54 protein-coding genes and 3 tRNA genes (1 of these 57 running past the window's edge) are annotated in these 57,671 nt (G+C 38.5%); 33 read left to right on the plus strand and 24 right to left on the minus strand.

The genetic code is table 11. The features are described 5' to 3' along the window. Both RMA94_RS02520 and RMA94_RS02525 read left to right on the plus strand, forming a co-directional pair. Positions 1-77: transfer RNA gene (locus tag RMA94_RS02520), tRNA-Asp, on the plus strand. Between the two features lie 66 nt (positions 78-143). After that, positions 144-219, plus strand: a tRNA-Val gene (locus tag RMA94_RS02525). A 379-nt stretch (positions 220-598) separates the two neighbouring features. On the opposite strand, the gene RMA94_RS02530 is transcribed toward RMA94_RS02525, so the two are convergent. The 4 genes from RMA94_RS02530 to yccS form a co-directional block, all read right to left on the minus strand. Further along, a complete protein-coding gene (locus RMA94_RS02530; RefSeq protein ID WP_161282944.1) occupies positions 599-1,384 on the minus strand; it encodes a YdcF family protein in 786 nt (261 codons plus the stop codon). A 114-nt stretch (positions 1,385-1,498) separates the two neighbouring features. After that, positions 1,499-4,087 carry a sulfite reductase flavoprotein subunit alpha gene (locus RMA94_RS02535; RefSeq protein ID WP_311081741.1) on the minus strand — a complete coding sequence of 863 codons (2,589 nt, stop codon included), beginning with the start codon at positions 4,085-4,087 and terminating at the stop codon, positions 1,499-1,501. 155 nt (positions 4,088-4,242) lie between these two features. Further along, on the minus strand, positions 4,243-4,818 hold the full coding sequence (locus RMA94_RS02540) for an SdpI family protein (protein WP_002116136.1): 576 nt from the start codon (positions 4,816-4,818) through the stop codon (positions 4,243-4,245). A 100-nt stretch (positions 4,819-4,918) separates the two neighbouring features. Continuing rightward, positions 4,919-7,093, minus strand: a complete 2,175-nt coding sequence (gene yccS, locus RMA94_RS02545; protein WP_017400237.1) for a YccS family putative transporter — start codon at positions 7,091-7,093, stop codon at positions 4,919-4,921. Between the two features lie 127 nt (positions 7,094-7,220). On the opposite strand from yccS, the gene RMA94_RS02550 reads away from it, so the two are divergent. Continuing rightward, entirely contained in the window at positions 7,221-8,435 is a 1,215-nt protein-coding gene (locus RMA94_RS02550) for a multidrug effflux MFS transporter (protein WP_014207547.1), read from the plus strand. A 25-nt stretch (positions 8,436-8,460) separates the two neighbouring features. Here the strand turns inward: RMA94_RS02550 and RMA94_RS02555 are convergent, their stop codons facing one another. After that, positions 8,461-9,168, minus strand: coding sequence for a nitroreductase (locus tag RMA94_RS02555; RefSeq protein ID WP_086399666.1), 708 nt, complete (start codon positions 9,166-9,168; stop codon positions 8,461-8,463). Positions 9,169-9,677: 509 nt separating this feature from the next. Here RMA94_RS02555 and RMA94_RS02560 point away from each other — a divergent pair. The 6 genes from RMA94_RS02560 (at position 9,678) to sbmA (ending at position 15,799) form a co-directional block, all read left to right on the plus strand. Beyond that, the gene (locus RMA94_RS02560; protein ID WP_086399865.1) at positions 9,678-9,881 is read left to right on the plus strand and encodes a hypothetical protein; all 204 of its coding nucleotides are present in this window, start codon (positions 9,678-9,680) and stop codon (positions 9,879-9,881) included. Between the two features lie 183 nt (positions 9,882-10,064). Beyond that, the gene (locus tag RMA94_RS02565) at positions 10,065-10,205 is read left to right on the plus strand and encodes a hypothetical protein (protein WP_014207545.1); all 141 of its coding nucleotides are present in this window, start codon (positions 10,065-10,067) and stop codon (positions 10,203-10,205) included. Positions 10,206-10,304: 99 nt separating this feature from the next. Next, a complete protein-coding gene (locus RMA94_RS02570) occupies positions 10,305-11,780 on the plus strand; it encodes a sodium:alanine symporter family protein (protein WP_057062565.1) in 1,476 nt (491 codons plus the stop codon). 170 nt (positions 11,781-11,950) lie between these two features. Then, positions 11,951-12,925 carry a patatin-like phospholipase family protein gene (locus RMA94_RS02575; RefSeq protein WP_311081745.1) on the plus strand — a complete coding sequence of 325 codons (975 nt, stop codon included), beginning with the start codon at positions 11,951-11,953 and terminating at the stop codon, positions 12,923-12,925. Between the two features lie 203 nt (positions 12,926-13,128). After that, positions 13,129-14,364, plus strand: coding sequence for a threonine ammonia-lyase (locus tag RMA94_RS02580; protein ID WP_005064397.1), 1,236 nt, complete (start codon positions 13,129-13,131; stop codon positions 14,362-14,364). 238 nt (positions 14,365-14,602) lie between these two features. After that, positions 14,603-15,799: a peptide antibiotic transporter SbmA gene (gene sbmA, locus RMA94_RS02585; RefSeq protein WP_311081746.1), complete on the plus strand. Its 1,197-nt coding sequence runs from the start codon at positions 14,603-14,605 to the stop codon at positions 15,797-15,799. 42 nt (positions 15,800-15,841) lie between these two features. Here sbmA and RMA94_RS02590 read toward each other — a convergent pair whose 3' ends face one another. Beyond that, positions 15,842-16,591 (minus strand): DUF4850 domain-containing protein, encoded by a 750-nt coding sequence (locus RMA94_RS02590; RefSeq protein WP_119684658.1) that lies wholly within the window; start codon positions 16,589-16,591, stop codon positions 15,842-15,844. A 124-nt stretch (positions 16,592-16,715) separates the two neighbouring features. Between RMA94_RS02590 and RMA94_RS02595 the strand changes: the two genes are divergently transcribed. Both RMA94_RS02595 and RMA94_RS02600 read left to right on the plus strand, forming a co-directional pair. Further along, entirely contained in the window at positions 16,716-17,783 is a 1,068-nt protein-coding gene (locus RMA94_RS02595) for a DUF1176 domain-containing protein (RefSeq protein WP_311081747.1), read from the plus strand. 83 nt (positions 17,784-17,866) lie between these two features. Continuing rightward, positions 17,867-18,385, plus strand: a complete 519-nt coding sequence (locus RMA94_RS02600) for a hypothetical protein (RefSeq protein ID WP_202724672.1) — start codon at positions 17,867-17,869, stop codon at positions 18,383-18,385. Between the two features lie 79 nt (positions 18,386-18,464). Here the strand turns inward: RMA94_RS02600 and RMA94_RS02605 are convergent, their stop codons facing one another. The 4 genes from RMA94_RS02605 to gatC form a co-directional block, all read right to left on the minus strand. After that, positions 18,465-19,043: a DJ-1/PfpI family protein gene (locus RMA94_RS02605; protein WP_213069679.1), complete on the minus strand. Its 579-nt coding sequence runs from the start codon at positions 19,041-19,043 to the stop codon at positions 18,465-18,467. 167 nt (positions 19,044-19,210) lie between these two features. After that, positions 19,211-20,680, minus strand: coding sequence for an Asp-tRNA(Asn)/Glu-tRNA(Gln) amidotransferase subunit GatB (gene gatB / locus RMA94_RS02610; protein ID WP_000796643.1), 1,470 nt, complete (start codon positions 20,678-20,680; stop codon positions 19,211-19,213). Further along, positions 20,680-22,158: an Asp-tRNA(Asn)/Glu-tRNA(Gln) amidotransferase subunit GatA gene (gene gatA / locus RMA94_RS02615; protein WP_311081750.1), complete on the minus strand. Its 1,479-nt coding sequence runs from the start codon at positions 22,156-22,158 to the stop codon at positions 20,680-20,682. Before gatA ends, gatB begins: the two co-directional genes overlap by 1 nt. 53 nt (positions 22,159-22,211) lie before the next feature. Then, a complete protein-coding gene (gene gatC, locus RMA94_RS02620; RefSeq protein ID WP_000107699.1) occupies positions 22,212-22,526 on the minus strand; it encodes an Asp-tRNA(Asn)/Glu-tRNA(Gln) amidotransferase subunit GatC in 315 nt (104 codons plus the stop codon). A gap of 133 nt (positions 22,527-22,659) precedes the next feature. Between gatC and RMA94_RS02625 the strand changes: the two genes are divergently transcribed. The 6 genes from RMA94_RS02625 (at position 22,660) to RMA94_RS02650 (ending at position 27,482) form a co-directional block, all read left to right on the plus strand. Further along, positions 22,660-23,700, plus strand: a complete 1,041-nt coding sequence (locus tag RMA94_RS02625) for a rod shape-determining protein (protein WP_000601379.1) — start codon at positions 22,660-22,662, stop codon at positions 23,698-23,700. Between the two features lie 16 nt (positions 23,701-23,716). Next, positions 23,717-24,574: a rod shape-determining protein MreC gene (gene mreC / locus RMA94_RS02630; protein WP_002116449.1), complete on the plus strand. Its 858-nt coding sequence runs from the start codon at positions 23,717-23,719 to the stop codon at positions 24,572-24,574. Beyond that, positions 24,561-25,052, plus strand: a complete 492-nt coding sequence (mreD, locus tag RMA94_RS02635) for a rod shape-determining protein MreD (RefSeq protein ID WP_017385922.1) — start codon at positions 24,561-24,563, stop codon at positions 25,050-25,052. The genes mreC and mreD overlap by 14 nt, the downstream gene beginning before the upstream one ends. Next, positions 25,040-25,600 carry a Maf-like protein gene (locus RMA94_RS02640; protein WP_025465969.1) on the plus strand — a complete coding sequence of 187 codons (561 nt, stop codon included), beginning with the start codon at positions 25,040-25,042 and terminating at the stop codon, positions 25,598-25,600. The genes mreD and RMA94_RS02640 overlap by 13 nt, the downstream gene beginning before the upstream one ends. A gap of 114 nt (positions 25,601-25,714) precedes the next feature. Then, positions 25,715-27,169, plus strand: a complete 1,455-nt coding sequence (gene rng / locus RMA94_RS02645; protein WP_005064412.1) for a ribonuclease G — start codon at positions 25,715-25,717, stop codon at positions 27,167-27,169. A gap of 139 nt (positions 27,170-27,308) precedes the next feature. Further along, positions 27,309-27,482: a PA1571 family protein gene (locus RMA94_RS02650; protein ID WP_002116397.1), complete on the plus strand. Its 174-nt coding sequence runs from the start codon at positions 27,309-27,311 to the stop codon at positions 27,480-27,482. Positions 27,483-27,509: 27 nt separating this feature from the next. On the opposite strand, the gene RMA94_RS02655 is transcribed toward RMA94_RS02650, so the two are convergent. Together RMA94_RS02655 and RMA94_RS02660 are read right to left on the minus strand one after the other, a co-directional pair. Further along, positions 27,510-28,895: a wax ester/triacylglycerol synthase family O-acyltransferase gene (locus RMA94_RS02655; protein WP_005064414.1), complete on the minus strand. Its 1,386-nt coding sequence runs from the start codon at positions 28,893-28,895 to the stop codon at positions 27,510-27,512. Positions 28,896-29,066: 171 nt separating this feature from the next. Further along, complete coding sequence (locus tag RMA94_RS02660) at positions 29,067-29,801, minus strand: phosphoadenylyl-sulfate reductase (RefSeq protein ID WP_060466061.1); 735 nt, start codon at positions 29,799-29,801, stop codon at positions 29,067-29,069. Between the two features lie 184 nt (positions 29,802-29,985). On the opposite strand from RMA94_RS02660, the gene thrH reads away from it, so the two are divergent. Next, on the plus strand, positions 29,986-30,603 hold the full coding sequence (gene thrH / locus RMA94_RS02665; RefSeq protein WP_009389629.1) for a bifunctional phosphoserine phosphatase/homoserine phosphotransferase ThrH: 618 nt from the start codon (positions 29,986-29,988) through the stop codon (positions 30,601-30,603). 58 nt (positions 30,604-30,661) lie between these two features. Here thrH and RMA94_RS02670 read toward each other — a convergent pair whose 3' ends face one another. After that, on the minus strand, positions 30,662-32,092 hold the full coding sequence (locus RMA94_RS02670; RefSeq protein ID WP_311081753.1) for an outer membrane protein transport protein: 1,431 nt from the start codon (positions 32,090-32,092) through the stop codon (positions 30,662-30,664). Positions 32,093-32,690: 598 nt separating this feature from the next. Then, positions 32,691-33,389, minus strand: a complete 699-nt coding sequence (locus RMA94_RS02675; RefSeq protein WP_199984804.1) for an NAD(P)H-dependent oxidoreductase — start codon at positions 33,387-33,389, stop codon at positions 32,691-32,693. Between the two features lie 159 nt (positions 33,390-33,548). On the opposite strand from RMA94_RS02675, the gene RMA94_RS02680 reads away from it, so the two are divergent. Continuing rightward, complete coding sequence (locus RMA94_RS02680) at positions 33,549-34,574, plus strand: AraC family transcriptional regulator (RefSeq protein ID WP_202745310.1); 1,026 nt, start codon at positions 33,549-33,551, stop codon at positions 34,572-34,574. 48 nt (positions 34,575-34,622) lie between these two features. Here the strand turns inward: RMA94_RS02680 and RMA94_RS02685 are convergent, their stop codons facing one another. Then, the gene (locus RMA94_RS02685; RefSeq protein WP_311081754.1) at positions 34,623-35,615 is read right to left on the minus strand and encodes a fatty acid desaturase family protein; all 993 of its coding nucleotides are present in this window, start codon (positions 35,613-35,615) and stop codon (positions 34,623-34,625) included. A gap of 105 nt (positions 35,616-35,720) precedes the next feature. Next, positions 35,721-36,521: a PaaX family transcriptional regulator C-terminal domain-containing protein gene (locus RMA94_RS02690; RefSeq protein WP_311081755.1), complete on the minus strand. Its 801-nt coding sequence runs from the start codon at positions 36,519-36,521 to the stop codon at positions 35,721-35,723. Positions 36,522-36,874: 353 nt separating this feature from the next. On the opposite strand from RMA94_RS02690, the gene RMA94_RS02695 reads away from it, so the two are divergent. The 4 genes from RMA94_RS02695 to hchA all read left to right on the plus strand — a co-directional run bounded on the left by RMA94_RS02695 (position 36,875) and on the right by hchA (position 40,875). Next, the gene (locus tag RMA94_RS02695) at positions 36,875-37,693 is read left to right on the plus strand and encodes an undecaprenyl-diphosphate phosphatase (RefSeq protein ID WP_002116515.1); all 819 of its coding nucleotides are present in this window, start codon (positions 36,875-36,877) and stop codon (positions 37,691-37,693) included. A 158-nt stretch (positions 37,694-37,851) separates the two neighbouring features. After that, positions 37,852-38,748 (plus strand): AraC family transcriptional regulator, encoded by an 897-nt coding sequence (locus RMA94_RS02700; protein ID WP_311081756.1) that lies wholly within the window; start codon positions 37,852-37,854, stop codon positions 38,746-38,748. A gap of 32 nt (positions 38,749-38,780) precedes the next feature. Beyond that, on the plus strand, positions 38,781-39,791 hold the full coding sequence (locus tag RMA94_RS02705; protein ID WP_311081757.1) for an NAD(P)H-quinone oxidoreductase: 1,011 nt from the start codon (positions 38,781-38,783) through the stop codon (positions 39,789-39,791). Between the two features lie 208 nt (positions 39,792-39,999). Further along, positions 40,000-40,875 (plus strand): glyoxalase III HchA, encoded by an 876-nt coding sequence (hchA, locus tag RMA94_RS02710; protein ID WP_311081759.1) that lies wholly within the window; start codon positions 40,000-40,002, stop codon positions 40,873-40,875. 13 nt (positions 40,876-40,888) lie between these two features. On the opposite strand, the gene RMA94_RS02715 is transcribed toward hchA, so the two are convergent. Further along, positions 40,889-40,961: transfer RNA gene (locus RMA94_RS02715), tRNA-Arg, on the minus strand. Positions 40,962-41,270: 309 nt separating this feature from the next. Between RMA94_RS02715 and RMA94_RS02720 the strand changes: the two genes are divergently transcribed. Then, positions 41,271-41,525: a TIGR03643 family protein gene (locus RMA94_RS02720; protein WP_032052731.1), complete on the plus strand. Its 255-nt coding sequence runs from the start codon at positions 41,271-41,273 to the stop codon at positions 41,523-41,525. Between the two features lie 85 nt (positions 41,526-41,610). Here RMA94_RS02720 and RMA94_RS02725 read toward each other — a convergent pair whose 3' ends face one another. After that, a complete protein-coding gene (locus RMA94_RS02725; protein ID WP_080947730.1) occupies positions 41,611-41,751 on the minus strand; it encodes a DUF2256 domain-containing protein in 141 nt (46 codons plus the stop codon). 4 nt (positions 41,752-41,755) lie between these two features. Then, on the minus strand, positions 41,756-43,279 hold the full coding sequence (locus RMA94_RS02730) for a cryptochrome/photolyase family protein (protein ID WP_151302310.1): 1,524 nt from the start codon (positions 43,277-43,279) through the stop codon (positions 41,756-41,758). Between the two features lie 287 nt (positions 43,280-43,566). Between RMA94_RS02730 and nudC the strand changes: the two genes are divergently transcribed. Next, entirely contained in the window at positions 43,567-44,346 is a 780-nt protein-coding gene (gene nudC / locus RMA94_RS02735) for an NAD(+) diphosphatase (RefSeq protein ID WP_311081760.1), read from the plus strand. A gap of 79 nt (positions 44,347-44,425) precedes the next feature. On the opposite strand, the gene RMA94_RS02740 is transcribed toward nudC, so the two are convergent. Then, positions 44,426-45,805, minus strand: coding sequence for an amino acid permease (locus RMA94_RS02740; protein WP_031946772.1), 1,380 nt, complete (start codon positions 45,803-45,805; stop codon positions 44,426-44,428). A gap of 378 nt (positions 45,806-46,183) precedes the next feature. Between RMA94_RS02740 and prpF the strand changes: the two genes are divergently transcribed. The 3 genes from prpF to RMA94_RS02755 all read left to right on the plus strand — a co-directional run bounded on the left by prpF (position 46,184) and on the right by RMA94_RS02755 (position 48,874). After that, on the plus strand, positions 46,184-47,371 hold the full coding sequence (prpF, locus tag RMA94_RS02745) for a 2-methylaconitate cis-trans isomerase PrpF (RefSeq protein WP_311081761.1): 1,188 nt from the start codon (positions 46,184-46,186) through the stop codon (positions 47,369-47,371). A gap of 164 nt (positions 47,372-47,535) precedes the next feature. Continuing rightward, entirely contained in the window at positions 47,536-48,447 is a 912-nt protein-coding gene (locus tag RMA94_RS02750) for a farnesyl diphosphate synthase (RefSeq protein ID WP_311081762.1), read from the plus strand. Between the two features lie 58 nt (positions 48,448-48,505). Next, positions 48,506-48,874: an MmcQ/YjbR family DNA-binding protein gene (locus RMA94_RS02755; protein ID WP_086265299.1), complete on the plus strand. Its 369-nt coding sequence runs from the start codon at positions 48,506-48,508 to the stop codon at positions 48,872-48,874. Positions 48,875-48,944: 70 nt separating this feature from the next. On the opposite strand, the gene RMA94_RS02760 is transcribed toward RMA94_RS02755, so the two are convergent. The 4 genes from RMA94_RS02760 to RMA94_RS02775 all read right to left on the minus strand — a co-directional run bounded on the left by RMA94_RS02760 (position 48,945) and on the right by RMA94_RS02775 (position 52,007). Then, positions 48,945-49,799: an SPFH domain-containing protein gene (locus RMA94_RS02760; protein WP_032006515.1), complete on the minus strand. Its 855-nt coding sequence runs from the start codon at positions 49,797-49,799 to the stop codon at positions 48,945-48,947. A gap of 28 nt (positions 49,800-49,827) precedes the next feature. Continuing rightward, positions 49,828-50,289, minus strand: coding sequence for an NfeD family protein (locus RMA94_RS02765; RefSeq protein WP_086265300.1), 462 nt, complete (start codon positions 50,287-50,289; stop codon positions 49,828-49,830). Between the two features lie 105 nt (positions 50,290-50,394). Continuing rightward, the gene (locus RMA94_RS02770) at positions 50,395-51,312 is read right to left on the minus strand and encodes a patatin-like phospholipase family protein (protein ID WP_014207516.1); all 918 of its coding nucleotides are present in this window, start codon (positions 51,310-51,312) and stop codon (positions 50,395-50,397) included. Positions 51,313-51,380: 68 nt separating this feature from the next. Beyond that, the gene (locus RMA94_RS02775; protein ID WP_130173327.1) at positions 51,381-52,007 is read right to left on the minus strand and encodes a lysophospholipid acyltransferase family protein; all 627 of its coding nucleotides are present in this window, start codon (positions 52,005-52,007) and stop codon (positions 51,381-51,383) included. Positions 52,008-52,134: 127 nt separating this feature from the next. Here RMA94_RS02775 and RMA94_RS02780 point away from each other — a divergent pair, with 127 nt between their 5' ends. From RMA94_RS02780 to RMA94_RS02800, 5 genes are all read left to right on the plus strand, one after another. Further along, on the plus strand, positions 52,135-53,394 hold the full coding sequence (locus tag RMA94_RS02780; protein WP_311081765.1) for an MFS transporter: 1,260 nt from the start codon (positions 52,135-52,137) through the stop codon (positions 53,392-53,394). Between the two features lie 73 nt (positions 53,395-53,467). After that, on the plus strand, positions 53,468-53,659 hold the full coding sequence (locus tag RMA94_RS02785) for a hypothetical protein (protein WP_086265301.1): 192 nt from the start codon (positions 53,468-53,470) through the stop codon (positions 53,657-53,659). A gap of 272 nt (positions 53,660-53,931) precedes the next feature. Continuing rightward, positions 53,932-55,224, plus strand: a complete 1,293-nt coding sequence (locus RMA94_RS02790; RefSeq protein WP_002116353.1) for a DcaP family trimeric outer membrane transporter — start codon at positions 53,932-53,934, stop codon at positions 55,222-55,224. 180 nt (positions 55,225-55,404) lie between these two features. Continuing rightward, positions 55,405-57,054 carry a phosphoethanolamine transferase gene (locus tag RMA94_RS02795; RefSeq protein WP_069141419.1) on the plus strand — a complete coding sequence of 550 codons (1,650 nt, stop codon included), beginning with the start codon at positions 55,405-55,407 and terminating at the stop codon, positions 57,052-57,054. A 14-nt stretch (positions 57,055-57,068) separates the two neighbouring features. Beyond that, positions 57,069-57,671 carry the 5' portion of a DNA-binding response regulator PmrA gene (locus RMA94_RS02800; protein WP_032006521.1) on the plus strand. Its footprint extends 72 nt past the window's final position, so the window shows 603 of its 675 coding nt (coding positions 1-603); its start codon is at positions 57,069-57,071; the stop codon falls past the right edge of the window.

Below are 57,671 nucleotides of genomic sequence, written 5' to 3' on the forward strand. Positions count from 1 at the left end.
GCAGCGGTAGTTCAGTTGGTTAGAATACCGGCCTGTCACGCCGGGGGTCGCGGGTTCGAGCCCCGTCCGCTGCGCCATTCTCTTGATTCCCTTGTCTAGAGAATGTAGAGTATAAAGATACATTCGCTATCTTTTCTCATTAAGGGCGCTTAGCTCAGTTGGTAGAGCGTCTGCCTTACAAGCAGAATGTCGGCGGTTCGATCCCGTCAGCGCCCACCATAATTTCTATCAGAAATTTAAATTCCCTAAATTCATATTCATCTATAAATATCTTATACTTACATGTAAATTTATTTACTACGTGACTCAGTGTAGATACAACGTTTCTATTCTAAAATTAAAGTCCTTATACCTTTAAGTTATTCTTTTTATTGATCGCTAGTTCTTAATTTTTTAGCATTAGTGTTTTTTTACTCTTGCTGTTGATGGGCTTCCTCCTCCTTATTAAATTTCTTTATTAGTGGCTAAAGATAAGAATCTAACTTGCAATTTATGATCTTCAGCTTAGATCAACTCTGTATTTGTACCGATCACTAATATTTTCACAAATAAAAAAACTGCTATTTTTTAAATAGCAGTTTTTTTTATTAAATTATTTTTAATATTCGTTTAAAAGCCATCCACTTGCATATGCGAAATATTCACGTAACCATGCATTGTAGCGAGTAGCTAATGGTGTCTCGGCCGCTATCCCATAAACTTGGGTATAGCCCTGTTTTTTTGCAATTGCTATTGCTCGAGGAATATGAAAATCACTTGTCACAATAGCGATTGGCTGGTCTAAGGTAATGTGGTGCTGTTCTAATAAGGGTTTACTATTTTTTAAGTTAAGCTCTGTGCTGGTGCTTTTATCTTCAAGGATCATTTGATCTCTTGCGATATGATACTTTTGTTCAAGATAACGAGACATAACCAATGCTTCGCTTTCTTTTTCTGAAAAATCAAGACCACCTGTTAGAACAATCTGTGCTTGCTGCTGTTTTAGGGCTAGAGGGGCGGCCGTATCTAAACGTTTTGCAAGAATTGTGGATGGCTGACCATTCTCAACACCGCTTCCTAAGACAATAATTGCTTTTACTGGAGGAATATTATTTGAAGTATCTTTATTTTCTTTAATAAAGCTAAAAAAATAGCCTAAGCCAACTAACCATATCCAGAAGCATAACCATCCAAAACGCCAAAGTGTGTGTAAGCGATAGTGATAGAAGAAAAAGCGTTCTAAATGATAATAAAATAAGGAATATAGGCAGAAGAAAGCACCTAAAATTAAAGGAATAACGGTGCCTACATTAATTTTATTGAGACAAATTAGAACTAATCCATCTAGAAATAAAATCGAACCAATGATTGCTAGGAAAATACGGATCCACTTACTGACTTGCATTGTGCTTAGAGTTGCAATTTAAATTGCAGACAGTGTATGCAAAATCATTCTGAATGCAATAAAAAACCGAGTAAAGCATTTAAGCTATTACTCGGTTTTTGTTTTTATTGATCTTTAATAAACATCACGGCGGTAACGGCCTTGTTGTCTTAAATCATCTACCTGTTCTTCACCTAGAATTTCGATAAGTGCTTGATCGACTCCACTTGCCATACCATCAATACTACCGCATACATACAGAACAGCACCCCGTTCTACCCAGCTTACTAATTCTGCTGCATTCTGACGGATTACATCTTGAACATACATGCGTTGTTCTTGATCTCTCGAAAATGCTAAATCGAGGCGTTTTAACATTCCTGTGGTTTTCCATGCCTCAATAGTTGATTCATAGAAGAAATCACATGCTCTTTGACGTTCACCAAAGATTAACCAGTTTTCAGTGTAATCATGACGTGTACGGGTGTGTAATAGGCTCATTAAGCCAGCAATACCTGTTCCGTTACCAATGCAAATAATAGGGCGGTTATCATCAATAAGATGGAATGATTCATTGGTACGAATACGCAAAGCAATTTCATTATTAACTTGTGTATGTTGAGTCAGCCAACCTGACCCTAAACCTAAATTACCAGACGCATCAAATTGTTGGCGTACAACCAAACGAAGGACTTGCTGAGAAGGAATACTCGCAATCGAATACTCTCGCGTTGGTAGAGTAGGGAGCTGCTCTAATAAATGATCCAGATTGGCAAATGGTTCAATTTCTCCCGTTAAATCTTTGTTCCAAAGAGCTTTTTCAATTGAAATCTGTAATGAATCAACTTTTGAATTTTTAAGAATATGATGCTTTTGCAAAAAAGCGTGAATACGTTCAGGACTATTACCAGGCTGGATTTCGGCAATATCACCCGCTTGCCATATCGCTTCATGATTTGCTTTAAGTTCAATATTATAAGCAGGCTGACCTAAGCTATTTGGATTGAGTAAATCACGTTGCTGCAATGTCCAACTATCAAATACTTTTTCCAGATTTACCGCATGCAAATCTAATTTAGTTGCCTTCGCAAGAGATTGGTTCCATTTTTGAATATCCGATTGGTTTGCATTATCAACTTCAATTGTATTGAAGAGAGCATGAGCACCATTTGCTTTAAGCCAAGCATCCACGGCATGGCCAAAACTACAGTAAGTGTCTGGATATTCTTTAGAGCCTAGCGCTAGAACAGCATAGTTGATGTGCTTAAGATCCACATTCAATTTTAAAAGTTTCTTAGCAAAGCTTGTCGCGAGATCAGGAGCATCACCAGTACCATAAGTACTGATCACAAATAAAACCTGCTGATGTTGCTCTAAATCAGTTTGTGTTAGCTGCTGTACAGGTTTTACCTGAACAGGTTGATGAGCCTCTTGTAAACTTGTTGCCGTACTCCAAGCGAGTTGTTCAGCTACGCCTGTTTGAGTTGCATAAGTAATAAGCCAAGGCTTTGCATTTGGATCAATGTATTGTCCTGCTAAAGACTGACGAGCTGCCTGTGTTAATTTTTTCTGTTTACGGCGTTTAAGGTAAAGCATCCACCCAGTAACCAAGAACAAAGGCATTGCTAGAGAAGCAAGCATTGCAACGAATTGATAAATTGGTCCAAAGAAGCTACCGCGGTGTACGGGTAACATGCTGCTCATAATCTTTTGATTAAGCTTTTTGTCTTCGTAAAGCTCCATCTTTTCGATGTTGCCAGTTTGATAATTATAGATGGCTTGGTTACGTGCCCGTTCGTGTTGTGGGGTAGCATCGACAAAGCTTAACTCAATTTTTCCATCATCTTTTTTCGGTAAGCTTAATGTTAGAGTCGAATAATCACGTCCAACCTGACTATTGAAGCCACTCCATGTTTGATTAAGTGCTGTAATGAGTTGAGTATTATCTAATTGAGGCTCTGATTTTTTATCATTATTATGGTCAGATTGTTTACCTTGCTGTATTCCACGATTTTGATTTTGGGGAGTAGCGCCATGATCTTGTCGTTTAGGCTGTTCAACTCCCATCACTTTGAACATGCCACTACGCCACCAATCATAAGACCAATATAGTCCTGTACATGCGAAAAGAAGATAAAAAACAATGACCCATGTGCCGACAACAGCATGTAGATCCCAAATAAAATTCCGGCCTTTGAGTTTAGGTTTAACAGCAAGCCATTGACGAGCAGAGTGTTTTTTAGGCCAACGTAAATATAACCCACTGAGTACGAAGTAAATTAGCATGAGTGCGCAGGCACCAGTAATTTGTTTACCAACTTCACCTGCTGTTAAATTACGATGAATTTGTTGTATGAGTAACAACAACTTTCGGCCTTTAACATCTGGAAGAATCTCAGCGTTATAAGGATTCACCATCATATTATAGCCACGGCGTTCACCTTCTTTTTCAATGTTTACCACAGAAGAAGAGGTGGGGTCCTTGGCGATCGTAATGCTATTAATTTTGATTTCAGGTTGGGTTGTATTGAAATGCTGGTAAAGCTGAGCAGGAGTTAATTTTGGAGTGTTTTCAGCTTGTACAACATAACTATCAGAATTCACCCATTTTAAAATTTGTTGGTCATAAGAATAAATTGCACCTGTAACACCCATAATGGATAAGATTAGGCCAGCAGTAATACCCAGAAACCAATGAATTTGAAATAAAATTTTTTTAAACATGGTCGAAAATGTAAATATGATGGAGATCTTGTAACGAAGTATAGCCGAAGATTGGGGAGATAATATGGATTTTGGAGATAATATTAATTTTCATTATCATTTATTTTTAGCTTAATAAAAAACCTCCATGAGGAGGCTTTTTATAGAATCTGGAATTACAAGGTTTTTGGTTCGCCTACAGATTCTTTTAAGTGTGTGCGAATTGTGTTGAACGAGAAGTTTTTAGAATCCATGCGCTTAGGTAGGATATAAGCACCTTGTTGTTCTTGGCCTTTTGGATCTTTTACTTTGAAATTGACCAAAATAAAATCAGGTGTATTGTACCATTCGTAGATATTTTTCCATCCAATAGTACCTACGCCTTCTTGTAAGCCCATTTGTTGACGCATCACAATACCATGAGGCTGCACACCTAAACGAATACCTTTGATTTCCTGTACCGGAAATTCATTCATTTTGCGTTTAACGTACCACTCTAATCCGTATTTACGACCTAGGTAGTAAAGTACTACAGCAACAATAGCAACCCAGCAAAAAACAGTAGAGTAGTTCTTAATAAAAATAAGACCTAATATAGCTAGGGCTAAAACCACACCCATAATTGCCCAAATTTTTGTGCTGATTTTATTGGTGCTGCGCCAGATAAGAAGCTGTGCATTACGTTGTTCAGCTTCTGACACATCGTAGGGAACAGGCTGAAGCGTATAAGCGTATAAAGTTTTCGCGGTCATAGTGCAAATAACAAATTGTAAACTGTTTTAAGTTTAGCATTAATTGGCATAAGTCAGGAAAGGATATTATGCCAATTTCATACTAATTTCCGAATCAAATTTATAACGATGCAAGCTCGCTGGCATCATTATCAAGATCATGACTTAGGCGTTGTTTTAGCATACTAAAACGGTTCAATACACCAAGCATGAGTGATAGCTGCTGTAAAATGATGAGTGATTTTTGATCCTCTTCATTATTTTGGCTCAAACGTTGACGTATCGTCTGGAGCATATTTTGTGCTGTAAGATCAGGCATCTCATCTCTCAATAAAGCCCCCTGAATATCATCCAGTGCTTGATCTAAGAGTTTAAGAACAGCTTGATCTTGAATGCTTTCTCGATGTGCTCCAAGTGCTGCGATATAACTTAAAAATGTATGGTTTAAACATAAAAATTCAAAGATATCGGATTTGCGGGTAGGGTCAAAGTCTGGCTCTGTTGCTAAAGTTGAAATAAGTGAAGCAACCTCGGCATCAGTGTTATGGGCAGCACGTCTTACAATACGATAATTCAGCGCATGATTGCGACCTTCATGATATTGTTTAACAACTTCAGCTAAATAATTGCATTGAGCTTGTAATGAACGTCTGATGTTGCGAGGTAAGCGTCGGAATTTCCAGTCAGGCCAAATAAATGTCACTCCAAACCAAGCTAGGGCACATCCAATTAAAGTATCTACAAATCGCGGAATAGCAGCAGCCATTGCCGAACCATCTAGATTAAAGTTAATTAATGCCAAAATTGTAATAAAAGCGGTTGCTTGAGCATATTGCTTACTGCGTAACTCAAAAAACAATACCCCGCTTAGGATTAACATTAATAGTTGTCCTTCGACAGAAGGTACGAGAAATACAATGGTAAGACCAACAATAATTCCGACTAATGTTCCGACAATTCGTAAGCGTAAGCGACGTTTGGTTGCGTTGAAGTTAGGCTGGCTTACAAATAGGGCTGTAAGCATAATCCAATACCCGTACTCGATATTGGTCATTTGAATCAGCACATACCCAATAAAAAGAACAATTGAGACGCGAATTGCATGGCGGAAAAGTACAGATTCAGGAGTTAGATTTTGTTTTATTCGGATGACAATATCATTCCATCCTTGTAAATCATCGTCTTTAAGCTGATTTTCAGCTTGTTTTACTTTATCGGATTGAATGTGTTGTTCCGTTTCTAAGTTGAGTAACTGAGAGTCGATAGATTTTAAGTTTTGGTATAAAGCGAAGAGAGCATTTACCCATAACAGATCATAATGCTGATCACGTCTTAGCTTCTCTAAAGATAGTCTTAAGTTCTCAAAACTCTGCTTGAAACGTTTGTTATGGTTATAAGGTTTACGTTGTAAAATACATTCGTTTAACTCTTGGCAAGCTTTGCCTTGAACCGCCAAAATTCGTTGAAATCTAAATAAAATATCACTGTGCTGAAAAATTTTGGCTAACTTTTGATAGTCGATATGGGCTGAGTCAGCACGCTCATGAATGTCTTGAGCGACAAAATAATAATGTAAGCTTCGGCGTGTATCTTTTTGCCCACGGTCTCCTTTTAAACGAGTCAATAAAGCTGTTTTTAAGTCATTAAAAATCGTAATTAACTTACCATTTTCTAATGACAGCTCAATCATACTTTGCTGATAGCTGGCAGGAGTCATATCTACATCAAATAAGTTTGATTTTGCAAATAGAAAATCACCTAGAGAGGCATAAGACGCTGCGAGTTTGTCTTGAAGTTGGCGAACCGGAAATAATAAAAAACTAATCGTTGCAATGAGGCCATACCACGCAGCACCTGCAACTAAAAGAGCCGGTTGAATATACCAGTGATCGAAAAGGTGAACACCCAACATGGTATAGACCGAAACAACCAAACAGCCATAAGAAATGGTGGCGTAACGACGTCCTAACGAACCTAGTAAAATCCAGCCAATACATGAAGCAATCAACCCTAAGGCAAAAGCCATTGGGTAGGGGAAAAGTAGTTGTACAGAAGCTGCGGTAACGAAGAACCCAATATAAGTATAAATTAGGTTCATGATTCGCACGGAAAAGCGATCATCAATATCACTCAAACCTGCTGCGACTACACCTAAAGTGAGTGGAATAGTTGCTAATTGATAGCCTAAAAAATAAGGCACGAAAGCAGTTCCTGAAAAGGCTATCAGCATTCGCACGTTATACATAAATGTTGTGTTATAAGTCGCTCTTTTTAGGCGTTTAAACCAAGATTTCAAATGAAGTCCTTGCTGATCAACCTGAGTGATAAAGGATTTGTGTATTTCTACACCAATGTTGCACAAATCATACGATAGACAGTGTAAGCTTGTCTGTATGCAAATGAGTGAAAAATGAAATATCGTTATGTCTGAACAAACAGCCCAGCGTCAATACTCTATTGGCTGGATTATGTTGCTCGCTTTACTTACGGCTTTAGGGCCGTTATCCATTGATATGTACTTACCTGCGTTACCACAAATGGCCCATGATTTTGGGGTAAGTACGCAAATGGTGGCAAATACACTACCAGCTTATTTTTTTGGTTTAGCCATTGGGCAGTTGGTTTATGGTCCTTTAAGTGATCGTATCGGTAGAAAGAAACCACTTTACTTTGGCCTCGCGCTTTATGCAGTCGCAAGCTTATTTTGTGTAATGGCTACTAATGAATGGAGCTTGATTGCGGCCCGTATTTTACAAGCTTTAGGTGGTTGTGTTGGCGTAGTCATGGCTCGTGCAGCAATACGCGATAAATTGGACGTTCAAGGCTCTGCACAAGCTTTCTCAAGTATGATGATTGTCATGGGGCTTGCACCAATTTTGGCTCCTATGATCGGAGCATGGATTTTAATTTGGTTTCCGTGGCAGGCTATTTTTATTGCGCTTTCAATTGTGGGTGCGCTGTGTTGGCTGTGCGTACATTTCTTTTTTAAAGAAACTTTGGCAAATGATAAAAGGCTTAAGCTATCACTCTATCAAGTGGTGACTTTATATGGAGCTATTTTCAAAGATGCAAGTTTCCGCTTACCTATGTTTGCAGGCTGTTTAACGGGGGCAGCACTATTTTGCTATATCAGCTCAGCACCTGCCGTGTTTATGGATCAGTACGGACTTAATCAGCAAGAGTTTGCTTACGTATTTGGACTAAATGCTTTTGGCATCATGTTAATGTCCTCTTTAAACAAGCATTTAACAACACGTGTTGAAATTACCAAACGCTTAAAATCGGGTTCACTTGTGCAAGTGACTGGAGCCATCATTGTATTTATTGCTGGTTTAATTCCTGCGGCGCCTTTATGGCTGGTTATGGTAGGGTTATTTTTAGCTATTTCAGGCATTGGTTTAACAGGCCCAAATGCTATGGCGTTAGCAATGTCCAAACAAGGTGCTCGCGCTGGAACAGCAAGTGCAATTATGGGAAGTATGCAATTCGCTTGTGGCCTTTTAGGAGGCGTGCTTCTTAACTTCCTGATTTGGTCTGCATCGCTCAATATGGGCGTAATGATGGTGTTATTTACACTAAGTGGTTTTATTGTCGTATTGAAAGCGACACAACAGGTCAAAACCAAGCCATTCTCATAGCTTTTAGAGAATGGCCACTTATAGCTTATTCGTCTAGAAAAACTGCAAAATTTTCAACAGGTTCTCTAGGCGTGATAAAGGTATTTACAATGTGGTTAGGATCGGCATGACCTAATGCAATTGCACATACCAGTTCTTCGTCATCTGATGCACCTACTATATCTAAAACAATAGGGTGAAAATGATTCCAAGCTGCTTGTGGGCATGTATCTAAGCCACGTGCCTTGGCAGCGACCATCACGTTTTGGATCATCATTGCGATATCCATTTTAGAGCCGATTCCCATCGTTTTATTTACGGTAAAGAAAAGGCCGACTGGTGCATCAAACAATTTAAAATTACGTAGCTGCTGTTCAGCCATTTTTTCTTTTTCGCCCTTTTTGATTTCGAGTAAACCGTAGAGTCCCCAGCCATTCTCGCGGCGGCGGTCAATAAAAGGGGATATCCATTTTTCAGGGTAATAGGCAAAAGTCTCTTTATATTGTTCTGCTAGCTCAGGATTTTTTGAAACTTCAATTTGTGCAGCGCAGACACGTTCAACCATTTCATCACGCTTTTTACCTGTGACCACATAGACTTTCCATGGTTGGGTGTTCGTTCCAGAAGGTGCTCGACTTGCGACTCGTAATATATCTTTAATGACTTCTGGCTCAATTGGAGTATTTAAAAAAGCGCGGACAGAATGTCGAGAAGTGATAGCTTCATCAACGAGACGAACTTGTTCCAGATTCATGCGTACTCCTATATCTTTTCTTAAATACTTAATACTTTTTGAAGTTTAATTTCATGTTTTGAAAGTACTTCATTTATAAGCAAAAAATATTAGAAAAGGGATATCCTTAAAGATATGATGATGTGTTTATTTTGAATATAATGTCTAATTAACTCTAATGTGAATATGCCACTTTAGATCTAAATAGACAAAAAAGTATGATGTTTTTGACTATAAAAATAAATCTATAGCATCAGTTGGATTAAAAATTACTCAATTGAAAAAAAGGTATAATATGTTTAAAAACAGTACAAAACAGATGATTTTGGATAAAAAACAATCGGAAATAACATAAAATTTTAATGAAAAACATACACAAAATTTTAAATTTCTGCATAATACCGACTTTTTTACGCAGGTATGATTTCTCCATACTCATGTTAGGAAAGAAATGGCTGCATACAAAATCCCTTTACAAAAAGGATTTGAATGTAGAAATGGAGAAATACACGAGGAATAAGGAGCTTTACATGAGTTTACCGCTCATCAACAAGCAGTTCATGAAACAAGGATTGGCGATTACCATTGCAACCATGAAAATGAACGTAACTCACGCAACTACTGAGCCACAAGAAATACAACAGCTTGGTACAGATCTAAATGCACTCTTCTCCACTCAGCGGGAAAAGGGCGCAGATAGCCGCGTTATGGCGATGGCTCGTTACAGTCTTTGAAATTCATATCCATTTTAGACATTCGCTCTCAAGTATATGTAAATATGCTTATTGGCTTAAATCCAGATTTTTATAACTCGATTAATTGATGGGAATCATTAAACGAGCTGATTTAGCGGTGGTCATTTGTTAGTTTCCAAGTTTGTAGCCGAGTCGATGCATTCTGTTCACCCAAATGGGAATATGTTCAGTGGTGCGATGAATTCATTTTATCTGAAGGGTGCTTTCTCTCATGCGACCTTCAAAGGCTTAGTGCTGGGCATTATGTTGCTTAAACTTGTGACGTTAATTGCTATTCAAGTGACATTAAAAGTTTTTCCTTAAATGTACTGAAGAAGTCCCTATTTTGAGGGGCTTTTTTGTTTATTGCAGTATTTTGGCTTGTGCTATTAGCACATTAGCAAGAACGTAAGCGGACCGAGTATGAACGAACAACTCAATGCCACACTGATGTCGTGGGTACAATTTTTTAATGATCCTTTATGGGATTTTCTGGTTATTTTCTTGCTGGCTGTCGGTATTTTTTATACGGTCTTAACGGGGGCAGTGCAGATCCGCATGTTCTTGCAAAGTATCCGTGTCATGAAAAGCAGCCGTACAGAAGGCGAAGATGAGCATGGACTTACACCTTTCCAAGCTTTTGTAACGGGTCTTGCAAGCCGTGTTGGGGTGGGTAACATTGCAGGTGTGGCAATTGCGATCGCAATTGGTGGCCCTGGCGCTGTGTTCTGGATGTGGGTAACTGCCGTACTTGGTATGAGCTCTGCTTTTATTGAGTCTACACTTGCTCAGCTTTTTAAAGTTCGAGATAACAAGACTAAACAGTTCCGCGGTGGACCAGCTTACTATATTACCCAAGGTTTACGCAGTAAAACCTTTGGTGTGGTTTTCGCACTAGCACTCATTTTTACCTACGGTTTCGTATTCAACTCAGTCCAAATTAATGCGATTGCTAATGCTTCTTCACATGCTTGGGGTTGGGACAAAGCTAATCTTATTGCTCATTTAGGTGGTGTTGATCTAGAAATTTCATGGGTTGGCCTTGCGCTTGTCGTTATGGTTGCATTGGCAATTTTTGGTGGTATTAAACGTATCGCTAAATTTGCAGAGATGTTTGTACCTTTAAAAGCGGGTCTTTATCTAGCCGTTGCTCTCTATATTGCAATTAGTAACTATGCAATTTTGCCTGATATTTTAAAGCTGATTGTGACTGAAGCTTTCCACTTCAATGCTGCGGCAGGTGGTTTCTTCGGTGCGGCAGTGTCAATGGCAATGATGCAAGGTATTAAACGTGGTTTGTTCTCAAACGAAGCAGGTATGGGTTCTGCGCCAAACGCAGCTGCTGCATCTGATGTAAAACATCCTGTAAACCAAGGTTTAGTACAGATGCTTGGTGTATTCGTAGATACGTTCATTGTATGTACAAGTACTGCAATCATCATCTTAGTTTCTGGCGTTTACCAAGACGCAGGTTTTGTTGGTGTTGAATTAACACAACGTGCCTTAGAAACTCAAGTTGGGCATTGGGGATCTGATTTCCTAGCGGTTCTATTATTCTTATTCTGTTATTCAGCTGTATTAGGTAACTATGCTTATGCAGAAGGTAATGTACAGTTTATTAATAACAACCCGAAAGTCATGTTTATCTTCCGAATTTTCGTATTGGTGATGGTGTACTTCGGTGCAATCGGTAGTGTTCCACTCGTTTGGTCAATGGCTGACTTGTTTATGGGTATCATGGCAACCATTAACTTGATTGCAATTTTACTATTAACGCCAATGGCACGTACTTTGTTAAAAGATTACCGCGAGCAATTAAAACGAGGCATTAAAGAGCCTGAGTTTAAAATTGACAAGTATCCGGAATTGAAGAAAAAAGTTGATTCAGATATCTGGTAAGTTTCAAAAGGCCTCTTATACATAAGGGGCCTTTTTTATATAGGGGACAAATAAAATACTTGAGTCTAAATTTTAAACATGACAAATTAAATAAATTCACTACAGCTTTTCACGAAAGTAGCAACTAAAATTGCAATCCGAACTTAAACCTCATAGTGCGAAGATGGGCCATGAAACAGCTTAAATTGTGGGTTCTCGGACTCTCTATGGTGTTGGCGGGATGCCAGACCACCACACACTTGTCTGCTGCTCTAAAACCGCAAACGACAGAAGCTTATGCTCGTCCTGTCGATCAACCTTTTGCAAGAATTAAAAAAATGCAAAAACGTCCTGTTGTTGCGCTTGTATTGGGTAGCGGTGGAGCACGAGGTTATGCTCATATTGGGGTGATTGAAGTTTTAGAACAACATGGTATTCGCCCGGATTTTATTGTAGGTACGAGTGCGGGTAGTATTGTTGGGGCAATTTATGCGAGTGGTAAAACACCTGCTGAACTGCGTGATACTGCTTTAAAAATGAAAGCTGGTGACGTCCGTGACATTAGTATCGGTCTAAAAGGTTTTTTTGATGGTAAAAAAGTAGAGAACTACGTTAACCAGCAAGTAAATAATATGCCACTCGAAAAAATGAAGATTCCAATGTATGTGGTGGCAACTGAACTGAAGCATGGCACTAAGACCGTATTTAACTACGGCAATACTGGGCAAGCCGTGAGAGCCTCTGCTTCGATTCCGAGTATGTTTGTGCCGACTAAAATTGGTAAATCTGAATATGTAGACGGTGGGTTGGTAAGTCCTGTACCTGTTGAAGTGGCTCGTGATTTAGGGGCTGATGTCATTATTGCAGTTGATATTTTAGCTCAGCCTATTTACACAGAAACATCGAATGTATGGGGACTGTTTAACCAGAATATTAATATCATGCAAGGGCGTTTGGCAGCAGAAGAGTTACAATATGCAGATGTTGTTATTCAGCCAGATTTAAGAGAAAAAGCGCATATTTTTGATGTCAAAGGCCGTGAAGCTACTATGAAATCTGGTATAGATGCAACTAATGCCAAGCTTTCTGATATTCAGTTTGCTATTGATGAAAAAATAGCTGAACAAAATATGTCTACGGAAGGCTTGAGTGCTCAAAGCCAATAAATAAACGTTAATATTCTGAAAATTATAAAAAAAGCCCACATAGGGCTTTTTTTATGGAAGTCTAAATCTTCAATTTTTGGAATAAAATTTTTTGTATATTAGAGACATGTTGGATATGCTGAAAACTCTAATGGTTAATATGAAATATTGTTGCCGTTTTTTAAAAATAATTGATTTGTAGTGTATTGAGGCTGACTGGATAAATGATACAGCAACAGGTTAAAAATGGCTTTCCAACATTAGATGATGTTCATGCTGCCGCAGAGCGTTTGGAAGGTTTAGTTGTAAAAACTCCCTTTGTTTTCTCAGAAACCATTTCTAAAACCTTAGGGGCTGAGATGTGGTTGAAATTTGAAAACTTACAATTTACAGCTTCATTTAAAGAGCGGGGTGCTCTGAATAAACTGTTGTGTTTATCTGAGCAAGAAAAACAACATGGTGTTATTGCAGCTTCGGCAGGCAATCACGCACAAGGTGTAGCCTACCATGCTCAGCGGACAGGTGTGACTGCAACTATTGTAATGCCGAAATCTACACCAAATGTTAAGGTGCAACGAGTACGTGAGTATGGTGCGCGCGTTATTTTGCATGGGCAGGACTTTTCAGAAGCTGCTGCTGAAATGCATCGTGTTGCACAAGAAGAATCTTTAACGATTATCCACCCATTTGATGATGCTGAAATTATTGCGGGTCAAGGCACCATTGCACTTGAAATGCTTGCGGCTGTGCCTGATCTGGATATTTTGGTTGTGCCAATTGGTGGTGGTGGTTTAATTTCTGGTATTGCAATTGCTGCTAAAGCGATCAATCCAAAAATTAAAATTATTGGGGTGCAATCAGTTGTATACCCAAGTATGGCAAAACTACTTTGTAATTATCAACATGCGGTTTCAATGGGCTCTACTGTTGCTGAGGGCATTGCGGTAAAAACTCCAGGTGAGCTTACAACTCAAGTTGCTAAAGAATATGTTGATGACATTGTCGTTGTCACTGAAGACATGATTGAAGAAGCGATTGCACTCTTACTTAATATTGAAAAAACAGTATGTGAAGGAGCAGGAGCGACAGGTATTGCTGCAATTATGTCGCGTCCTGATTTATTTTTAGGTCATAAATTGGGCGTAGTGCTATCAGGTGGAAATATTGATACACGTGTTATGGTCTCTGTATTACAACGCCATTTAACTCGTACAGGCCGTATGGTTCGTATTCGTGTTGAATTACCTGATAATCCAGGTGCCTTAGCTCGTTTAACAGCCATTATTGCTGAGCAGGGCGGTAATATTTATGAGCTGCGTCATGAACGCTTTGCGGCAACAAGCCGTGCCAAAGAAAGCGCTGTGAGCGTTGATGTCGAATTAAAAAGTGCCTCGGACCTAGATTTGCTTATTCAAGCAATGCAATTAGAAGGCTATATTGTTCGTAAGGAAGAGATTTAATCTCTGATATCACTGTGTTATAAAAGCTGTATATGGCTCTATTGAGAGTCATATACAAGGTAATTTAAATGGATTAAATTGCCAAAAAAGGGATTAATTTACAAAAAAACGATCAAATCCTTCAATGAAACAGGAAAAACTGACAATTCTCTAAACTTTACCCTTCACAATTTTAAGGTTTAGGTTTTAGTATTCCTTTCATTGTAAATTTGAAGAAATATAGGGATATCCACGCTCAATGTTCAAATCATTTTTTCCATCACCACGGTATTTCTTTATATCTGCGGTCATTTGGATCGCACTCAATATGATGCTTTGGTATTCAGGTGGAAACACGTGGGGAACTTTTATCGGGTTTCCTCAAGGCTATCATGATGCTCAACTACCAGTGGGTGTGAGCCGTTTTTGGTCTCCAACTTTCTTATGGTTTTATGTCTGGTTTTTAATCTCTACTGCGCTCTTTGCTGGATTTTGGAAAATTGTTTCTAATAATCCATGGCAGGGTTGGTCAGTGTGGGGTTCCGCATTTATTTTGTTTAATATTTGGTTTGGTGTTCAAGTCAGTGTTGCGATTAATGCATGGTATGTACCATTTTGGGATTTAATTCAAAAAATGCTTTCGAATGGCGGAGGAGACCTCTCAGCACTCTATAGTGAGACGATGGTCTTTCTTTATATTGCTATGGTCGCTGTGACGCTTGCTGTGATTAATGCCTTTTTTACAAGCCATTATGTATTCCGCTGGCGTACAGCAATGAATGAATATTACACAGAACATTGGGAAAAGCTTCGTCATATCGAGGGGGCTTCACAGCGTGTGCAAGAAGACACTATGCGCTTTGCAACCATTATGGAAGACTTAGGCGTTGAACTGGTGAAAGCTGTTATGATCTTAATTGCCTTTTTACCTATTTTATTTCAACTGTCTAAACATGTTCCTGTTTTACCAATTGTTGGTGAATTAGAACATTCTCTAGTATGGGCTGCAATTGTATGGGCTGCTTTTGGTACTGTTCTTTTAATGGTGGTTGGTATTAAATTACCTGGACTCCAATTTAATAATCAAAAAGTAGAAGCGGCTTATCGTAAAGAATTAGTTTATGGTGAAGATCATGCAGAGCGTGCAAGACCAGCTACTTTAAAAGAACTATTTAGCAGAGTTCGTAAAAACTACTTCCGCCTCTATTTTCATTATGCTTACTTTAACTTGGTAGCAACTTGGTATAAGCAATTAGATATTTTATATAGTCTAGTTGTTTTATTTCCTGCAATTGCAAGTGGGAAGATGACGTTAGGCTTGATTAACCAAATTGGTGGTGTATTCGATAAGGTTCGTGAATCCTTCCAATATTTAATTAGTTCATGGAAAACGATTATTGAATTGCTTTCAATTTATAAGCGTTTAAAAGCTTTTGAGTCGATACTACACAAATAAAATAAAAACCCGCGAAAGCGGGTTTTTTTATTAAGTATTGGATTAGTGCGTTGCATTATAAAAATTAAGGATAGGGCCAACTAAAGACTGCTGCGATTTATCTAAGGTGATTTGAATTTCTTTATAGTTAAAAGTGTCTTCATCATAATATTTAGCAATACCATGCGTTTTATTGTTCACTTGTGGAATTTGATAACTAAAAAAAGCCACTTTCTTAGAAGGGTGAACAATATTGATGAGTTTTTTAGGGTCTTTATAGCCACCGAATTCATTTTCAAGACTTTCTTTTAATAACTCTGGGAAATAGAGCGTTGCATTTGGTAATCCGCAGCCAACACAAAATGAAGAATCATAGAGTTCTATTGCTTGTTTTTGATCTGTACTCATTATTAGAGCAAAACCAGTCCCATTAGCGCCTGCATTTGCTTGCACATCTTGCCAATTTCTTGGAACGAGCACCAAACCTGTTTCAGGTAATGCAAGAAGCTTGAGTTGTTTTGCATGTTGAGCATCGAGTTTAAAATTAAAATGGCAGCTTTTAGGTGTACAGGTTTCAAAGTCTTTAAGTAAACCATTCTCTGTTGGGCTCTGTGCTGTAACACCATAAAACGGGACTGTAACGCCGTTTAAAAACTTTGCCTCTCCTAGAGCGTAGAATTGATTATCTGCTTTGCGGGTTGCAGCAGAGCTATAAAACTTTGGAAAATGGGGAGTAAAGCTTTTTACTTCTGCATAAACAGTTGAAGTTAGACTGACCAATGCTGTGCATAATAAAAAATTTAGTTTTTTCATTTTTAGAAAGTAATCAATTTAAATCTTATATAAATCTAACATATTCTTTTAAACTAGACGGTAACTCAAAATTTAACGCTATTGTTAACTTCATAATAAAACAGACCAGCAGAGACATGAAAAAATGAAGAAAGTCCTTTCAATTTGCTGTTTATCCGTCATTGGTTCTTATGGTTTTGCTCAAGACATAAAAGGTATTTCATTTTCTCACCAAGAATGGGAAATCTCTTGTAGCAATACCGGTACATGTAAAGCCGCAGGCTATCAAAACGAGGAAAATGGTGACAATCCTGCTTCAATTTTATTAACACGTAAAGCTGGCCCAAAAGAACCTGTGCAGATTGAATTTGCTTTGTCAGACTATGAACAAAGCATGCCAGCAAACCAGCTTAAAAATATTCATTTTTATATAAATGGCAAAGATTTAGGCGCTGTGAGTGTAGATGGTACTGAGTTACCACTTATGGGTAAACTGAACAGCTCGCAAGTCAATGCTGTACTACAGCAATCCAAACAGAAGACCGAAATTGTATTTAAAAATTCACAGCATAAATGGAAAATTTCCGATGCTGGAATGACCGCTGTGTTATTAAAAATGGATGATTTTCAGAAGCGTATCGGAACTGTTGGTGCTTTGGTTAAAAAGGGCAGCACCAATGAAACCAAAGTGCTTATGCCTGAGCCAAAACTACTTGTTAAACGTATTAAGACTTCAAACAAACCTTATTTAACTTTACAGCCTAAAAATAAACAGTACCAGGCAATACACCGTAGTTTGATGACTGCTAAACCCAATCCGAAAGAAGATGGCTTTTGTGAAGGCGTTTATGGCGGTAATAGCGATGGAGCTGAACCACAGAAAATTGAGCTATATAAACTAACCAATAAGAAAGTTCTGGCGACTACGTTGTGCTGGAGAGGTGCCTATAACGAAGGATATGGTGCTTGGGTGTTAGATGAGTCTTTAAATGGTAAGGCAACATTTGTGACTGAGTCCGCTTCAGATTTTGATAGCGGTATTATCAGTAGTGCTCAAAAGGGAAGAGGCATTGGAGACTGCTGGGCAAGTGAAGAATGGGTGTGGGATGGTAAGAGTTTTGTACATACTAAGGATATGTGGACGGGTATGTGTAAAGGCTTGGCAGCAGGTGGGGTGTGGGAGCTTGATCGAATAGAGTCTGTGGTGAAATAAGTATTTTGCGGTTACAGAGTCATAACAGGTAACTTTAGTGACTCTGTGATAAAAAGAACAGATTGTTTATTGGAGCCAGACCTATGTCACATCATCTTTACGCTATTGTTCGCCGTAAGTTTTCACACCTGAGCCGTTCAATATGTGTGGCTGCTGCTGTGTTGGGGACTACTCAAATTGTGATGGCTGGCCCAACGGTTGATCAGCTCAGTGATTGTTTAGTTAAGGCTACAACGGCTTCAGACAAAACTACTGTACTTCAATGGACATTTACAGCTTTAGCAGCTCATCCAGATTTAAAAGCATTTAGTAATGTAACGCCTGAGCAAAAAGATCAGTTAGACCAAAAACTGGCTCAGGTTTTACAACGTGTGATTGTGGAGCAATGTTCTGCTCAGACCAAAGCTGTAATTCAGGCTGAAGGTGTGAAGGCGGTTGGAGAGGCTTTTCAACAGTTAGGTCAAAGTGCGGGTGAAGATATTGTTAAAGACCCGGCCGTTAAACAGCAGTTACAAGGTACATTGCGTTATATCGATTTAAATAAATTAGTGACGACGTTTTTAACACCAGAAATTTGGAATAAATTAGGGATTACAAGATAAAAAATCTAGTTTTCTATTTTAGTAATAAAGCCTGCTATCTAATAGCAGGCTTTATTGTATTTGGGATAAAGAGATCTCTTTAGATCGTAATTGTAGCCCCTAAAACTTTCACAAATTGAGCTAACCAAGCTGGATGTGCAGGCCAAGCTGGAGCAGTCACCAAATGCCCATCTGTAACGGCTTCACTCACAGCAATATCTGCGTATTGTCCACCTGCCAATTTTACTTCGGCCGCACATGCTGGATAAGCTGAGCAGAGGCGACCTTGTAATACATCTGCCGCTGCCAGTAACTGAGCGCCATGGCATACGGCTGCTATTGGTTTTTTCACTCGATCAAACTCACGCACAATTTCGATAACACGATCATTCATGCGCAAATACTCTGGTGCACGACCACCCGGAATAACTAGACCTACATATTCTTCGGTATTAACGGCATCAAAATCATAGTTAATCGCAAAGTTGTGGCCACGTTTTTCGCTATAAGTTTGTTCGCCTTCAAAATCATGAATAGCCGTCGCAATATGGTCGCCGTTCTTTTTATTTGGGCAAACAGCATGCACGGTATAACCTAAACCAGTTAAGAACTGAAATGGAACCATAGTTTCATAGTCTTCTGCATAGTCACCGACCAACATTAGAATCTTTTTAGACATGATTTATCTCTCTTATTTAAAATATATGTGATTTCAATTTTTAATTTAAATTAGCACAATGAAAGTATGATTTTTAGCAAAAAGCACATTCTTTAGTCGAAGGATGTTTCATAAGGATGTAAAAAAGCCCCGATAAATCGAGGCTTTTTTTGAGTTAGCTAATGAAATTAACCAATCAATTTTTTCATTAATTCATTTACTTGAGCAGGGTTGGCTTTACCCTTAGAAGCTTTCATGACTTGACCAACAAGACCGTTAAAGGCTTTTTCTTTACCAGACTTGTATTCTTCAACCATTTTTTCATTGGCTGCAAGTACTTCTTTAATAATTGCTTCAATTGCGCCAGTGTCGGTTTCTTGCTTTAAGCCTTTTTCCGCAATAATGTCATCGGCAGATTTACCTTCCGATTCCCACATAAAGCCAAAGACTTGTTTAGCAATTTTACCGCTAATGGTGTTATCAACAATGCGTGCAATCATGCCGCCAAGTTGTTCAGCAGAAACAGGAGAGTCTGCTAAGTCTAGGCCTGCTTTGTTTAACGCACCTGAGAATTCACCCATTACCCAGTTTGCTGATACTTTACCTTGCTTCGCACCGCCAGCAGCAGCCACAACAGCTTCATAGAAGTCTGCCATTTCGCGTGAGAGCGTAAGTACATGTGCATCGTACTCAGTTACACCAAAGTCTGCGATAAAGCGCGCACGGCGAGCAGCAGGGAGCTCTGGAAGTGCAGCGCGAGCAGCTTCAATTTGCTCATCAGCAATAATCACAGGTAACAAATCTGGATCGGGGAAGTAGCGGTAGTCATTCGCTTCTTCTTTCGAACGCATTGAACGCGTTTCCATTTTGTTTGGATCGAACAAACGAGTTTCTTGGTCGATACTTCCGCCGTATTCCAAAATTTCCATTTGGCGTTCAATTTCAACATTGATCGCTTGCTCAATGAAACGGAATGAGTTGAGGTTTTTAAGCTCGCAACGTGTACCAAAAGGTTGGCCCGGACGGCGTAAAGACACGTTACAGTCCGCACGGAATGAACCTTCAGCCATGTTACCGTCAGAAATACCTAACCAACGTACTAATGTGTGAATTGCTTTGATATAAGCAACAGCTTCTTCAACCGAACGCATGTCAGGTTCAGAAACGATTTCAAGTAAAGGTGTACCAGCACGGTTTAAGTCAATGCCAGACATGCCTTCAAATTGGTCATGTACAGATTTACCAGCATCTTCTTCAAGGTGAGCACGAGTTACGCCAATACGTTTAGTCGTACCATCTTCAAGTTGAATGTCGATATGACCCAAGCCCACAATCGGGTTGTCCATTTGACTAATTTGGTAGCCTTTTGGAGAGTCAGGGTAGAAGTAGTTTTTACGTGCAAACACAGATGCTTGGTCGATGTAGGCATCAATCCCTAAACCAAAGCGAATTGCAAGATCAACTACTTTTTCATTTAAAACAGGCAATACACCCGGCATTGCCAAGTCTACAAGGCTTGCTTGTGTGTTTGGGTCTTGACCAAATTCAGTCGATGAACCTGAGAAAATTTTAGAGTTAGTCGCAAGCTGAGTGTGAATCTCGATACCAATAACGACTTCCCAACCGTCAATCAATTTCAACTTTTGAGCTTCAGCCATTATGCATTCTCCTCAGCAATTGCCGCACGTTGAGTATGGAAATCGGTATTTTGTTGGTATTGATGAACAATCGACAACAATTGTGATTCTGACCAGTAGTTACCAATTAATTGTAAGCCTACAGGTAAGCTGTCTTTATCAAAACCAACAGGAGTATTAATCGCTGGTAAGCCTGCTAAGTTCACTGCAAGTGTATAGATATCGCCTAAATACATTTCAGTTGGGCTTAAGTTTGCACCAATTTTATAAGCAGTTGTTGGTGCAGAAGGAGCAGCAATCACGTCTACATTTTCAAAGGCTTTTAAGAAGTCTTGTTGAATTAAACGACGTACTTTTTGAGCTTTTACATAGTAAGCATCGTAATAACCCGCAGAGAGTGCATAGGTACCAATTAAGATACGGCGTTGAACTTCTGGACCAAAACCTTCTGAACGTGAACGCTTGTAAAGATCCATCAAGTCAGCTGGGTTTTCACAGCGGTAGCCATAACGAACACCGTCATAACGAGACAAGTTAGATGATGCTTCCGCAGGCGCGATGAGGTAATACGTTGGTACATAGGCTTCAGTCATGTTGAGGTCAATCTCAACAAGCGTTGCGCCCATTTCTTCAAATTTTTTCAAAGACTCTTCAACACGCGCTTTTACGTCTGCATCTAATCCTGCAACGTTAAAGTACTGTTTAGGAATACCAATGCGTAAGCCTTTTACAGATGTGCCATTTAAGTTTGCAACATAGTCATCAACTTCTTTTTTAACCGAAGTCGAGTCTTTTGCATCATGACCTGCAATTACATTCATCAGGTAAGCACAGTCTTCAGCAGAGCGTGCCATTGGACCTGCTTGGTCTAAAGATGATGCGTAAGCAATGATACCGAAGCGAGATACACGACCATAGGTTGGTTTTAAGCCTGTTAAACCGCAGAAAGAGGCAGGTTGACGGATTGAGCCACCTGTATCAGTGCCTGTTGCAAAAGGGGCAAGATCAGCCGCTACAGCCGCAGCAGAACCACCTGATGAGCCACCAGGAACGTGGTCAAGCGCCCATGGGTTGCTTGTTGCGCCAACATATGAGCTTTCAGAAGTTGAACCCATTGCAAACTCGTCCATGTTCACTTTACCTAAAGTGACAAGACCAGCTGCTTTAGTTTTTTCAACAACAGTTGCATCGTAAGGAGAGATGAAGTTGTCTAGTATTTTTGAACCGGCAGTTGTTTTAATGCCTTTGGTACAAAAGATATCTTTATGAGCAAGAGGAATACCCGTTAAAGCGGTTGCATTACCTGCTTTTAATGCAGCATCGGCAGCATCAGCTTCGGCAAGCGCTTGCTCAGGTGTAACCGTCACATAGCTTTTTACCAGTGGGTCAATTTTAGCAATACGTTGCAAATAATGTTCAGTCAGTTCGCGAGATGAAAACTTCGCTTGGCTTAAGCCCTCAGCAAGTTCACGAATTGATAAGCGATGTAAATCAGTCATGAGTAAAATTTCTTTACATTCAAAATAGGGAAGATGGGTTAATTGAGTAAAAGTTATTCAATCACGCGAGGAACAAGATACAAACCATCTTGAGTTGCAGGCGCAACTGCTTGGTATTCATCTCGATGATTGCTTTCAGTTACCACATCAGCACGTAAAGGTTGAGGATTGTCAAAAGGACTTTTCAAAGGTTCTACGCCTTCCGTATCAATGCCTTTTAAGGTTTCCATCATGCCTAAAATTTTATTTAGACTTTGAGCATATTCAGCAGATTGCGTATCATTGAGCGACAATCGAGCAAGATTGGCGATTGCTGAAACTGTTTGTGCATTTAAATCTGCTGAATGCTGTGCATCCGATGTAGACATAACATCACCTAATTAGTATTAAAAATTTTCAAAATATCGTGCGTTATAATAAGCGATTGACTTGTTCAAATCATCACATTTAGTTTAAAGTTGCCACCTTGCATCCACATGAAAGTTTAACTGAGAACGAACCGTGATTCTAAAACGACTAATTGGCTTGTTTTCGCCGGATCTAGCCATTGATTTAGGTACAGCAAATACACTTATTTATGCACCAGGCCGCGGCATTATATTAAATGAACCAACAGTTGTGGCAATTCGTCACAGTGGTTCACAAAAAATTGTTGCTGCTGTAGGTCTAGATGCTAAGCAAATGCTGGGCCGTACGCCTGCGAATATTTCTGCAATTCGTCCAATGAAAGACGGTGTAATTGCGGATTTTGAAGTGACTGAAACCATGTTGAATCAGTTTATTGGTAAAGTTCACGAAAAACGTTTGTTCCCACCTGCACCTCGTGTAGTTGTATGTGTACCATGTAAATCAACTTTGGTCGAGCGTCGTGCGATTCGCGAAGCAGTATTTAATGCTGGTGCCCGTGATGTTCGTTTGATTGAAGAGCCTATGGCAGCAGCAATTGGCGCAGGTATGCCAGTTGAACAAGCATGTGGTTCTATGGTTGTGGATGTTGGTGGCGGTACAACAGAAATTGCAATTATTTCATTGCAAGGTTGTGTCTATGCTGACTCTTTACGCATCGGCGGCGATGTTTTTGATGAGCAAATCATCAATTATGTTCGTAAAGCTCACGGTTGTGTGATTGGTGAAACCACTGCTGAAATTATTAAAAAAGAAGTAGGTATGGCTGTTTCTGATGGTACAACATTAGAAATTGAAGTACGTGGTCGTAACCTTGCAGAAGGTGTACCTCGTGCAATTACCGTAACTTCTGACGAAATTACTCAAGCTATTTCTGATCCGTTACAAAGTATTGTAAGTGCTGTGAAATCTGCTCTTGAGCAAACTCCTCCTGAACTTTCTTCTGATATTGCTGAGCGCGGTATTGTGTTGACAGGTGGTGGTGCGCTACTTCGTAACCTTGACAAGTTATTGGCTCAAGAAACTGGATTACCAGTTGTTGTTGCTGAAGATCCTCTTACTTGCGTAACCCGTGGTGGTGGTAAAGTATTAGAATTCTTCGACAACCCGAACCATGACATGCTTTTCGTCGGTTAAGTTTAAGGATTAGGCGGTGCAACCGAATATTTTTTCAAGACAGCCGCCATCTTTCCGCTCGTTCATTATTGCGGTCATTACATGTTTGGTTGTGCTGTTCTTTGATTGGCGCATGCCTTATGTAATTCAGCCAGCAAGGGATGTCTTGTACGCTGCATATAACCCAATTTATGCATTGGCTAGTTATCCGGTACTGTCGAGAGAATGGCTGAATCAACAAACAAAATCTGAAGCACAACTGCGTCGTGAAAATACAGCGATGCAGGCTGAGCTTTTACAAGCTCAAGTCCGCTTACAGAAGCTTTCTGAACTGTCAGCTGAAAATACCCGTTTACGAGGCCTTCTTGATACACCGTTAATTATTGATGGTCGTATGGAAATTGCCGAAGTGATTGGGACAGATGCAGACCCATTACGCCATATCATCATTATTAACCGAGGCTCTACGGACCATCTAAAGGTCGGTCAAACAGTTTTGGATGATAAGGGGATTATGGGGCAGATTATTAATGTATATCCTCATAGCTCACGTGTAATGTTGTTATCAGATAAAGAACATTCACTGTCGGTACGTCTTGAGCGTACTGGAATGCGGGCGATTGTTTCTGGTACAGGCGATTTGGGCCGTTTAAAAATGGAATATGTCCCGACCAGTGCGAATATTCAGGTGGGTGATAAAGTGTTTAGCTCAGGCTTGGGTGAACATTTCCCAGCAGGTTACGCAGTGGGTACAGTTGCCAAAATAAAACGCCATAATTCAGGTGAGTTTGCTGAAATTGATGTAACACCATCAGCACAATTGGCAACAGGCCATCATGTAGTTGTACTTTTCTCTGAATCATTAGCGAAGGAGCAGCCATATGCCGATCGCTAAACTTAAACGAGAAAAGCGTAAAGATCCATTATGGGGAATTATTATCTCCGTTATTGTGGGTTCTGTACTCATGGTTTATCCGCTATCTTATGATATTTCAGGATGGCGGCCACTATTCATGTTAATGATTATGCTATTTTGGGTAGTATGTCAGCCAACATGGTGTGGGGTCTGGTTTGCATTTGGGATGGGGATTTTTACAGACTTACTGCTTGATGCGCCTTTAGGGCTCAATGCCTTAAGTTTTGTAATTGTGACTTTTCTTACCCGTTTTTTAATTCGGGAACGCCGTATTTTAACTTTTGTTAATTTATGGACGATAGCAACGCTGGTCATTATTGCCCATTTAGCATTTATGTGGGTAACACAGACGATGGGTGGAATTCATTTTTCGATTGCTAGACATTGGCAACCTTTGATGACAAGTATCATCACGTGGCCAGTCGTCTATTATTGTTTGGCAAAATGGCGCATATAGTTTTAGCATCTAGCTCTCCTCGTCGGAAGGAGCTGTTGCAACAGCTAGGCTTAGATTTTGAAATCTATAGTCCTGACATTGATGAGTCTGTTCATGAAAATGAGCTGGTTCATCATTATGTTGAACGGTTGGCTAGAGAAAAAGCTCAGACTGTATTGAAGCTTTTTCCAGAAGCAATTGTTATTGCTGCCGATACAAGTCTGGGACTTGATGGCCAAATTATTGGTAAGCCTGAATCGAAAAATCATGCCTTTGAAATCTGGAAACAATTATCTGGACGTTGGCATGATGTGTTTTCTGGACTGTGCGTTGCGACTCAACAACAGATGTTAAGTCAGGTAGTGCAAACACAAGTTGAGTTTCAGCGCCTGACTACACAAGATATGGAAGATTATTGGACCACGGGTGAGCCTGTTGGAAAAGCGGGTGGATATGCAATTCAAGGAATTGCCTCGCAATATATTCCCCAAATTCAAGGAAGTTATAGTAATGTGGTAGGACTTCCTTTATACGAATTTGCACAGTTATTCAAAAGAGTAAAGACATAAGGGGTTGTTATCATTCTTCATTGAATAGCATTGTCGATGAACACTAGACAACGTTAAAGTTAACAGCTTCTCTGACTCTTTAATAAAAAATTTTATAATGCTTTGAGTTTATGTATGTCAGAAGAACTACTTATTAATGTCACGCCTATGGAGTGTCGGGTGGCATTAATCGAAAATGGAACTGTTAATGAACTGTATGTCGAGCGTACAGTTAAACGCGGTCTAGTCGGCAATATCTACAAGGGTAAAGTTGTACGAGTGCTTCCGGGCATGCAAGCTGCCTTTGTTGATATTGGTTTGTCTCGAACAGCCTTTTTACATATCAATGATATGGTTTGGCCTCGTTCACAGCCTACCCCAAATGTTTTTGAGCTATTACATCCTGGGCAAACCCTTACTGTCCAAGTAATGAAAGATATGTTAGGCACAAAAGGCGCACGCCTCAGTACAGATCTTTCAATCCCTTCTCGCTATTTGGTTTTAATGCCGTATGGCAACCATATTGGTGTTTCGCAGCGTATTGAGTCTGAAGAAGAGCGAGATCGTCTGCGTAATATTATTGAAGGTATTCAATCTGAGCATAATTTACCCGGTAGCGTGATCGTCCGTACGGCTGCAGAAGGTGTGGATGAGGCAGAAATTGCACAGGACATGTGCTATCTGAGCAAATTGTGGGAGTACATTCAGCGTAAGCAGACTGACGTTGCTGTTCCTTCTTTAATTTTTGAAGAGCTTCCATTACCTCAACGTATTATTCGGGACTTAGCAAGCGAAGAAACTGCAAAAATTTATGTAGATTCGCGAGAGATTCACGCAAAACTGCTTGAGTTTGTAGATGAGTTTGTCCCGAATATGAAGAGTCGCCTCATCCATTATCCGGGTGAGCGACCACTATTTGATCTTTATAATGTTGAAGAAGATATTCAAAAAGCCTTACAAACTCGCGTAGCTTTGAAGTCGGGCGGTTATCTGATGATCGACCAGACTGAAGCCATGACAACGATTGACGTTAATACAGGTTCATATGTAGGTGGTCGTAGTCTTGAGGATACGGTTTTTAAAACCAATATGGAGGCGACTCAAGTTATCGCACGTCAACTTAGACTGCGTAATTTGGGGGGGATTCTCATTATTGATTTTATTGACATGCAAGAAGCAACTCACCGTGAAGAGGTGATGCGTCAGTTTGAGAAAATGCTTGAGCGAGATCACGCGAAGACCAAAATTACTCAAGTGTCAGAACTTGGTCTGGTCGAAATGACGCGTAAACGAACTCGTGAATCATTAGAACACTTGTTATGTGAATCATGTCCAACATGTCAAGGACGTGGTTTTGTCAAAACAGCGGAGACAGTGTGTTACGAAATATTTCGTGAGATATTACGATATACGCGTGCATTTGAGTCAACGAGTGGCTTTACTGTTGTTGCCCATCCTTCTGTGATTGACCGATTATTAACAGCAGAAGCACCAGCAGTAGCCGATTTAGAGCATTTTATTAACCGTGTTATTAAATTTCAGGTCGAAAATTTATATACGCAAGAGCAATACGATATCATTTTAAGCTAAAGTTGTAACAAGATATCGCTTAATCCTTGTTACAACTGAAATTTTACTTTCATTCATGAATTTTAAATACTACTTACATACAGTAGCCCTAGACGTTCTCCCTATTAAACGTCTTAGCAAACAATAAGAGGTATAACCCATGAATGTAAGTGAAAACTTAATTAGCAACGGTCTTAAACATGTTTTAGAAAGCACGCCAGTAAATAGCTGCTATATGTTGAATGACCAAGGTAAAGAAGTACCAATCACAACTGCAATGATTCGTTCAGTATGTCATCAGTTGCTTAACCAGTGCCGTACGATCAAAAAATAAGGGGCCAATTCAAAGCCCCTTAATTTTCTAACTTGCTGAATGATGTTTCAGCTGTTTCTCTGCAATAATTTCTTCAAAACGTTGAATCTCATCCTCTAAATGAGTCAAAAGGTTTTGCATTTTTGGCAAAGCATTTCGACAAGCTGTTAAGCCAACTTCAAGCTTATCTAAATAACTGGTCATGGTAATGTTTAGAGCTTGTCCATCCATGACAATCGAAGCAGGGTAGAGCGCATCTAATTTCGCGCCATTCCAATAAAGTGGCTCACGTGGTCCTGGTACATTGGAAATCACTAAATTGAACGCCTGACGCTTGGGAAGCATTCCTGACATGATGTTTAATCCTGCCGGGCCATAAACAACCGCACTATAGTTTAAAATTTCATTCGCAGTCATGCGGCTAAAGCGTTGCTTTGAATTCTGCATGCTACGGCGAATGATTTCTAGACGCTCTAACGGTTGATCTTTATGCGTCCCTAAATTTGCCAAAATCATAGTAATTCGGTTACTCATGTCAGAATCATCTGTACGTAATGAAGCTGGAACCATGGCAATAAGTGGCTTTTTAGGTAAGCTGTTTTGGCTAATCAAATATTCACGTAAAGCGCCTGAACATACAGCTAGGACAACATCATTAATCGTTACGCCTAATGCTTTTGAAATTTTTCTAAGGCGGCTTAATTCAAATGATTGGGCCGCAAAACGACGTGAAGCACTGACTCTTTGGTTCAAAATAGAAACTGGTGCCTGAAAAGTAGAAACATAATCAGGATTTTTACCCATTTCCTTGAATATTGTTTGAGATAGCTCGTGCATGACTTTTGGAGCTATGTCGAGTTGAGACTTAATACCGCCTAAAATACTTTTAATTTTACTAGTACTTGGAGTTGGTACTTTTAGACGCTTAGCTCTTTTACTTTCAACACACCATAAAGGAACAACATGTTTTTCTTCTGGTGTTTTTGATAGAGATTTCTCGATCAAACGCATACCAGCAACACCATCTACCATTGCATGATGGATTTTAAAATACATGGCAAAACGATTGCCTTCGATTCCTTCAATAATGTCACAAGTCCAAAGTGGCTTTGCACGATCAATTAGTGAACTATGCTGCTGTGAAATATACACCAGAAGTTCACGAATACGGCCAGGATGAGGCAAAGCAATGTGGCGAAAGTGATGATCGATATCGAATTCTTCATCTTCATCCCAAAATAAACCACTTAAGCGGTTATTGAACGGAGGAATAGGAATGCTCTTTGAGCGTTTAATATCTTCTACTAAATCATGTACAAAGGTTTCTGGTGCATTTTCAGGAATTTCAAATAAAAATAATCCACCGACATGCATGGGTTGCTGTCTTTTTTCAAGTGACAGAAAAATGAAATCAATTGGGTGTAATGGACGCATAAATCATTGTGCCTCATGCATTTTTCTAAGAAGCCCTTATATGAGCTCTTATTAGAATTATAGAACCGTAAAATTAAGTATATAGCGTTTAGAGTAGAGAAAATATGACTTTGTGTACGGAACATGACATAAAAAAAACCACTGATTTGCCAGTGGTTTTTTGATATCCAATTACTTTTTCATATTACCAGCATGTAAGCCACACTCTTTTTGAGTGGCTTCTTCCCACCACCAGCGTCCTTCACGCTCATGTTGGTTTGGTAATACAGGTCGCGTACATGGTTCACATCCAATAGAAACAAAACCACGCTCATGAAGAGGGTTATATGGAATTTCCATCATACGGATGTAGCTCCATACCTCAGCACTTGTCCAGTTCGCTAGAGGGTTATATTTAATGAGTTGCTTACCTGGGCCGGAGAAACCTGCATCAGCTTGTACTACAGGAATTTCTGTACGCGTACCTGGGCTTTGATCTTTACGTTGACCTGTAATCCAGCCATCTAAAGTCGCAAGTTTTTTACGTAAAGGCTGAACTTTTCGAATACCGCAACATTCTTGATGCCCATCTGTAAAAAAGCTGAATAAACCTTTTTCGTTTACCATGTTTTGAACAGCGTCAGATTCAGGGAAACAAATTTCGATATTGATATTGTAGTGTTTACGAACAGTTTCAATAAATTGATAGGTCTCAGCGTGCAGTCGGCCAGTGTCGAGACTAAAGACACGGAAAGGCTTACCTAAGCGTGAAGCAATATCAATTAACACAACATCTTCTGCTCCCGAAAACGAAATTGCAATTTCACCTTGTTGGCTTAAGGCAAGTTCTAAAATTTCTCGAGGACTTTTGGTTGCATATTCAGCAGCAAGAGCATCTACGATATCAATAGTCGGAATAACGGTCATGTGTGTTCCTGGCAAAAGGCTTGGGCGCATTGAGTTATGAAAAATATTCTAAAGGATAGTTAATAAAGTGCTTAGCACTTTAATTTCGATCCTTATGAATAAAATTGATTTGATCAATAACAACGCAAAACTGAAAATCTTAATGGTATGATACAGCAATTTTTAACCAACGTTGGAAGCATTCATGGAAATCGTATGCCTAGATCTTGAAGGAGTTTTAGTTCCTGAAATCTGGATCAATTTCGCTAAAAAAACAGGGATTAAAGAACTCGAAGCAACAACTCGTGATATTCCGGATTATGATGTTTTAATGACTCAGCGTCTTAATATTTTAAAACAACACGGTTTAGGCTTAAATGACATTCAAGAAGTCATTGCCGAGATGGGGCCATTACCGGGGGCAAAAGAGTTTGTTGAATGGGTGAGTACGCATTTCCAACTCGTGATCTTATCAGATACCTTCTATGAATTTGCGCATCCTTTAATGAAGCAATTAGGTTGGCCAACCATTTTCTGTCATAAATTAGAGACAGATGAAGAAGGAATGATTACGGCTTATAAACTGCGTCAACCAGATCAAAAACGTGAGTCGGTTAAAGCATTACATGGTTTAAATTTCCGTGTAATTGCTGCTGGTGACTCGTATAATGATACAACCATGCTTGGTGAAGCTGACCACGGTTTCTTGTTTGATGCACCAGAAAATGTGATTGCTGAGTTTCCACAATTTCCAGCTATCCACGGTTATGATGCATTAAAAGAAGCAATCCGTTCTGTTTCACAGCGTACAATACCAGCTTAAGAATAAATAATAAAAAAGGCGCTTAAAGCGCCTTTTTTATATGAATGAGTCTTGAAACTTAGAATTTATAACCAAGTTTTAAACCATAAGCGATAGCGTTGTTGTCAGAGAAATCCGCAACATATTGATCACTACCAGCTTGTGCGCCAGTTTGAGCTTTAGCATCACCCAACCAGAAGTATTTTACACCGCCAGCAAGGAAAGTTTGTGGAGTAGGACTATATTGAAGACCTAAGCCTACATTCCAGTAACCTTCTGTTGGGCCTAAGGTTGTTACAGGATTACCCGCGCCAGAGTCCCAGCCCACAGAAACGTTACCCGCCCACTTGTCGCTAAGTTTACGGCCAACACCGGCGTTAACAGACCATTGGTCATCAGAGTATTCAACTAAGTTAAAACCATTTGGACGTCCAACAAGCCCACCTACAGCTTCTGAAACTTTACCAAATTTATATGGTTGGATAGAGAAGTCTTTCCAGTTTACCCATCGTACATTCGCGAATGCCACTGTATTTGCCATGATACCTGTTTGGAAATCAAGGTTTACAGATTGAGGGGTAGTAATTGTAGTTTTACCTTCTGAATTAATAGCTTGAAGCTTAGATGCCGGAACATCTAAACCAGCGAGCACAGAAGTAAGACCAGGGAAATTTAATAAAGATAAGTCTTCATTAATATTGGTTTTATGGTCGATTTCAGAACGATAAGTTAAAGATGCTTTAAGCGCAATTTCTGGAATTTGATAAGCTGCACCTGCTAACCAACCTACACCAGTAGTTTCTTTAATATTTGCATCATAACCATTGTAAAGGCTATAAGCTTGACCTCGAAGACTTACGTTACCTTTAACTGTTTGTAATACTGGACCAGCATAGAAGTTAAAGTTTTGGTTTGGTTGGAAGCCAAAAACAAAAGATAAGTTTTGTGTATCTACCTCAACTTTAGTTCCGCCAGTACCTAAATAATTATTTGCTACAGCAAGAGCACCAGCAAGTTGTTGAAATTGAGGACTTGCTAAAACTTGGCCTTTTGCTATGGCTAAGGTTTGATCATTTACAGGTAAACCTTGTGCTACTAAAGCCTCTTTTGCTTTTTTAGTAACAATCCCGTCAATTGCACCAGCTGATAAAACTGAGTCAGACCCAGGGTTTGAAACAAATGCATTATTACCTGTGTATTCTGCATCTGAACCAAATGGTTGATCGTAAAGTAAACCAAAAGAAAATTTATCGTTAAGTTGTAATTTTAAGGCTGCACTTGGAAAAAAATAATCATCAGCCATATCGCCAATGTTACGATTTGTTGTGCTTGATCCTGCTTCTTTACCCGCTACATCTGGGTCTAGAATAGAAATACCAGCTTCAAAGTAGTTACCAGGTTGTAAGAATGCAGACATTGACTGTCCAGAGCGATCCAATGCTGCTGCAAAAACCCCAGTTGCAGGCAGCGTTGCTAAAATCATTGCAGTGCTCAGATGTTTTAATTTCATTTTAATCTTTCCTTGAACTTCAAGACATTTTTTTAAAAGTAACAGAGTTAAACCGTTTAAACTGTGTTGCCTTCAAAGCTCCTAATTACAAGTAATAGAAGCTTTGATAACTCCATGTAACAAAAATAGCATAATTAAAATAAGAGTAAATCTATTGTATGAACTGAAGAGTACTCACTTTTTATACAAAATCTGTCAATAATGAATGAAAAATGAAGGAATATTTCTATTGTTTAATTAATTTAATTAATTGATATTTATATTTTTTATATATCAGTAATGGTCTTTATTTTTATGACATTTTTGTCACAAATCCAAGAAAAATGGTCAAAGATTTTTTTGTAAAAATATGAATTAAGTGATTATGAAATGAGTATTAGTTGTCATTTTTAGTTGATAAGTCTCGTTTCTCTACATCTGTATATTATTGATTCAGTTTTATATTCTTAGCCTTATAAAAAAATTTACCTTAATTTTTTTACCATTTGATCTATTTTTTGAGCGAATTTGGATTCTATATTTGAAAGTTATGTGTAATAAAAAACCGAAAATAATGATCTAAATTCGGTTATTTAATTTTAAGAGCTAAAACAGAGTATTAGAGTGGATAGAGTTTTTCATCAAATTGCTCAAGTTTGGGAAATTTTAATGACTCGAGCTGGTCAAGATGAGTAAGGTAGATTACATAGTCTTCAAGAAGGGTCTGTCGTGCTTCTTGGCTAATATACGGTACATGGTAAGCAATAAATGGCGGTAAGACTTCAAAACCAGCATATGCCAAAGTACCACGTTGAATCGGGTATAAATAATTTTCGATTGGGCCGTGAATTGAGTTTTCTCCAAACATGTGTGTTCTACCACCGAGTGTTAAACACAACATCGCTTTTTTTCCTGCCATGCCACCATGGTTGTAAAACCGTTTACCGCCATAAAAAAGCCCAGAGACAAATACCCGATCAATCCAGCCCTTTAAAATTGCCGGCACAGATGTCCAATAAAGTGGGAAATTTAAAATAACAAGATCAGCTTTTTTTACCTTTTCAATTTCTACTTGAATATCAGGAGCTAGAAGCTGATTTTTGCTGGCATTTCTTTGCTCTAGAGCATAGTTAAAATAATCAGGTTGGTTAAGCTCTAAGAAATCCGCTTTGGATGCAATAGGGTTAAATTGCATCGCATATAAATCTGAAATTTCTACGCTATGCCCCAATTTTTCTAAGGTTTGCTTAGCTGTACTTTTTAGAGCAGTGGTAAAAGACTGCGGTTCTGGATGAGCATGGACAATTAGAATGTTCATAGGGGAGGACCTGTATTCTTTTCATAAATTGTGCTGTCTAGTGCAATTCAGCGGATTTTGTTTTGAATAACTATGCATCAATTTAAAAGCATGGCATAGTTCATGAACTGACAGTTTTTACCATTTCGCGCCATTTTATTTTGCTTATATGGGTTGCTCATGAATCCAGAATTACCCGGAACTTATATTAATTTAATCGTCGAGACTGTTAAGCGGTGGGGTGTCTCTGGTGAGCAGCTTTTAAATGGAAGTGGAATAACTTTAGACCAATTAGAAAAGCCTTACTGGTATGTTGAATTCAACATCTTAAATCAGCTTATTGAACGGGCGATCGAGTTATGCAAAGAGCCAGCACTAGCAGGATATTTAGCTTTAAGCATGACGGCTTCATGTTATGGTTCAGTTGGAATGGCTGCCATAGTTTCTCCAAATTTAGGAGAAGCGCTAAAAATACTTGAACAATTCATTGGTTCACGTTGTAAGGTTTTCAAACCAGAATTAAAACAAGAAAATAATGATGCATGTTGGTCAATTCATCAGCCCATCAATGCATTTCAGCTGAGCCCAAATGCCAACATTTTTTTGTTACTCGGTTTTGTTCAAATTGCGAAAAAATTAACAGGGCTTTCTCATTTGGGAAAAGTTGAATTACCAATGCCAGAGCCGATAGGTTTTGGCCAAATCAGTCATCAACTGGCTGTAACTTGTTTATTTAACCAAAAGCGTAATCGTTGGATATTTCCAAAAGAGTATTTAGCACAACCTGTATTAACGGCAGACCCAATGCTAGCGCCGTTGTTAAATGCGCAGTGCAAGCGGGATATAGAGAAATTAAACTTAAAAAGTGGTTGGAAAGGGCAAGTCAAACAAGTGGCCGAAAAATTGCTTATGAATGGGAATATTGAGGCGCTAAAAGTTGGACAAGTGGCTCATATCATGAATATGTCGGAGCGAACTTTGCAACGTTATTTAGCTCTTGATGATACTAGTTTTACACTTTTGGTTGACTCACTGAAAAAGGAGCATGCCCAGAAACTTTTAACTCAAAATAATATGTCGGTTGAAAAAGTGGCTTTAATGCTAGGTTATGCCGAGACTTCTCACTTCACTCGTGCGTTTAAGCGCTGGATGGGAGTGACGCCTAAATATTTCCAAACCAAACATAAGATGGCGGATTCAAATTAAAGGGCCACAAATTTAAATTCATAGCCTTTCATTTATTATTTGAGTCAATTAATTAGATTGTTCTGGCTTAGATGAGAGTGAATCAATCACTTCAAAATAGCTAGGTGGTGCTGGAACATGGCCGCGCTCTCTCAATAGACGATGCATACGTGGCAGTTTGAAGTAGGGCACCGAAGCCATTAAATGATGTTCCATGTGATAATTGACATGAATCGGCGCTACAAAACTTCTAGCAATCCAACCTGCACGTGTAGTACGAGTATTAGTTAAAGCTGTATTACTCGTTTGCATCCCTGCATGTTCGGCCATTGAGCGAATTCTTAAAAATAATGGAAACGGTGTTAAATAAGCTAGGGGCCATAACCAATAAAACCGTTGTTGACCAAAAGCTTTTAAAACACCATAAAGAGCTACATTGGTTGCAATGGCACCACTACTGTTTTTTATAAGACTTTTTGCATAATCAACGAAATCTTTATTGCTTCGATCTAACCAGACTTGATCATTTGCAACGGTCCATTTCATTAGATCTAGGTCCATTAATACTCGGCCAAAGCTAAACTTTAATCCCGTCATACCCGTTAAGTCGCGTAAAAATTTACGAGTAAGCGATTTTTTGCTTACAGGAAAACCAGAAACTAACGAAAGATCTGGGTCATCTGGAGTAGATGTTTTTGCATGATGACGAACATGATGTACGCGATATTTTTGTAGATCATTCCAGATTGGACGGGCGCATAGCCATTCACCTACAAAGTCATTTATTTTTTTATTTTTGAATAAGCTTTTATGAGATGCATCATGCATCAAAATTGCTAGACATAACTGGCGACCTGCCAATATAGCTAAAGCTAGCATACAAGCAAGTAATTTGCCCCAGCTAGGTAAGTAATCCCACATCATGATTAAGCTTGCAAATGTTCCGCCAATAACGGCCCATGTGCTTGCAACAGCCCAAGCACCGTATATGTCTGAGGGTTGTATGAGTTCTTGTATTTCTTCTCTGCTAAATAGATCGGTCACACTCACTTGTGCATTCATTTTTATTCTCCCAAATCAGATTTTGGTATCCATATCTTATATTACAAATATAATCATAAAATTTTAAAATGTGAAATATTTGTTTGTAAAAAAATAAATCGCCCTTTAGTGGGCTAATTCATTTTCATAAAGTTTCTGCCATAGCTTTTGTCCAATCGAATCGAGCTGTTGTACATTTTGAGCAAACTGATTGCGGGCATGTTCATCAACAAATGGAGAAGGCAGTAGAGGATCATTCATGAGTAAGGTAATGGTTTCACGGCCTAATAATAAAGCTTGGGTAGCGGCCTCATTTAAGGATAAATTTTTATAATTCAAAAGCCATTCTTGGATATCATGACTATACATTTCATAGTTCTTTTCAAGCTGTTTGGTATCCCACAAAGAAGGAATTAACGAAACTGTTTTTGCGTCAAATTTTTGAATAATAGAAATTTTAGCTTCATTTTCAAGACCAGCTAAAACAAGTTCTTCACATGTTTTTTCAAAGCTATACGCTAAATTATCTGGGCGTATATAAATTCCAGTTTCGAGCCCTCTAAAACCAAATTGATGTAAAGCGCGTTCTCTCTTTTTTAAAGCGGTCCGATCAATACGACCTAAAGTTCCAGTAAAGACTGCCAGATAGTGTTGTTGCCATTCTTTAGTCTGCTTAATGCCATTTTTACGATTCAAAATAACTTTTGCCCATTCTTTGGTTGATGGCGAAAGTTGATAAATACCGCGTTCTACACTTTCTATCATCCCTTCATTTAATAGCCGAGTCGTAGCCACACGAATACCGTTGTCACTCATATTAAAAAGTTTAGCGGCAATTAATATTTGTCTAATCGTGAGCTGAGGGTAAGCAGAGGAAAGAAATAAATCGATAATGAGATGGCGTGCATTAATTTTGATATTTTTCATTCAGATTGAATTTTTGATATGAGTTGCATTTGATCAGAATAATATCATGTTTTTTTAAGGACTTTTTAAGATCATTTTGTAGAGTAAGTAAAGGTAAAAAGCTTTGTCTATAACAAGAAAAACTTTGGCAGTTCTTAACCAAGTTTTATCTTTTTACGATAGTTAACCCAAGTTTGTCATCATGATGTGATACATTATCGCACTTTAAATAAACTGCCTTTAACTAGGGGCAATAACCACAAACGTTAGAAATGATCTGATATTGAACTTGTGTTAAGTTTAATTTGGGACTTACCAATTTCGATAAAACAAATTTTAGGTCGTTCTAATGATTAACTTTCTTTGAGCAAGTTATGGAAAATTTTGAAGTTATAAAAGCACTGTTTTTAGGCTTTGTCGAAGGCTTAACTGAATTTTTACCCATCTCGAGTACAGGCCATTTAATTTTATTTGGTCATATTATCGATTTCCACTCAGACGGCGGTCGTGTATTTGAGGTCGTAATCCAGTTAGGTGCTATTTTGGCAGTGTGCTGGTTATACCGACAAAAAATTATTAACTTGATTAAGGGATTCTTTAGTGGTGATGTGGAATCACGTCATTTTGCGATTAGTGTGCTTATTGCATTCTTTCCAGCAGTCATTATTGGTGTTCTAGCTGTCGACTTTATTAAAAGTGTTCTATTTAGCCCAATTGTGGTTGCAATTGCCTTAATTGTCGGTGCCCTTATCATTTTCTGGGTGGAATCTAGACAGTTTGAACATAAGACACTTGATGCAACCAAAATCACCTTTAAACAAGCGCTTTTAGTAGGTCTTGCTCAGTGTGTGGCGATGATTCCGGGAACTTCGCGTTCAGGCGCAACAATTGTAGGCGGAATGTTTGCAGGTTTATCACGCAAAGCTGCTACAGAATTTTCTTTCTTCCTTGCTATGCCTACCATGCTGGGGGCTGCGACTTTTGACTTGATTAAAAATGCTGACGTACTCACCTCAGACAATATGGTCAATATTGGCGTAGGTTTCGTTGCTGCTTTTATTGCCGCGCTGTTTGTTGTAAAAGCATTAGTACTGTTTGTAGAACGTCACACGTTACGTGTATTTGCTTGGTACCGAATTGTACTTGGCGTAATTATTTTGATTGCAGCAATGTTCTTTAATTTATCGGCTTAAATAGGCCGATAAAGTGAAAAAACCTAGAATGCTCTAGGTTTTTTTATGCCTAAAAATTGATTTGAATTGCCTATTTATACAAAGTAAACGTAAGACAGATGTTTTCATTTTAGGTTCATTGTTATATTGATTATTAGATCACTTCTCACAATAAAACTATGCCGCAAAATCATCTTACAGAACATTTGGTCGATGCATTTTTGCACTTGGCTCCAGCAGAAGGCCTCTATCCTACTTTTATTTCTAATATCACTTTAATGCGGGTAGATCATTCCACACCACCTATTGCCGTGCTGCAAGAACCCTCAATTGTTTTAGTGATACAGGGATTAAAGCGTGGATATATTGGTAAAGAAATCTTTCAGTTTCAACAAGGACAGTGCTTATTTATCTCAATTGCAATACCGTTTGATTGCGATACTGTTGTTGAAAATAATGAACCCATGTTGGCGATTGCAATAAAATTTGAACCACAAATGATGGCTGATCTCATTACTAAAATGGATAAACAGCAACAAGTGATTACTGAAGATGCTCACGCGGAAGATTTAAAATTAAGCTGTGGACTTAGAGTGATTGACATGAATGCCACCATTTCAGAGGTTGCTCTCAGATTGCTCAATTTACTTCGCTCTAAACAAGATACTTTTATATTGGGTGAGCAAGTTAAAAGAGAATTGGTTTATCGTGTGGTGCAGGCCTCAGGTGGTAATTTAGTCGAGAGTTTATCGGCTATAGCAAGTCGAAATGGTGTGATTTACACCATTTGTGAAATTATTCAGCGTGATTATTATCATAATTTAACGGTTCAAGAATTGGCGAAACAAGCGGGCATGAGCATCTCGCTTTTTCATCAAACTTTTAAAAAGGTGACGAACTATTCGCCTTTACAGTACATCAAAATTACTCGGCTACATAAGGCTCGTGAGTTAATCATGAACAATAAAATGGGTGTAGCAGAAGCAGCCTATGAAGTGGGGTATGTCAGTGCTTCACAATTTAGCCGAGAATTTAAGCGACTGTTTGGCGTTCCACCCAAGTCCTCAATTATTTAACGTAGATTAGTATTTTGAAATATAAATCAAACATGGAGTATTTTATGACCCTTCCCAAAACCATGAAAATTATTGAAATTACGGCTCCTGGTGGACCTGAGGTTCTAAAAGTTCAAGATGCTAGTCTTCCAGTACCTCAAGCAGATGAAGTCTTAATTGAGGTAAAGGCTGCTGGAATTAACCGTCCTGACGTTTTACAGCGTATGGGTTTATATCCAATGCCTAAAGGTGTTACTCAAATACCGGGACTTGAAGTCGCTGGTGTCGTGGTTGCTGTGGGTGAACAAGTAGATCAATTCAAGGTTGGTGATAAAGTTTGTGCCCTAACAAATGGCGGTGGTTATGCAGAATATTGTGCGGTAACTGCAACTCAAGTATTGCCAATACCTGAAAATTTATCATTTACGCAAGCTGCTGCAATTCCAGAAACATTTTTTACGGTTTGGGCAAACCTATTTGATATTGGCCGTTTAAAGAAAGATGAAACTGCACTGATTCATGGTGGGGCAAGTGGTATTGGAACCACAGCTTTAGCAATTTGCCAAGCTTTAGGAATTAAAACTTTTGCTACCGTTGGTAGTGAAGATAAAGTTGAAGCACTCTCTAGTTTCACCACAGCAATTAACTATAAAACCCAAGATTTTGAGCAAGAAGTTTTGAAACATACTCAAGACCAAGGTGTTGATGTTATTTTAGACATTGTGGGTGGTTCTTATTTCACGAAAAATTTAAATCTATTAAAACGTGATGGCCGACTTGTCATTATTGGTTTTATGGGGGGTCGAATCGCAAAAGAATTTGACTTACAAAAACTGATTTTAAAACGTGCCACAATTACGGGTTCAACGATGCGAGCACGTAATAGCCAAGAAAAAGCAGAGATTGCCCAATCTTTGCATGAGCATGTATGGCCATTATTGGCTCAAGGTAAATGTTTACCGCAAATCTATAAAACGTATGCTTTTTCAGATGTACAAAGTGCTCACGCATGTATGGAACAAGGTGATCATATTGGAAAGATCGTTTTAGAAATGAATGCGTAACGCTGTAATCATTGAAGTTTGGGCGAACGACAGGTTCGCCTAAACTGAATTTTATAATTCTAGATTCTGCCTATTTCTCTATAAAAATTGCCAAATTCTATTGGCAGATTGCACCAGTTCTATAACTTCACCTATAAATTGAGTAAGAAATAAAAATGGGTTATTACCTTATTATTTCTTTCCATACTGATGAAAAAGGATAGTAAAAATGAATACCGCAAATATTGATGATAAAAATCCTACTCCAGATTTGGCTGAAGATAATGCCTTTTTCCCATCACCTTATTCACTAAGTCAATATACTGCTCCTAAAACCGATTACGACGGCACGACTTATTCAACGCCGTATGCGGGCAATAAAAAAGTTTTAATGATTGCAACTGATGAGCGTTACATCCAGATGCAAAACGGTAAGTTCTTTTCAACAGGTAACCATCCTGTAGAAATGCTTTTACCGATGTTTCATTTAGATAATGCAGGCTTTGAAATTGATGTTGCGACACTTTCTGGGAACCCTGCTAAACTTGAAATGTGGGCAATGCCAAAGCAAGAACAAGTTGTATTAGACACTTTTCAAAAATATGCAGACAAGTTAAAAAATCCTCTGAAACTCTCAGATATTTTAGAAAATGTAGTAGGGGAAAATTCACCTTATGCGGCTGTCTTTATTCCGGGTGGGCATGGTGCATTAGCTAAGATTCCACATAGCCTTGAAGTAAAAAAAGTCCTTAAATGGGCAGTTGAACAAGATAAATTTATTATTACTTTATGTCATGGGCCTGCTGCATTATTGGCTGCGGCTGTAGACGAAGCGCCAGAAAACTATATTTTCAAAGGTTATCAAATTTGTGTATTCCCTGATGCTTTAGATGCAGGGGCGAATATCGATATTGGCTATATGCCGGGTGCGTTACCTTGGTTAGTTGGTGAAAACCTTGAAAAACTCGGTGTGGAAATTTTAAATAAGGGTATTACTGGACAATGTCATAGAGACCGTAAATTGTTAACAGGTGATAGTCCGCTTGCTTCTAATAATTTAGGCAAACTTGCAGCTGAAACGTTGTTGGCTGAAGTGAGGGATTAACGTATTAAGTATGTGCGCCCTGCGGGACTCGAACCCACGTCGGTCGCTTAGGAGGCAACTGCTCTATCCAGTTAAGCTAAGGGCGCATAATTTTATGATTATAAACAAAAAAGCTATTGCGAAGGCAATGGCTTTTTTACGTTTTAGGTATTAAAACTTTTGCCATAGTGGGCAATAAAGATAAAGTTGAACCATTCAATGGTTTTGAACACTTATGTCTTGTAGAAAAACAGTTTAGAAAGCTAAAAAATCACAAAAAATTCATGTTGATCTTTCTATGATCTCAAGCAAAACACGAAAAGGTTTAAGACAAGCAATTGAGTAGATGAAACTATTCCCGAAAGGTTGTTTGTTAAAAATCAGATTTGGCTATCTATAAATCAAAAGGGCATAGCATGAAAAAAATTGATGAACAGGACTTATCTAGAATTATTGAAATGGCATGGGAAGATCGCACTCCATTTGAAGCAATTGAGCGAGAGTATGGCTTAAGCGAAAGCGAAGTTATTCGTTTAATGAGATACAACCTAAAAACCAATAGTTTTAAACTTTGGCGTAAACGTATGGCAGGGCGTAAAACTAAGCATCAACAATTACGTTCACCAGACGTTGAACGAGCTTACTGCTCTCGTCAGTATAAATATGCTTAACATCATCAGATATAACCAATTGAAATCCAGCTGATTCAACAATCAAGAGTAGTGTTGAATCAGTTAAAACAATCGAGTGAAATATCTACTTAGTTGATTGGGCTTGTCTTTTACATCTTTCAGAGCAATATTTTACTTCTTCCCAGCAACGTTCCCATTTTTTTCGCCAGTCAAAAGGACGTTGACAATAGGCACATATTTTCTGGGGTAAATGTTGTTTTTTCATGATCTTAAAGCTCATCAAGTTGATGAATAAGTAACTTGGCATGCTGCATGACAGAAGCTTTATCTTTCATACGATCAAGGTTTTTATAGACCATAGCCATTCTGGGATTCTGACGAAATATGGCCTCATGTCGGCTCATAAAATACCAATATAAACTGTTAAATGGACAACTGTCAGACTCAGTTTTTGTTTTGACGTTATATGTACAGTGCTGACAATAATTTGACATTTTATGTACGTAATTACCTGATGCAGCATAGGGTTTACTTGCCATGATGCCGCCATCTGCATACATTGCCATGCCTAAAGTATTCGGTAATTCGACCCATTCATAAGCGTCTACATAGACTGCTAAATACCATTTGCAAATTTCTGATGGAATTACACCTGCTAAAAGTGCAAAGTTACCTGTAATCATTAAACGCTGAATATGGTGAGCATAGCCATGTTCAAAGGTATTTCTGAAACACTCGGCCATACATGCCATTTTTGTATTACCCGTCCAGTAATATTGTGGCAGCGGCGTGCTGGCATGAAGGGTATTTTGATCGCTATAGTCAGGCATAGATAACCAATATATTCCACGTACATATTCCCGCCACCCTAATATCTGCCGAATAAATCCTTCTACTGCATTTAATGGAGCCTGTCCGCTGTAATAGGCTGTTTGAGCAGCGTCACACACTTCTTTTGGCAACAACAATCCACAATTTAAATAAGGTGAGAGCAGACTATGAAACATAAAATCTGAACCATAAACCATGGCATCTTGATAATCGCCAAAGTGAGGTAAGATGTTAGAAATAAAATGATCTAGAGCAAGTAGGGCATTTTGACGGGTAGTTGCCCATTGAAAGGAGTTGATATTGCCGATATGTTGTGAAAATTCTTTCTTGACCAGTTGAATAACATCTATATCAATTTGATCATGCTCAAAGGCTAATTTTGATGGCAAAGATGGATTGCCTGACCACGCTTTTCGATTGGCTTGATCAAAGTTCCATTGCCCGCCAACGGGTTGTTGGTCATGCATTAAATAGTGAGTTTGCTTGCGCATTTCTCGGTAAAAATATTCCATTCTTAGTGTCTTATATTTGTTTGCCCATTGCTTGAATTGTTCTACGGTACAAAAGAATCGATCATCTTCTAAACAAATAACAGGTAGTTTTAGCTTGTTAGCCCATGAATTTTCGATTTCATGTTGTAAGCGATACTCACCACATTGGGTAATGACGAGAGCATTCGCCGAGAAGTGTTGCTGCTGCAAAGCAATAAAGTCGACTAACTTTTTTATATGACTTTCGCGCTTAAATGTGTGATAACGGATTTTCCAACCCTGTGCTTTTAATTCTTTTGCAAAGTGCCGCATTCCACTAAAAATCAGTGCTATTTTTTGTGGATGATGAGCAACATAAGATGTTTCCTCAAATACTTCAGCCATCAAGATAACGTCTTCATTCCGGTTTAAATACTTGAGCGTTGCGAGTTGGTGATTTAATTGATCACCCAGAATTAAACCAAATCGCATATTTTTGCTTCATGAGATGGAACTAAAACTAGTCTATATTTTCAGAGATCAATTTTATGTGAAGCAGAGCTTCTAACTTCATCACTAGTCACTTAGCTATAAAAAGATAAAGACAACTTAAAAACATAACGCATGTGAATAAAATGTGATTTTAATCAAAAAGATACAAATTAAATGAATTGAAGGTGTTCGCTAATATGCGTAAGATTTTAAAAAAATATGTTTAAGCTTGATCCTTTTGAAGGAGCAATAGAGTCCAGCGAAAGGTTCTTCACTCGAGTATATAAATGGATACCAACAACCATCCTATTGCTTATATTTTTCAGCAGCAACAACTTTTGGTTGATGCGAATTTTAATCTACCTTGCCTTCAACAGCAGAAACATGATTTACATATACAAGCAGACCCTCTAGTAATAGCAAGAGATTTCCAAGAAGGCGAACTTATTCCAAATGGATATCAGTTCATACCTATTCGCCAACTCTTACAGTATTGGACTAAACCGCAGTTTGAACAGGCAAGTCGCGCTTTTCAGTTGCTAGAGTGGCGCCGTAATCATCAGTTTTGTAGTCGTTGCGGACATAAAACCCAGCAGCATAAGACTGAATATTCGATGACTTGTCCAGCATGTAATTTTAGTCAATATCCTAGGGTCAATCCTTGTGTAATTACCATTATTACGCGTGGTGAGGACAAGATTTTGCTGGCTAAAAATGCTAGAAATAAGAGCCAGATGTACAGTTTAATTGCTGGCTTTGTCGAGGTAGGGGAAACACTAGAAGATGCTGTTCGACGTGAAACATTAGAAGAAGTTGGATTACACATTAAGAATATTCAGTATTTGGCGAGTCAACCATGGCCATTTCCCAGTAACTTAATGTTGGCCTTTAAAGCTGAATATGAAGCGGGCGAAATTGAAATTCAGGAGAAAGAACTTAGCGATGCTCAGTTTTTCAAATTTAATCAATTACCTGAAATTCCATTTAAGGGCAGTATTGCTCATGCAATGATTATGCACGTTATTCATGGCACACCTGTCGCTGATGATACGAAACAGTGGCTTTAAACTGAGATTCAGATATGGCTTTAATCTTATATTTTTAAATAAAAAAGCCATTGTCTAGACAATGGCTTTTTAGATTTATTTATTCTTCCGGATTCTCAATGGAATCTAATTTTTTAGGATTTAAATAGTCAAAAAGTACAAGCATTGCTGTAATCCAAATAGGGATCATCATTACTGACTCTTTGAAGCCTTGAGTCCACATAATATAGAGAACCACAGCAATAAACGCTAAAACTAAGTAATTACTAAAAGGTGACCATAACGCTGGAAAAGATGTCTTAATATTCGCGTGCTTAACAAAGCGTCTATACTTCAAATGTGTAATTGATATCATTGCCCAGTTTAGAACAAGTGCACCAACCACAACATACATAAGATGTCCAAGAGCATCTTCAGGTACAAAGTAATTTAAAAGAACGCAACCAAAGATTAATAAAGCAGAAAGCAGAACAGCGGGAATAGGAACCCCTTGTTTATTGGTTTTTGCAAAAACTTTTGGTGCATTACCTTGTTGAGCGAGACTGTATAGCATACGGCTATTTGCAAACATCCCACTGTTATAAACAGATAGTGCAGCAGTTAAAATAATAAAATTCAGTAAGTGTGCAGCCCAACCAATTCCCATTTGACTAAAAATCATAACAAATGGACTTTTGTCGAGACCGCCAAGATCTAATTGGTTCCACGGCACTAATGAAAGTAAAATTGCCAATGAACCGATATAGAAAATCAAGATACGGAAAACGACTTGGTTAATTGCTTTTGGAATCGTTTTTTTCGGATCTTTTGCTTCTGCTGCGGCCATACCAATCAGTTCGATACCACCAAAGGCGAACATCAAGAAAGCCAACATATAGAAGAGGCCGCTAAAGCCATTTGGAAAAAATCCACCATGAGACCAAAGGTTACTAAATGAAATGTTTGAACCTACATCTGCTGTAAATAGCAAATAAAGTCCAAAAACAATCATAGAGATGACCGCAGCAACTTTAATAATAGCGAGCCAGAATTCGGACTCACCATAAAATTTGACGTTTGTTAGGTTAATTGCCGTAATCACGACAAAGAAAAATAAGACAGACGTCCACGCTGGAATATGAGGCCACCAATAATTAATATATTTGGCCACTGCGGTGAGTTCGCTCATCGCAACCAGAACGTAGAGTATCCAATAATTCCATCCGGTTAAAAATCCGGGAAATTTCCCCCAGTATTTATACGCAAAATGGCTGAACGATCCTGCAACAGGTTCTTCAACAATCATTTCTCCCAAGTGGCGCATAATTAAAAAAGCAATTAAGCCACCAATGGCATATCCTAAAATAATGGATGGTCCCGCAGATTGAATCACTTGCGCCGAGCCTAAAAATAATCCGGTACCAATTGCTCCACCCATAGCAATTAATTGGATATGTCGATTTTTTAGTCCTCGTTGAAGTGTAGAAGATTCGTTGGTCAAAGGTCTTCACTCACTATGAATAAGTAAATTATTCTAATAGATGGAGTTATTTTAGCCTAGACTACAAATTAATAAGGCGTGACTGAAAAGTAATTGTAAAATTTATTTAAAATCATAATCTTGCTTTTAATATTTCTATTTCGAGTGAAAAGTACTCTAAAAAATATAATTTCAGATAGACTTTTTTTCTTAGATTTTGCTTAGATTAAGTCATTGCAAGCATATTGTTAAATTCACAAAATATACTCGCGTCAATACGATTGATGTATAAAGCAGATCGCTATCTCTTGGCCTTAAAACAATTTAAGATGCAGAGAAGGGTAAACAAGAATGCTTGTTTTGATATAGAAGAACATAATAGTAAGGATAACAGTTGATATGAGCTCAGTACCGCAAATTAAAATTCCAGCAACTTATATGCGTGGTGGAACGAGTAAAGGTGTCTTTTTTAAGCTTGATGATTTGCCCGAAAAAGCCCAAGTTGCAGGTCAAGCAAGAGATCAGCTCTTACTACGTGTAATTGGTAGTCCAGATCCTTATGGAAAACAAATTGATGGCATGGGTGGTGCCACTTCGAGTACCAGCAAAACTGTTATTCTCGCTAAAAGCACTCAGCCAGATCATGACGTTGATTATTTGTTTGGTCAGGTTTCAATTGATCAGGCTTTTGTAGATTGGAGTGGTAACTGCGGTAATTTAACCGCTGCGGTTGGCTCTTTTGCGATTTCAAATGGCTTAGTTGATGTCGATCGTATTCCAGAAAATGGCCTATGCACGGTTCGAATTTGGCAAAAAAATATTCAAAAAACCATTATTGCGCATGTGCCTATTACTAATGGACAGGTTCAAGAAACTGGAGATTTTGAACTAGATGGGGTGACTTTCCCTGCCGCTGAGGTCCAAATTGAGTTTTTAGATCCTGCCGATGATGGTGAAGAGGGCGGTGATATGTTCCCGACAGGGAATGTTGTTGACCAATTAGATGTTCCAGAGATTGGTAGTTTTCAAGCCACATTTATTAATGCTGGTATTCCAACCATTTTCTTAAATGCAGAAGATTTAGGATACGAAGGTACTGAGTTACAAGATCATATTAATAGTGACGCAACTGCATTGGCACGTTTTGAAAAAATTCGTGCCTATGGCGCAGTTCAGATGGGCTTAATTAAAGATATTTCAGAAGCAGCAGCGCGTCAGCACACCCCAAAAATTGCTTTTGTCTCTAAACCAAAAAATTACACAGCATCAAGCGGTAAAAACGTTTCAGAGAGTGATGTCGACTTACTCGTTCGTGCTTTGTCGATGGGTAAATTACACCATGCCATGATGGGAACAGCAGCCGTTGCAATTGGAACAGCGGCTGCTATTCCAGGCACTTTAGTAAATTTAGCAGCTGGTGGCGGTGAGCGTGAAGCAGTACGTTTCGGGCATCCATCTGGGACACTACGTGTGGGTGCTCAAGCTGAACTTACAAATGGCCAGTGGGTTGTTAAAAAGGCCATTATGAGTCGTAGTGCGCGTGTGTTAATGGAAGGTTGGGTACGTGTTCCTGGTGACAGTTTCTAAAACTTACTTAAGAATGAAAAAAGCCTCTCCATTTTGTAGAGGCTTTTTTACTTAGGCCTTCGAAAACTCATCACGCACTTTTCACAGTGAATCGTGTATGATGTAGCGCATGAATGCTTCATAACATTCAATAAAATTTCTCTACTGATTTTATCGAGGCGACTGTGTCATCACTCTCTCAAGTTAATGCGGATGTTTTAAAACAAGCTCAACAACGTATTCAACAAGATTTATTGACGACACTGGCCGCATTCTCAATTCCAGAGCCTTTAAAAAGTGCAGTTCACCATGCAGTTATGCTTGGTGGAAAGCGTGTGCGTCCGGCTTTATGTTATGCCACTGCCTCTTTACAGCCAAATCCAAATTTTGCTGCGGCTCGTCGTGCGGCGGTTGCTGTAGAGTTAATTCATTGCTACTCACTAGCGCACGATGACTTGCCTTGTATGGACAATGATTTACTACGTCGTGGTCAGCCGACTTGTCATGTTGCGTTTGGTGAAGATACTGCTTTGCTTGCTGGTGACATTTTACAATCAATGGCTTTTGAGGTTTTAGGTAGCCGTTTGTTTGATGAACAAGGGCAGGGTGCTGATGCTGCGATTGTATTAAAACAAATGCAGATTTTAGCAACTGCTAGCTCCAAAATGGTCTCTGGACAGGTTTTAGATTTGCAAGCGGAAGGCAAGCAAATTACTCAAGACGAACTTGAAAATATCCATCGTAATAAAACCGGTGCGCTCATTCAGGCAGCCATTATGATGGGTGCAGTGACAATCTTCTCTGGAACAGATCAAGCAATTCCAAAGTTACGTCAATATGGACAAACAATTGGACTAGCTTTTCAAGTGTTAGATGATATTCTCGATATTACTTCGAGTACCGAAACCTTGGGTAAAACTGCAGGTAAGGATGAACAAGTACAAAAATCGACATATCCAGCCTTAATGGGGCTCGAACAAGCAAAGGTCTATGCTAAAGAATTGCATGATCAAGCCTTTGAAGCCTTAGCGCATTTTGGTGACGATGCGAAAGAATTAGTAGATATTTCACAATTCCTTTTAGCGCGTACCAATTAATAATATTAAATCAATATTCATAACTTCTATTCATGTGAAATGAATAAGGGAGAAAAGAATGAATGGTGCTCAGCTTCATCAAACTGCAATTGAAATCGCGCGTAATCTTCCCTTTAGTCAACAGACCCATCCATTTGGGCCAGACTATGAAGTTTTTAAAATTTTAGAGAAAATGTTCATGTTGACCGCAGAAGTAGCTGGCGTCAAAATGGTTAATGTTAAATGTGATCCCTATAAAAGTCAGGAATATCAGGAGCTCTATTCATTTATTATTCCTGGATATCACATGAATAAAAAGCACTGGATTTCGATTACACCGCATAAGAACTTAACAAGAGATTTACTTCAAGATTTAATTCGCGACTCTTATGATTTGGTTGTAAAAAAACTCCCTTTGAAAGATCAGAAAAGATTAAAAAACCAATAATATAAAAGATAAAAAACGGCGACATAGTAGTCGCCGTTTTGTTTTCAAATACTTATTTAAAGTAAACACATTAATTATGTTTTCCCATAATACCGCGAATTGTATTTAAAACATCGGCAGGTAAAACCACAGTTTTAGCATTGCTTGATTTCGCCATATCTTGCATGGCTTTCACATATTGTTCACCTAAAAGGTAAGCAACAGGAATTTCTTTATCACCAACCGCACTGGTTACCATTTCAATTGCTTTTTGAGATGCTTCTGCTAAGACCACTTGAGCTTCAGCATCACGACGAGATGCTTCTAAACGACCTTCTGCACTTAAAATAGCAGCCTGTTTTTCACCATCTGCTTTTGTAACGGCAGCACGACGTTGACGCTCTGCCGCAGCTTGCTCTTCCATAGCCGCTTGCATGGTATGAGAAGGTTGAATATCTTGAATTTCAACAGTTTTTAAAGTAATACCCCAATCTGAAATATCATCAGAAATCGCAGCTTTGAGCTTGGCTTTAATATGATCTCGTGAAGACAATGCATCATCTAGATCCATTTCACCTACAATAGAACGTAACGAAGTTTGTACAAGGTTTTGAATCGCCCATGTATAGTTTTCAATACCATAGACAGCTTTTTCTGGTGTGGTTAAATTAATGTAGGCCACTGCATTCATTAGTAATACGGCGTTATCACGTGTAATTACTTCTTGAGATGGAATATCAAGCACAATATCTTTCGTGGTAATTTTATATGCCACTTCATCTACATAGGGAATCACAAAATTAAGCCCAGGATTAAGTGTCGAATGGTATTTACCTAAACGTTGAACAATCCACTTATAACCCTGAGGAACAATACGTACCCCTTTAAAAATGGTGACAGCCACAAAAGCCAAAAAAGCTAAAACAATAATAGTACCGACTGGCATGAAAATACCCTCTCTTTATCTTTAATGTTTATGAAGTACCGTGGGACTGGACAATTAAGTCATTACCCGAAATATCAATAACTCTCACTCGATCACCGACTTTGACCGGATTAGTGCTTCGACAGTTCCATTCATCAGCCCCTAAAATAGGCATTGGAAAGCGAACAATAATTTGATCATGATCAAGACCGGTTTGAATCACCATACCAATTTGACCAATAGTCGCTTCACGGGGTAATCCCGCTTTAGTTTTATCAATTGATAATGGTTTAATAAATTTGAACCAAAGAATGGTGCATAGCACTGACAGAACTATCCACAATACAATTTGCGTTGTGAGGCTAATATCTGGAAATAACCAGTAGAGAAAGCACACCATAATGGCGGCAATACCAAACCAAAGCGCGGCAAAGGCGGGTAGAATCAGCTCGGAAAGAATAAGTAATATACCCAATACAAACCAGTGCCAAGGTTGTATAACAAACTCCATAGATCTGCTCTTTTATATATCTTTATGATGGGTAAAAGTGACTTAATATCACTTTTACCACTGTAGCAGATGATGGGGAGTGTGGATAGAAAAAAACCACCTCAATTAGAATTTAGGGCGTGGTGCAGGCTTAAATGCAGCTGGAGATTTTTTGAAGTTTGCAATTGCAGTTTCAACTTGGCGTATTTGCGCTTGAGCAGCTTTTTCACCTTCCAAAATTGCCTGATTACTTGATTTGAGGTCAAGAGTACCTAGATGACCAACTTTAGGTTGAATCACTACATTAGCTTGCTTGAGTTCTTCATTAATACTTTGTTGACCCATGATATTAATGGTTTGATCAAGTAGTCCCCACATATTGGCTGGGCGATTCCCTGCTGGACGTGCAGAAATATCAACCGCAATCACAATATCTGCACCCATATCACGAGCTGTTTTAACTGGAATAGGGCTAACTAATCCACCATCTACATATTTCTGTTTGCCAATAGTTGCAGGAACGAACACGTTGGGAATACTGCACGATGCACGAACTGCTTGCCCTGCATTACCTTTAATAAAGTCAGCTTTTTGACCATTATCAAGGCGTGTTGCAACCGCTGCAAAACGAATGGGGAATTTCTCAATTGGTTTGTTACCCACGTTACGGTTCACGTAGTCCTGTAACTTTTGTCCGAGAATAATACCCTGACGATTCAGGGTTAAATCACGGATATCTGACTCTTGTAATTTCAAAGCCAGACTTTGCAATTGATAAGGCGTTTGTCCACTTGCGTAGATACTTCCAACAAAGCTACCGGCACTGGTACCTGTGACAATTTTAGGTTTAATTCCGTGAGACTCTAAAACCTTGATTACACCAATATGTGAAAATCCTTTTGCTCCACCGCCACCTAAAGCAAGTGCAATCACAGGTTCACGGGCTTTCATTGAGGTTGTCGGTGTTGGCGTTTTGCTAAATTTATCACAGCCAAATAGTGCTAGAGAGATAAATCCAATACTGGCAAATTGAGCAATTTTCATCTTTAAAAAAATAATCTACATCGAGATAAATGAAGAGGGCTCATAAGACCAGATTTGTTCATTTTTTGCTAGGTTTTTTTCACTAGATTTTGTAAAGGTTCAGCCAGCCAATTACGATTTTTCGGTGAAATTTTTCCTTCATAACGCTCAAAAATCTTTTCTAAATCTTCTTCATAGTTGCCGCTTGGGTTTAAGTGCCCTAAACAGTGAATAGTCTTATGATCATAATCAAAAGAAAACATGACAATGGGAATATGAGCTTTTGCAGCAATATGGTAAAAACCACTTTTCATTTTTTTTGCTTTCTTACGTGTACCTTCGGGCGCCATTCCAATCCAGATCTTGTCATGGTTTTGAATGGTTGCAACGACTTGCTCAGTAAGTCCATTGGCAGTGTCACGTTTAACTGGAATGACTCCAGCCCAATCTAAAGCTCGTTTAAACGGTGGTTTAAAAAGGGCATCTTTACCTAGTACCGTAATTTGAATACCTAATCCAAAAATTGCAAGAAAGCCATACCATCCATCAATATTGGAAGTATGGGGGGAAATAATTGCCACTGCTTTTGGAAAATTAGGAACTTCGCCTTCAATTGTCCAACCTTGCGCTAAAAAAAGTTTTTTAAATAGTGCTCGGCTTAAAGCAGTACCGCGTTGAGGCACCAAATCAGGTAAATTAGGGAAATGTTGATCCATATTTTTTAAATTTTAACTTGTCCTAGTTTTATCTTAATCTTTTGAAATATATGCTTCATTGGCAAAATGTAAGAACAAAATGACATTTGATGTTATTCCTCATTAAACAAATAAAAAGTAGGTTTCTATGGTGCGGCAGCAAAATCTTTATCTTCTGCTATTTTCCTTATATTGGGCACAAGGACTGCCTGTCGGGTTCATGACGCATGCTTTACCCGTGATCTTAAGAGCAGAAGGAGTATCCCTCGCCCATATTGGTGGCTTTGGCTTATTAATGTTGCCGTGGTCAATCAAGATTTTTTGGGCGCCGTGGGTCGACCGACATGCACTTTCCCGTCTAGGGCACTACCGTAGTTGGATTTTACCTACCCAGTTTCTGACTGTGGGGGTGCTGTGCATTTTGTCTTTTTTCCCCGTTCAGGCTTTAGATCAACCGATTTATTTATTAGCCTTTTTTATTTCACTACTTTTTATGAACTTAACTGGAGCAACACAAGACATTGCTACCGATGCTTTAGCAGTCAATTTGTTGAAACATGACCAGCAGCATTGGGGCAACACATTTCAGGTGATTGGTTCACGCTTAGGATTTATTGTGGGGGGAGGCGCCGTACTTTGGTGCTTAGACTGGTTAACATGGCAACCCACTTTTTTGCTATTAGCAACCTTAGTATTTTTAAATACTTTACCTATTTGGTTATTTAAAGAACCTCGACATACTTCTCGTTCAAAGCGCGAGCTCAAACTTAATCAACTAAATCTAACCACAAAAATTAAGGCTTATTTGAGTTACTTTTCTCAAAATAAAGAACTCCGTTCTTGGTTAGTGGTGCTGATCACTTTTAAAGTAGCAGACGGCTTAGCTGGGCCATTACTCAAACCTTTAATGGTGGATATGGGGCTAAGTTTTACCCAAATTGGTGTTTATATCACGATGCTAGGTGCAGTAGCCGCACTCGCTGGAGCGGCAATGGCAGGGGGAGTACTTAAGTACTTTTCAAGACCAACAGCATTAATTGTTTTTTCAGTTTTTAAAATTATGAGTCTAGGAGCCTATGCTTATTTAGCCTATGCCTATGAACAAAAAAATCAGTTGAATGTCTGGGTTATCTATACAGTCAATGCTTTAGAAGATGTATTCTCGGCAATGCTGTTAGTGGTTATGTTGACTCTAGTCATGTATTACAGTCGAAAAGAATATGCGGGGACAGATTTTACGTTTCAGGTTTCAGTCATGGCGACTGTGAGTGGTCTTCTTTATAGTTTTAGTGGGGTGATTGGAGATGTGCTCGGTTATTTCCATTATTTGATAGCTATTGTCATTATTGGAGTGCTCAGTTTACTGCCTATTTATCTCTGGAAACATGCGAAACTACAGGAAAAGTAAAGTTAACTAAATGAAATAAAGAAACTTAATGTCGATTAAGTATTAATCTAAGTGTGCTCTAATACATTTGTCTATGTTTCTTAAAATGTATATTTTTAGCTATTTTAATGCTCAATTAATTGTGCCATCTTGTTTGAGTAGCAAATGGAAGCTAAAAGGAGAAAAAATGGATTTGGATAACAATAAAAATCATGTGAATCAATCAAAATGGACAGAAAAATGTTCAATTAGATTGGTTATTAGCCTAAAGTCTAAAAAAGAATAATGAAATAACGATTTAATCATTCTATAAGATAAGAGAGTTGTGTAGGATTCGTTACAACATGAAGTTAAGGTAAAAATCTGTAAATCAAAGTATGTTTTTTATGTCTTTGTTTATAGGTTTTAGTCTTGCACAACGTTGAAATTGGTTTTGGTTGCGGTAATAAAATTAATGTAACCAATGTGGAGGAGAGTTGATTTTTTAGCCCCTAATTTAATGGCGTAAATCAACTTGGCATGGATAGGCAACATAAAATATATTTTTAGGAGTTTTTGATGGATCTATTCCTTAATCGTAAATCTTTCGTTATTAAAAGTTTAGCTCTTACAGTTACAGCTTTAATGATGAGTGGGGCACATGCTGCGACTTCCGACAAAGCGGAAATTCAACAGCTTCGTAAAGAAGTTGAAGCGTTAAAAGCTTTAATTCAAGAACAACGTCAAGTTCAGCAACAACAACAGCAAGTACAGCAACAACAGCAAGTACAGTTAGCTGAAGTTAAGGCACAACCTCAAGCTGCTGCACCAGCTTCTCCATTAGCATCATTAAAATCTAAAACTGGTGCTGATGTGAATCTATATGGTTTTGTTCGTGGCGATGCTAACTATATTATCGAAGGTGCGGATGGTGACTTCGCTGATGTAAGTAAGTCTAATGGTGAAGCAAAAGATAAATTGCGTGCTACTGCTAAAACGACTCGTCTAGGTTTAGATTTTACTGCTCCTGTAAGCAATGCCAAAGTTGGTGGTAAAATTGAGTTGGACTTTGCAAGTGGTGACAATAACAAATCTGAAAACGTACGTATTCGTCATGCTTACTTAACTTATAACAACTGGTTGTTTGGTCAAACTACATCTAACTTCTTGGCGAGCCACGCACCAGAAATGATCGACTTTTCGACGAACATTGGTGGTGGTACAACACGTATTCCACAAGTACGTTATAACTATAAATTAGCTCCTGCGACTCAATTATTTGTTTCAGCTGAGGAAGGTAATAGTTCAGCAACAGGTGACTCAGTTAAATATAGATTACCTGTATTAACAGCTAAAATTACTCAAGGTTATGCTGGTGGTAATGGTAATGCTTCTGCTCGAGCTTTTGTTGAAAACTACAAATCAGGAAAGGGCGATGACCAGACTGGGTGGGGCGTTGCTGCAGGTACTGACTTTAAAGTAGCAGATCCTTTAAAACTCTTTGCTGATGCTTCTTATGTTGTAGGTAACAGTAACTACTTATATGGTAGTAATTCTGCTTATACTTTAGTTAATGATAATATTGAGCAAAATGAATTTGTAGCTGTACAAGTGGGTGGAACTTATAAGATTTTACCTAACCTACGTGCTACTTTAGCATACGGTGCTCAATTCGCTGATGATGGCACAGACTATGCTAAAGCATATACTGCGGGTAATGAAAAAGTTCAGCAAGCATGGCTCAACGTCATTTATACACCAGTTAAACCAATTGACTTAGGTATTGAATATGTTAATGGTAAACGCGAAACCTTTGCTGGTGATGATTACAAAGACAACCGTGTTGGTTTAATGGCTAAATATAGTTTCTAAAAACAATATTTAGTTAAAAGCTCACAAGACGAGGTTAAATTTAACCTCGTCTTTTTATTATACAAAATTTAAAAAAGTAGCATGTATTAAGGTCTTTGAATTAGATCATTTTTTATTTAAGTCATTTTTAAGTTTCCATTTCTACAGTAAAGCATCATAAAAAGATTGTAGTCACCCAAGATGCTGAATTTTTTTTCCACTTTAAAAAATAAACAGATTTCACTGTTTATGTTTAACTTTATTATAGCCAGTTGGTTAGGGGCAATTCTAAATATTGGTTTTTATCGCCAAGTCCATCTTTTAACTCCATATTTTGGAATAAAGGCTATTCTATTTTTAGCTGCTACTGTACTTATTGTGGTTGCTGCTTATTATGCGGTTTTACAGATTTTAAACTGGAAATGGACCGCTAAAATTTTTGCAATTTTACTGGTCGTGATTGGTGGTTTTAGCTCTTATTTCGTGAATACCTTAGGCGTAATTATCTCGCCCGATCAGATTCAAAATATGATACAAACCGATGTATCTGAAGTTTCTGATCTAATTTCATTACGTTTTGGACTCTGGACAGTTTTCTTTGTTGTTTTACCTATTATTTTAATTACTCAGGTAAAACTTAAAAAAGAAAAAACATCTCATTTATTGTTGAAAAAAATTAGTTCAATCATTGCTTCTTTCGCAATCGTTGGTCTTTTGCTATTTGTTTATTATGTTGATTTCGCAGCGATCTTTCGTGAGCATCGTGATCTAAAAGGTATGATTTCACCTCAAAATAGTATTTCATCTTTAATGTCTTATTATCATAAAAAGGCACCTAAGAAGAACTTGCCATTAATACACTATGGTGAAGATGCTCATCAAATTCAGCAAGTACAAAGCAACTTGCCTAAATTAATGGTTTTAGTTGTGGGCGAGACTGCACGTGCAGAAAGTTTTGCATTAAATGGTTATTCGAAAAATACGAATCCGGAGCTTTCTAAACAGGAGGTTTTGAATTTCTCGCAAGTTAGCTCATGTGGTACAGCAACAGCTGTGTCGGTTCCATGTATGTTCTCTGGCATGCCACGTGTTGACTATGATGAACAACTTGCAAGCCATCGTGAAGGTTTATTAGACATTGCCAAGCGTGCGGGCTACCAAGTGACTTGGATTGATAATAACTCTGGGTGTAAAGGGGCTTGTGATCGTGTGGAGGAATACCAAATACCAGAAAAGTTAAAGCAAAAATGGTGTAAAGACGGCGAATGCTACGATGATATTTTAATTGATAGCTTAAATGAGTATTTAGCGACTATTCCTAAAGAAGACATCCGTCCACGCCTGATTGTTTTACATCAAGTCGGAAGTCATGGTCCAGCCTATTACAAGCGTGCGCCTGCCCAATATCAACCGTTTAAACCGACTTGTGACACTAATGCGATACAGGGCTGCTCTCAAACGGAGTTATTAAATAGTTATGATGACACGATTGTATATACAGACCATGTATTAAGTCAGATCATTAATAACTTAAAAGACCTATCGAAATATCAAACAGGTTTATGGTATTTATCTGATCATGGTGAATCAACTGGTGAACATGGTTTATATTTACATGGCTCACCGTATGCAATTGCACCGAGTCAACAAACACATGTACCAATGATAATGTGGTTTTCTGATAAATGGAAACAACATAATCTTGCACAAGTAAGTTGTTTAAGCCAACAAACTAAAGAAAAGTTAAGTCAGGATAATTTATTCCCAAGCTTATTAAGTTTGTTAGATGTAAGAACTCAGGTCATCAACCCTCAACTGGATATGTTGCACTCTTGTGCCCATGTGAATTAAAGCGAGCCTAAAACATGACAAAAATCTTGATGATTGAAGATGATTTTATGATTGCACAGTCAACAATAACGTTGCTGCAATATCATCAATTTGAAGTGGAGTGGGTCAATAATGGCTTAGATGGCCTAGCCCAGTTGGCTAAAAATAAATTCGATTTAATTCTTTTGGACTTAGGGCTACCTATGATGGATGGCATGCAGGTCTTAAAGCAAATTCGCCAAAGAGCAGCAACTCCCGTCTTAATTATTTCAGCGCGAGATCAGTTACAAAACCGTGTTGATGGCTTAAACCATGGTGCAGATGATTACTTGATCAAACCATACGAGTTTGATGAATTACTTGCTCGTATTCATGCGCTATTACGCCGTAGTGGCGTAGAGGCTCAGCTTGCGAATCATGAGCAACTATTACAAAGTGGTGATCTGGTTTTAAATGTTGAACAACATATTGCAACCTTTAAAGGACAGCGTATTGATTTGTCTAATCGTGAATGGGCAATTCTGATTCCTTTAATGAGTCACCCAAATAAAATCTTTTCTAAAGCAAATCTTGAAGATAAGTTATATGATTTCGATAGTGATGTGACCAGTAACACGATTGAAGTATATGTGCATCAC

Origin of the sequence: Acinetobacter sp. V115_6 (assembly GCF_031799025.1) — a bacterium.
GTDB lineage: Bacteria > Pseudomonadota > Gammaproteobacteria > Pseudomonadales > Moraxellaceae > Acinetobacter > Acinetobacter pittii.

Coding starts and splice junctions, on each gene's coding strand:
- RMA94_RS02530 (WP_161282944.1), bottom strand. CDS start 1,384: ATGCAAGTCAGTAAGTGGATCCGTATTTTCCTAGCAATCATTGGTTCG.
- RMA94_RS02535 (WP_311081741.1), bottom strand. CDS start 4,087: ATGTTTAAAAAAATTTTATTTCAAATTCATTGGTTTCTGGGTATTACT.
- RMA94_RS02540 (WP_002116136.1), bottom strand. CDS start 4,818: ATGACCGCGAAAACTTTATACGCTTATACGCTTCAGCCTGTTCCCTAC.
- RMA94_RS02550 (WP_014207547.1), top strand. CDS start 7,221: ATGTCTGAACAAACAGCCCAGCGTCAATACTCTATTGGCTGGATTATG.
- RMA94_RS02555 (WP_086399666.1), bottom strand. CDS start 9,168: ATGAATCTGGAACAAGTTCGTCTCGTTGATGAAGCTATCACTTCTCGA.
- RMA94_RS02560 (WP_086399865.1), top strand. CDS start 9,678: ATGAGTTTACCGCTCATCAACAAGCAGTTCATGAAACAAGGATTGGCG.
- RMA94_RS02565 (WP_014207545.1), top strand. CDS start 10,065: ATGTTCAGTGGTGCGATGAATTCATTTTATCTGAAGGGTGCTTTCTCT.
- RMA94_RS02570 (WP_057062565.1), top strand. CDS start 10,305: ATGAACGAACAACTCAATGCCACACTGATGTCGTGGGTACAATTTTTT.
- RMA94_RS02575 (WP_311081745.1), top strand. CDS start 11,951: ATGAAACAGCTTAAATTGTGGGTTCTCGGACTCTCTATGGTGTTGGCG.
- RMA94_RS02580 (WP_005064397.1), top strand. CDS start 13,129: ATGATACAGCAACAGGTTAAAAATGGCTTTCCAACATTAGATGATGTT.
- sbmA (WP_311081746.1), top strand. CDS start 14,603: ATGTTCAAATCATTTTTTCCATCACCACGGTATTTCTTTATATCTGCG.
- RMA94_RS02590 (WP_119684658.1), bottom strand. CDS start 16,591: ATGAAAAAACTAAATTTTTTATTATGCACAGCATTGGTCAGTCTAACT.
- RMA94_RS02595 (WP_311081747.1), top strand. CDS start 16,716: ATGAAGAAAGTCCTTTCAATTTGCTGTTTATCCGTCATTGGTTCTTAT.
- RMA94_RS02600 (WP_202724672.1), top strand. CDS start 17,867: ATGTCACATCATCTTTACGCTATTGTTCGCCGTAAGTTTTCACACCTG.
- RMA94_RS02605 (WP_213069679.1), bottom strand. CDS start 19,043: ATGTCTAAAAAGATTCTAATGTTGGTCGGTGACTATGCAGAAGACTAT.
- gatB (WP_000796643.1), bottom strand. CDS start 20,680: ATGGCTGAAGCTCAAAAGTTGAAATTGATTGACGGTTGGGAAGTCGTT.
- gatA (WP_311081750.1), bottom strand. CDS start 22,158: ATGACTGATTTACATCGCTTATCAATTCGTGAACTTGCTGAGGGCTTA.
- gatC (WP_000107699.1), bottom strand. CDS start 22,526: ATGTCTACATCGGATGCACAGCATTCAGCAGATTTAAATGCACAAACA.
- mreD (WP_017385922.1), top strand. CDS start 24,561: ATGCCGATCGCTAAACTTAAACGAGAAAAGCGTAAAGATCCATTATGG.
- RMA94_RS02640 (WP_025465969.1), top strand. CDS start 25,040: ATGGCGCATATAGTTTTAGCATCTAGCTCTCCTCGTCGGAAGGAGCTG.
- rng (WP_005064412.1), top strand. CDS start 25,715: ATGTCAGAAGAACTACTTATTAATGTCACGCCTATGGAGTGTCGGGTG.
- RMA94_RS02650 (WP_002116397.1), top strand. CDS start 27,309: ATGAATGTAAGTGAAAACTTAATTAGCAACGGTCTTAAACATGTTTTA.
- RMA94_RS02655 (WP_005064414.1), bottom strand. CDS start 28,895: ATGCGTCCATTACACCCAATTGATTTCATTTTTCTGTCACTTGAAAAA.
- RMA94_RS02660 (WP_060466061.1), bottom strand. CDS start 29,801: ATGACCGTTATTCCGACTATTGATATCGTAGATGCTCTTGCTGCTGAA.
- thrH (WP_009389629.1), top strand. CDS start 29,986: ATGGAAATCGTATGCCTAGATCTTGAAGGAGTTTTAGTTCCTGAAATC.
- RMA94_RS02670 (WP_311081753.1), bottom strand. CDS start 32,092: ATGAAATTAAAACATCTGAGCACTGCAATGATTTTAGCAACGCTGCCT.
- RMA94_RS02675 (WP_199984804.1), bottom strand. CDS start 33,389: ATGAACATTCTAATTGTCCATGCTCATCCAGAACCGCAGTCTTTTACC.
- RMA94_RS02680 (WP_202745310.1), top strand. CDS start 33,549: ATGAATCCAGAATTACCCGGAACTTATATTAATTTAATCGTCGAGACT.
- RMA94_RS02685 (WP_311081754.1), bottom strand. CDS start 35,615: ATGAATGCACAAGTGAGTGTGACCGATCTATTTAGCAGAGAAGAAATA.
- RMA94_RS02690 (WP_311081755.1), bottom strand. CDS start 36,521: ATGAAAAATATCAAAATTAATGCACGCCATCTCATTATCGATTTATTT.
- RMA94_RS02695 (WP_002116515.1), top strand. CDS start 36,875: ATGGAAAATTTTGAAGTTATAAAAGCACTGTTTTTAGGCTTTGTCGAA.
- RMA94_RS02700 (WP_311081756.1), top strand. CDS start 37,852: ATGCCGCAAAATCATCTTACAGAACATTTGGTCGATGCATTTTTGCAC.
- RMA94_RS02705 (WP_311081757.1), top strand. CDS start 38,781: ATGGAGTATTTTATGACCCTTCCCAAAACCATGAAAATTATTGAAATT.
- hchA (WP_311081759.1), top strand. CDS start 40,000: ATGAATACCGCAAATATTGATGATAAAAATCCTACTCCAGATTTGGCT.
- RMA94_RS02720 (WP_032052731.1), top strand. CDS start 41,271: ATGAAAAAAATTGATGAACAGGACTTATCTAGAATTATTGAAATGGCA.
- RMA94_RS02725 (WP_080947730.1), bottom strand. CDS start 41,751: ATGAAAAAACAACATTTACCCCAGAAAATATGTGCCTATTGTCAACGT.
- RMA94_RS02730 (WP_151302310.1), bottom strand. CDS start 43,279: ATGCGATTTGGTTTAATTCTGGGTGATCAATTAAATCACCAACTCGCA.
- nudC (WP_311081760.1), top strand. CDS start 43,567: ATGGATACCAACAACCATCCTATTGCTTATATTTTTCAGCAGCAACAA.
- prpF (WP_311081761.1), top strand. CDS start 46,184: ATGAGCTCAGTACCGCAAATTAAAATTCCAGCAACTTATATGCGTGGT.
- RMA94_RS02755 (WP_086265299.1), top strand. CDS start 48,506: ATGAATGGTGCTCAGCTTCATCAAACTGCAATTGAAATCGCGCGTAAT.
- RMA94_RS02760 (WP_032006515.1), bottom strand. CDS start 49,799: ATGCCAGTCGGTACTATTATTGTTTTAGCTTTTTTGGCTTTTGTGGCT.
- RMA94_RS02765 (WP_086265300.1), bottom strand. CDS start 50,289: ATGGAGTTTGTTATACAACCTTGGCACTGGTTTGTATTGGGTATATTA.
- RMA94_RS02770 (WP_014207516.1), bottom strand. CDS start 51,312: ATGAAAATTGCTCAATTTGCCAGTATTGGATTTATCTCTCTAGCACTA.
- RMA94_RS02775 (WP_130173327.1), bottom strand. CDS start 52,007: ATGGATCAACATTTCCCTAATTTACCTGATTTGGTGCCTCAACGCGGT.
- RMA94_RS02780 (WP_311081765.1), top strand. CDS start 52,135: ATGGTGCGGCAGCAAAATCTTTATCTTCTGCTATTTTCCTTATATTGG.
- RMA94_RS02785 (WP_086265301.1), top strand. CDS start 53,468: ATGTTTCTTAAAATGTATATTTTTAGCTATTTTAATGCTCAATTAATT.
- RMA94_RS02790 (WP_002116353.1), top strand. CDS start 53,932: ATGGATCTATTCCTTAATCGTAAATCTTTCGTTATTAAAAGTTTAGCT.
- RMA94_RS02795 (WP_069141419.1), top strand. CDS start 55,405: ATGCTGAATTTTTTTTCCACTTTAAAAAATAAACAGATTTCACTGTTT.